Annotated in this window: 45 protein-coding genes and 1 riboswitch (2 of these 46 only partly in view); of the genes, 17 read left to right on the top strand and 28 right to left on the bottom strand. The window is 49.6% G+C overall.

Going from position 1 to position 57671, the window contains the following annotated elements:
• The 9 genes in view from KSO86_RS02430 to hrcA are tightly spaced (at most 38 nt apart) and all read right to left on the bottom strand, a layout consistent with a single transcriptional unit that may run on beyond the window.
• Positions 1–340 carry the beginning of an isoprenyl transferase gene (locus tag KSO86_RS02430; RefSeq protein WP_216378072.1) on the bottom strand. The gene continues 461 nt to the left of window position 1, outside the view, so the window shows 340 of its 801 coding nt (coding positions 1–340); its start codon is at positions 338–340; its stop codon lies beyond the left edge, outside the window.
• A gap of 6 nt (positions 341–346) precedes the next feature.
• Positions 347–1075, bottom strand: a complete 729-nt coding sequence (recO, locus tag KSO86_RS02425; RefSeq protein ID WP_216378073.1) for a DNA repair protein RecO — start codon at positions 1073–1075, stop codon at positions 347–349.
• A gap of 6 nt (positions 1076–1081) precedes the next feature.
• Positions 1082–2014, bottom strand: coding sequence for a GTPase Era (gene era / locus KSO86_RS02420; protein ID WP_216378074.1), 933 nt, complete (start codon positions 2012–2014; stop codon positions 1082–1084).
• Positions 2007–3272 carry a hemolysin family protein gene (locus KSO86_RS02415; RefSeq protein WP_308164944.1) on the bottom strand — a complete coding sequence of 422 codons (1266 nt, stop codon included), beginning with the start codon at positions 3270–3272 and terminating at the stop codon, positions 2007–2009. Before KSO86_RS02415 ends, era begins: the two co-directional genes overlap by 8 nt.
• Positions 3273–3277: 5 nt before the next feature.
• The gene (gene ybeY / locus KSO86_RS02410; protein ID WP_216378075.1) at positions 3278–3790 is read right to left on the bottom strand and encodes an rRNA maturation RNase YbeY; all 513 of its coding nucleotides are present in this window, start codon (positions 3788–3790) and stop codon (positions 3278–3280) included.
• Entirely contained in the window at positions 3783–4748 is a 966-nt protein-coding gene (locus tag KSO86_RS02405) for a PhoH family protein (RefSeq protein ID WP_216378076.1), read from the bottom strand. The genes ybeY and KSO86_RS02405 overlap by 8 nt, the downstream gene beginning before the upstream one ends.
• Positions 4749–4758: 10 nt before the next feature.
• A complete protein-coding gene (locus KSO86_RS02400) occupies positions 4759–5499 on the bottom strand; it encodes a 16S rRNA (uracil(1498)-N(3))-methyltransferase (RefSeq protein ID WP_216431760.1) in 741 nt (246 codons plus the stop codon).
• Complete coding sequence (dnaJ, locus tag KSO86_RS02395) at positions 5496–6641, bottom strand: molecular chaperone DnaJ (protein WP_216378078.1); 1146 nt, start codon at positions 6639–6641, stop codon at positions 5496–5498. Before dnaJ ends, KSO86_RS02400 begins: the two co-directional genes overlap by 4 nt.
• 38 nt (positions 6642–6679) lie before the next feature.
• The gene (gene hrcA, locus KSO86_RS02390) at positions 6680–7708 is read right to left on the bottom strand and encodes a heat-inducible transcriptional repressor HrcA (RefSeq protein WP_216378079.1); all 1029 of its coding nucleotides are present in this window, start codon (positions 7706–7708) and stop codon (positions 6680–6682) included.
• A 169-nt stretch (positions 7709–7877) separates the two neighbouring features.
• On the opposite strand from hrcA, the gene KSO86_RS02385 reads away from it, so the two are divergent.
• A complete protein-coding gene (locus KSO86_RS02385) occupies positions 7878–8753 on the top strand; it encodes an alpha/beta hydrolase fold domain-containing protein (protein ID WP_216378080.1) in 876 nt (291 codons plus the stop codon).
• 67 nt (positions 8754–8820) lie between these two features.
• A complete protein-coding gene (locus tag KSO86_RS02380) occupies positions 8821–9687 on the top strand; it encodes a DUF3097 family protein (protein WP_216431758.1) in 867 nt (288 codons plus the stop codon).
• Positions 9688–9704: 17 nt separating this feature from the next.
• On the opposite strand, the gene KSO86_RS02375 is transcribed toward KSO86_RS02380, so the two are convergent.
• Together KSO86_RS02375 and KSO86_RS02370 are read right to left on the bottom strand one after the other, a co-directional pair.
• Positions 9705–10322: a hypothetical protein gene (locus tag KSO86_RS02375; RefSeq protein ID WP_216378082.1), complete on the bottom strand. Its 618-nt coding sequence runs from the start codon at positions 10320–10322 to the stop codon at positions 9705–9707.
• Positions 10323–10505: 183 nt separating this feature from the next.
• Positions 10506–17183: an alpha-1,6-glucosidase domain-containing protein gene (locus tag KSO86_RS02370; protein ID WP_216378083.1), complete on the bottom strand. Its 6678-nt coding sequence runs from the start codon at positions 17181–17183 to the stop codon at positions 10506–10508.
• A gap of 277 nt (positions 17184–17460) precedes the next feature.
• On the opposite strand from KSO86_RS02370, the gene KSO86_RS02365 reads away from it, so the two are divergent.
• Entirely contained in the window at positions 17461–19143 is a 1683-nt protein-coding gene (locus KSO86_RS02365) for an ATP-binding cassette domain-containing protein (RefSeq protein WP_216378084.1), read from the top strand.
• 127 nt (positions 19144–19270) lie between these two features.
• Here KSO86_RS02365 and KSO86_RS02360 read toward each other — a convergent pair whose 3' ends face one another.
• The 5 genes from KSO86_RS02360 to lepA all read right to left on the bottom strand — a co-directional run bounded on the left by KSO86_RS02360 (position 19271) and on the right by lepA (position 23908).
• Positions 19271–19690, bottom strand: coding sequence for a hypothetical protein (locus tag KSO86_RS02360; protein ID WP_216378085.1), 420 nt, complete (start codon positions 19688–19690; stop codon positions 19271–19273).
• A 9-nt stretch (positions 19691–19699) separates the two neighbouring features.
• On the bottom strand, positions 19700–19906 hold the full coding sequence (locus KSO86_RS02355) for a helix-turn-helix transcriptional regulator (RefSeq protein ID WP_091281143.1): 207 nt from the start codon (positions 19904–19906) through the stop codon (positions 19700–19702).
• A 140-nt stretch (positions 19907–20046) separates the two neighbouring features.
• Complete coding sequence (gene hemW / locus KSO86_RS02350; protein WP_216378086.1) at positions 20047–21237, bottom strand: radical SAM family heme chaperone HemW; 1191 nt, start codon at positions 21235–21237, stop codon at positions 20047–20049.
• A complete protein-coding gene (gene trmB, locus KSO86_RS02345) occupies positions 21234–22052 on the bottom strand; it encodes a tRNA (guanosine(46)-N7)-methyltransferase TrmB (RefSeq protein ID WP_216378087.1) in 819 nt (272 codons plus the stop codon). The genes hemW and trmB overlap by 4 nt, the downstream gene beginning before the upstream one ends.
• A complete protein-coding gene (lepA, locus tag KSO86_RS02340) occupies positions 22049–23908 on the bottom strand; it encodes a translation elongation factor 4 (protein WP_216378088.1) in 1860 nt (619 codons plus the stop codon). Before lepA ends, trmB begins: the two co-directional genes overlap by 4 nt.
• Before the next feature lie 77 nt (positions 23909–23985).
• Between lepA and KSO86_RS02335 the strand changes: the two genes are divergently transcribed.
• The 4 genes from KSO86_RS02335 (at position 23986) to rpsT (ending at position 26135) form a co-directional block, all read left to right on the top strand.
• Positions 23986–24585 carry a hypothetical protein gene (locus KSO86_RS02335; RefSeq protein WP_216378089.1) on the top strand — a complete coding sequence of 200 codons (600 nt, stop codon included), beginning with the start codon at positions 23986–23988 and terminating at the stop codon, positions 24583–24585.
• 39 nt (positions 24586–24624) lie between these two features.
• Positions 24625–25125: a PH domain-containing protein gene (locus tag KSO86_RS02330; RefSeq protein ID WP_091281131.1), complete on the top strand. Its 501-nt coding sequence runs from the start codon at positions 24625–24627 to the stop codon at positions 25123–25125.
• A gap of 12 nt (positions 25126–25137) precedes the next feature.
• Positions 25138–25656, top strand: a complete 519-nt coding sequence (locus KSO86_RS02325; protein ID WP_216378377.1) for a type II toxin-antitoxin system PemK/MazF family toxin — start codon at positions 25138–25140, stop codon at positions 25654–25656.
• 212 nt (positions 25657–25868) lie between these two features.
• Complete coding sequence (rpsT, locus tag KSO86_RS02320) at positions 25869–26135, top strand: 30S ribosomal protein S20 (RefSeq protein ID WP_216378090.1); 267 nt, start codon at positions 25869–25871, stop codon at positions 26133–26135.
• An 82-nt stretch (positions 26136–26217) separates the two neighbouring features.
• On the opposite strand, the gene holA is transcribed toward rpsT, so the two are convergent.
• The 3 genes from holA to KSO86_RS02305 are packed head-to-tail and all read right to left on the bottom strand — an operon-like array spanning position 26218 to position 29460.
• Positions 26218–27183, bottom strand: coding sequence for a DNA polymerase III subunit delta (gene holA / locus KSO86_RS02315; RefSeq protein WP_216378091.1), 966 nt, complete (start codon positions 27181–27183; stop codon positions 26218–26220).
• Between the two features lie 3 nt (positions 27184–27186).
• Positions 27187–28614 (bottom strand): ComEC/Rec2 family competence protein, encoded by a 1428-nt coding sequence (locus KSO86_RS02310; RefSeq protein ID WP_216378092.1) that lies wholly within the window; start codon positions 28612–28614, stop codon positions 27187–27189.
• Positions 28615–28617: 3 nt separating this feature from the next.
• Positions 28618–29460 (bottom strand): ComEA family DNA-binding protein, encoded by an 843-nt coding sequence (locus KSO86_RS02305; RefSeq protein WP_216378093.1) that lies wholly within the window; start codon positions 29458–29460, stop codon positions 28618–28620.
• A 136-nt stretch (positions 29461–29596) separates the two neighbouring features.
• On the opposite strand from KSO86_RS02305, the gene KSO86_RS02300 reads away from it, so the two are divergent.
• On the top strand, positions 29597–31396 hold the full coding sequence (locus KSO86_RS02300; protein ID WP_216378094.1) for a helicase HerA-like domain-containing protein: 1800 nt from the start codon (positions 29597–29599) through the stop codon (positions 31394–31396).
• A gap of 82 nt (positions 31397–31478) precedes the next feature.
• Here the strand turns inward: KSO86_RS02300 and KSO86_RS02295 are convergent, their stop codons facing one another.
• Positions 31479–32456: an aldose 1-epimerase gene (locus KSO86_RS02295; protein ID WP_366504489.1), complete on the bottom strand. Its 978-nt coding sequence runs from the start codon at positions 32454–32456 to the stop codon at positions 31479–31481.
• 198 nt (positions 32457–32654) lie between these two features.
• The gene (leuS, locus tag KSO86_RS02290) at positions 32655–35534 is read right to left on the bottom strand and encodes a leucine--tRNA ligase (protein WP_216378095.1); all 2880 of its coding nucleotides are present in this window, start codon (positions 35532–35534) and stop codon (positions 32655–32657) included.
• A 117-nt stretch (positions 35535–35651) separates the two neighbouring features.
• Between leuS and KSO86_RS02285 the strand changes: the two genes are divergently transcribed.
• Entirely contained in the window at positions 35652–36089 is a 438-nt protein-coding gene (locus KSO86_RS02285) for an HIT family protein (protein ID WP_216378096.1), read from the top strand.
• A gap of 26 nt (positions 36090–36115) precedes the next feature.
• Here KSO86_RS02285 and KSO86_RS02280 read toward each other — a convergent pair whose 3' ends face one another.
• Both KSO86_RS02280 and KSO86_RS02275 read right to left on the bottom strand, forming a co-directional pair.
• A complete protein-coding gene (locus tag KSO86_RS02280; protein ID WP_216378097.1) occupies positions 36116–36793 on the bottom strand; it encodes a vitamin K epoxide reductase family protein in 678 nt (225 codons plus the stop codon).
• Positions 36794–36795: 2 nt separating this feature from the next.
• Positions 36796–37557, bottom strand: coding sequence for an HAD-IIB family hydrolase (locus KSO86_RS02275; RefSeq protein ID WP_216378098.1), 762 nt, complete (start codon positions 37555–37557; stop codon positions 36796–36798).
• 92 nt (positions 37558–37649) lie between these two features.
• Between KSO86_RS02275 and KSO86_RS02270 the strand changes: the two genes are divergently transcribed.
• Both KSO86_RS02270 and KSO86_RS02265 read left to right on the top strand, forming a co-directional pair.
• A complete protein-coding gene (locus tag KSO86_RS02270; protein ID WP_216378099.1) occupies positions 37650–38918 on the top strand; it encodes an AI-2E family transporter in 1269 nt (422 codons plus the stop codon).
• A 93-nt stretch (positions 38919–39011) separates the two neighbouring features.
• A complete protein-coding gene (locus KSO86_RS02265) occupies positions 39012–39719 on the top strand; it encodes a purine-nucleoside phosphorylase (RefSeq protein ID WP_091281104.1) in 708 nt (235 codons plus the stop codon).
• 4 nt (positions 39720–39723) lie between these two features.
• Here the strand turns inward: KSO86_RS02265 and KSO86_RS02260 are convergent, their stop codons facing one another.
• A complete protein-coding gene (locus KSO86_RS02260; RefSeq protein WP_216378100.1) occupies positions 39724–39885 on the bottom strand; it encodes a hypothetical protein in 162 nt (53 codons plus the stop codon).
• A gap of 118 nt (positions 39886–40003) precedes the next feature.
• A riboswitch (SAM riboswitch) is annotated at positions 40004–40090 on the top strand.
• A gap of 5 nt (positions 40091–40095) precedes the next feature.
• Between KSO86_RS02260 and KSO86_RS02255 the strand changes: the two genes are divergently transcribed.
• The 3 genes from KSO86_RS02255 to KSO86_RS02245 all read left to right on the top strand — a co-directional run bounded on the left by KSO86_RS02255 (position 40096) and on the right by KSO86_RS02245 (position 42736).
• Complete coding sequence (locus tag KSO86_RS02255) at positions 40096–41085, top strand: methionine ABC transporter ATP-binding protein (RefSeq protein ID WP_216378101.1); 990 nt, start codon at positions 40096–40098, stop codon at positions 41083–41085.
• The gene (locus KSO86_RS02250; RefSeq protein ID WP_216378102.1) at positions 41082–41816 is read left to right on the top strand and encodes a methionine ABC transporter permease; all 735 of its coding nucleotides are present in this window, start codon (positions 41082–41084) and stop codon (positions 41814–41816) included. Before KSO86_RS02255 ends, KSO86_RS02250 begins: the two co-directional genes overlap by 4 nt.
• A 92-nt stretch (positions 41817–41908) precedes the next feature.
• The gene (locus KSO86_RS02245) at positions 41909–42736 is read left to right on the top strand and encodes a MetQ/NlpA family ABC transporter substrate-binding protein (RefSeq protein WP_216378103.1); all 828 of its coding nucleotides are present in this window, start codon (positions 41909–41911) and stop codon (positions 42734–42736) included.
• A 68-nt stretch (positions 42737–42804) separates the two neighbouring features.
• Here the strand turns inward: KSO86_RS02245 and KSO86_RS02240 are convergent, their stop codons facing one another.
• Positions 42805–46311 carry a proline dehydrogenase family protein gene (locus tag KSO86_RS02240; RefSeq protein WP_216378104.1) on the bottom strand — a complete coding sequence of 1169 codons (3507 nt, stop codon included), beginning with the start codon at positions 46309–46311 and terminating at the stop codon, positions 42805–42807.
• Positions 46312–46466: 155 nt separating this feature from the next.
• Here KSO86_RS02240 and putP point away from each other — a divergent pair, with 155 nt between their 5' ends.
• Entirely contained in the window at positions 46467–48038 is a 1572-nt protein-coding gene (putP, locus tag KSO86_RS02235) for a sodium/proline symporter PutP (protein ID WP_216378105.1), read from the top strand.
• On the opposite strand, the gene KSO86_RS02230 is transcribed toward putP, so the two are convergent.
• Positions 48035–48688 (bottom strand): pyroglutamyl-peptidase I, encoded by a 654-nt coding sequence (locus KSO86_RS02230; RefSeq protein ID WP_216378106.1) that lies wholly within the window; start codon positions 48686–48688, stop codon positions 48035–48037. The genes putP and KSO86_RS02230 overlap by 4 nt on opposite strands.
• 96 nt (positions 48689–48784) lie before the next feature.
• Positions 48785–54160, bottom strand: a complete 5376-nt coding sequence (locus KSO86_RS02225; RefSeq protein ID WP_216378107.1) for a S8 family serine peptidase — start codon at positions 54158–54160, stop codon at positions 48785–48787.
• Between the two features lie 225 nt (positions 54161–54385).
• On the opposite strand from KSO86_RS02225, the gene KSO86_RS02220 reads away from it, so the two are divergent.
• Both KSO86_RS02220 and KSO86_RS02215 read left to right on the top strand, forming a co-directional pair.
• Positions 54386–55054 carry a DUF998 domain-containing protein gene (locus KSO86_RS02220; protein ID WP_216378108.1) on the top strand — a complete coding sequence of 223 codons (669 nt, stop codon included), beginning with the start codon at positions 54386–54388 and terminating at the stop codon, positions 55052–55054.
• Positions 55017–55655 (top strand): alpha/beta fold hydrolase, encoded by a 639-nt coding sequence (locus KSO86_RS02215; protein ID WP_216378109.1) that lies wholly within the window; start codon positions 55017–55019, stop codon positions 55653–55655. The genes KSO86_RS02220 and KSO86_RS02215 overlap by 38 nt, the downstream gene beginning before the upstream one ends.
• On the opposite strand, the gene lysX is transcribed toward KSO86_RS02215, so the two are convergent.
• On the bottom strand, positions 55639–57671 hold the 3' portion of the coding sequence (gene lysX, locus KSO86_RS02210; RefSeq protein WP_216378110.1) for a bifunctional lysylphosphatidylglycerol synthetase/lysine--tRNA ligase LysX. The gene runs 1165 nt beyond the window's last position; the window shows 2033 of its 3198 coding nt (coding positions 1166–3198); its start codon lies off the right edge, out of view; it ends in the stop codon at positions 55639–55641. The two genes, KSO86_RS02215 and lysX, sit on opposite strands and share 17 nt — an antisense overlap.

The raw sequence follows: 57671 nt of genomic DNA, 5'->3' as shown, positions 1-57671 counted from the left end.
TATCGAGCTCGTGACGACGGCGGTGGATCACATCGCGAGAATACTTCATCAAGAACGCGATTTCGCTGGGTGATCGGCGCCAATTTTCGGTCGAAAAAGCATAGACTGATACGACCTCAACACCTATTTCTACCGCCCCGGCTAGAACATCCATGAGTGCAATTTCGCCAGCTTTGTGACCTTCAGTGCGCGGCAGATTACGCGCATTCGCCCATCTGCCGTTACCATCCATGACAATGGCGATGTGACGTGGAATAGCATCAGCGGGTAACACCGGTGGCTGTACTTTTCCAGCGGGTGGGGCAAGTGGCTCATGTGGCATAGGATTGATACGTTCCATAATGTCCTAGTGTACGGTAAGAAGACGTAACGACTTCATGTGTTTTTCTAAATGCCATTGTGCGTAGGCTGCGACTATTGCTCCAGCTGCTTTTCGAGCAGATGACGACGACGTATCCGCCACCGCCCAATCTCCCACAACCAGAGCAAATAATAGTTGCCAGGTTTCGACTGATGGTGTTGCCGAACCGACTGGTCGGCAGTTATCACACACCGCACCACCAGCCGCAATATTTAACGCTGAGTGGGGCCCCGTAGTTCCGCACGTGGCACATTCATTAATCGAAAATCCCCAACCGGCAATCGTCATGGACCGCAAGATAAACGAGTACACAACGAGCTCGGGTGGATGCATATTCGACGCAACCGCGTGCAACGCACCAAAAAGCAAAACAAAAAGCCGAGTATCCGGCACATCGTCGTCGTTAATATAATCTGCCAATTCCACCAAAGCCGATGCTGCCGTATATGCATCATAATTACGCCCGATAGTACGCCCATACTGCGCAATCGAATCAACCTGAGAAATAGTATCAAGCGTTTTCCCGCGATATATTTGTACGTCAACGTGGGAAAAGGGTTCCACTCTGGCACCAAACCGGGAACCGGTTTTTCGTACTCCTTTTGCTACAGCACGGATTTTCCCATGATTGCGCGAGAGCATCGTAATAACTCGGTCGGCCTCACCGATATCGTGGGTACGCAAAACGATGGCATCATCGCGATACGTTTTCACGGCGAATCAGAATCCTAAGCGACCTAGCTGTTTTGGATCTCGTTGCCAGTCTTTGGCGACTTTGACATGAAGGTCCAAGAAAACACGCCGTCCTAGCAGGCGTTCAATGTTGGCTCGTGCTTCTTGACCAACTTTTCGTAACCGCTGTCCACCACGCCCGATAATAATTCCTTTTTGGGAAGGTCGTTCAACAAAAATATGTGCGTGAATGTCTAACAGCGGTTGCTTTTTAGCCCCCGGTTGTGACTCGCGTTCAATCATTTCTTCGACGACGACGGCGATAGAATGTGGCAATTCATCACGCACATCGGTAAGCGCAGCTTCCCGAATGAATTCCGCGATCATTGCCTCATCGGATTCGTCAGTAATAGCATCTCGCGGATATAGCGGCGGCGAAACTGGCATATGCGATAACAGCACATCACCTACCAGATCTACTTGTTCGCCGGCCACGGCACTAACCGGAACGATTTCGGCAAAGTCGTGTAGTTGGCTAACCTCAATAAGCTTATGAGCAAGGTCTTCCCGCGAAACTTTATCTACTTTGGTTACAGCAGCAAAAATAGGAACCTGCGCTTTAGCTAGTTCCCGGAGAAGATAGCGATCCCCCGGACCAACTTTTTCATCAGCCGGTAAACACATCAATGCAGCATCGACGCCTTCTAGCGAATCTCGAACCATATCGTTGAGACGCTCGCCTAAAAGTGTTCGCGGCCGGTGCAAGCCAGGTGTGTCCACCAAAATTAGCTGCCCGTTGTCACGCTGGACGATTCCCCGTACAACGCGGCGAGTCGTCTCCGGCTGGTTTGCAGTAATAACAATTTTTGTTCCTACCAACGCATTAGTCAGCGTAGATTTGCCCGCGTTCGGCCGCCCGACGATGGAAATAAATCCAGCACGATAATCTTCTGGCCAGTCGTGAATCATCTGATCATTCATGGGTTCCATCCTCTTCTGTTGTCTCGCGATAAGCGATAATGGTCTGCAACCGCTTTCGTCGGCCTTCAAATCTATCAGCTTTCATAATAATTCCATAAGCGTGGGCTTCAGAGCCTACGATCGGTATTCGCCCTAACGCTTTTGTTAACAGCCCACCAGCAGTTTCGACGTCGTCGTCGTCAATACGAATAGTGAAAAGCTCCCCTAGCTCATCTGCTGGAAGACGGGCTGGAACACGGTAAACCCCAGCAGAAATTTGCTCAACTTCAGGTTCTGCATGGTCATGTTCGTCAACCATGTCACCGACGATTTCTTCTAAGAGATCTTCGATCGTCACCAGACCAGCGATTCCACCGTATTCGTCAACGGCTAACGCAATATGTTTTGCTTCGCTACGCATCTCACGTAATAAATCGTCTGCCATTTTCGTTTCGGGTATAAAAACCGGCTCACGCATGACGTCCGCAACATTCAGATCGTCTCGTGACAATTTACGATGGACGCGGCGAACCACGTCCTTAAGATATAGGACACCGACGACGTCTTCGCTGGACTCAGAAATGACTGGCACCCGCGAGTATCCAGAACGATTAAAGAGCGAAATAGCATTGTCAAGAGATTCGAGAGAACCGATCGTCACCATGTCAGGACGCGGAACCATCACTTCTCGAACAAGCGTTTCCGATAGTTCGAAAACCGAACGCACGATTTCTCGTTCTTCGTCTTCTAATGCTTCTGACTCCGATACCCGTTCCACCATATAGTTTCGCTGATCGTCTTCAGAATCCTTTGCCTCATCATCGGTTTCGCGGCGCGTAACAAAAAGGCTACCAACTTTTGTTAACCACCATAAAAGATGACCGCCGAATCGTACTGAGCGGACCGGGTATTTAAATCCGAGAGTAGGCGGAATGATGATGTTGGTCAGCCCTAAGGTCAGCATCATCGCTACGACGACGCCAACTAGATTCAGCACCAAATTATGGACAACTAGGCCTACGAGTACCATCAAGGTTGCACCAAGAAGCACCAGAATACCTGAACGTACCGCCGTAACCGCTGTTATAGCAGCAAGCCTATGCGTTACAATTCGCGATACGAACGGACCAGAATAGCCTTCTTGCTCCGCATCTTCCACCTGTGCATGGGTAATTCGCGATAGCGCAGACAACATTAGTGCCCCACCAGCGGCCAATAGCGCACACGTGATTGCGATACCGATAAGAATCGGCAACGGGACAGCAGAAATTTCAGACACAGGTATCAGTCCACCGTCGGTGCAATATCATCGATCGTGGCATTCGGATCACGCGGATCACGCGGACGACGAGCTAAAAATGTCAACAGTAACCGCCGCTGTAAGTCAAACATTTCTTTCTTCTCTTCTGGCTCCGCGTGGTCATAACCCAGTAGATGTAGGATCCCGTGCGTCGTTAGCAAAAGAATCTCTTCCATGGTGTTGTGGCCGGCAGCTAACGCTTGCCGGGCGGCCACCTGCGGACAGATTGCAATATCCCCGAGCATACCTGGGCGTGGCTCTTCGCCGAGCGGCGTTGGCCGCAACTCGTCCATCGGGAACGACATCACATCAGTCGGGCCTTCAAGATCCATCCACTCAACGTGCAATGCCGACATTGCTTCTTCATCAATCATCACGATCGACAAATCGGCTTGCGGATGGACCCGCAGATCGTCGAGAACCCATGTGGCTAGCTCAGAAATCTCTTCTAAATCTGGAGCTGGCTCAAAGCCGGATTCGTCATTGACCTCAATCATGGATATCCTCCCCCGCATAGCGTGCATAGGCGTCGATAATATCGGCCACTAACCGGTGTCGAACTACGTCGCCAGCACCAAGTTCAATAAATTTGATATGCTCCACATCGCGTAAAATACGACGAACTAAACCAAGACCTGACTTGGCATTACGCGGCAGATCCACTTGGGTAAGATCACCGGTAACAACGATTTTCGAATTAAAACCAAGCCGGGTTAAAAACATTTTCATCTGTTCTGGAGTCGTATTTTGTGCCTCATCCAAAATAACGAAAGCATCATTAAGCGTGCGCCCACGCATATAAGCCAACGGCGCTACTTCAATAGTTCCGGCTGCCAACAGCTTCGGAATCGCTTCCGGATCGATCATGTCATAAAGCGCATCATACAGCGGACGCATGTACGGATCGATTTTGTCATTGAGAGAACCTGGTAAGTAACCTAGTGATTCGCCAGCTTCAACCACCGGACGAGTCATAATAATCCGCTTAACTTGGTTCTTTTGCAGCGCAACCACAGCTTTTGCCATAGCTAAATAGGTTTTTCCCGTACCAGCTGGGCCAATACCGAAAACAACCGTATTCTCATCAATCGCATCAACATACTCTTTTTGTCCGAGCGTTTTCGGCCGAATAGTTTTCCCACGATTGGTCAAAATATCAGTGGTCATCATATCGATCGGCCGGTTCAACCCGTCCGTCATCAGCTTCAACGCACGCTCAACTGATTCCGTGGTCAGATGCTGTCCCGACGCGGCAACAGAGACCAATTCGCTAATGAGATTACGCGCGATATCAACTGCTGATTCTGAACCCGAGATCCGAATTTCTTGACCGCGCACATACAGCTGTGCAGGAGCTAAACCACGTTCAAGGACCCGAAGTACCTCATCACGTTGGCCGAGAATGTTAATCATCGAAATACGGTCTGGAACAGTGACAGTGTGTGAAGTAATCATCTCTTCCATTCTACGCGTTTGCGCGGATAACAGCGATCGCCCATGGTCCCGCAGTTGCGGAACGTAACACATGTTCGCCTAATAAAACGCTCATCGCACCAGCATTTACGAATTGGTTAAGCTCATCATCCGTAATTCCGCCTTCAGGCCCAACGATGAACATGACGCGCTCGCTATCAAAACGTTGATTGCGAAGCGGCTCAGTTGCAGATTCATGACACACATATACCGCAGTTCCCCGTTCAACTTCCGCTACGATGTGCGATACCAGCTGTTTACTTGATACGACGTTTCTGACTTGCGGAATCCACGACCGCCGGGATTGTTTGGCCGCTGCTTTGGCAGTTGCCTGCCAACGAGCCTGTCCCTTAGCCGCTTTAGTATCTTGCGACCATGAGACAATGCTGCGATCTGCTTGCCACGGAATGAAACTATCGGCACCATATTCGGTTGCGGTTTCTATCGCCTGTTCATCCCGACCGCCTTTAGCTAACGCCTGCACTAACGTGGTATGAGGTTTATGGGCCGGTTCTTGTGCACTGTGTTCAACGGTTCCAGACAACTGGGTTTTCGATGTTGCCGTCACCGAGATAGTTGCCCGGTATCCGCAACCGTTAACGACGTCGATCTGCTCGCCCACTTTTGTGCGTCGCACGGTCACTGCGTGCCGCGCTTCATCGCCGCTCAGAATGACAGTGCTACCCTCCGGAACATCCTTAATATCTGGATCTACATATACTGGCCGAGTCATGAGGAACGACCAGTAAACTTGTCGCGTATCTTAGAAAAGACCGATGTTCCCGCAGTAACCGGCTTGGCCTGCCGTTCTTCACCCCGTAGCGACGCGAGCTGTTCGAGCAACGCACGTTGTTCGTCGTCGAGATTTGTTGGGGTAGTTACCGAAATATGTAGCTTCAAATCACCACGTGTTCCACGGTTGAGCCGCCCAACACCCAAACCGGACAATGTCAAAACATCGCCCGCTTGCATACCCGGTTCAATCTTGACGGTATGCGGGCCGTCGAATGTTTCGACGTCGAACGTTGTTCCCAACGCCGCGGAGGTCATTGGCACGTCGATAAAGCCGACCAAATTATCACCGTCACGCATGAAATTCGGATCCTCGGCAATATCTACTTCTAAGAACAGATCACCTGCTGGGCCACCCGCAATTCCCGCATCACCACGTCCTTGCATCCGGATCCGCATCCCGTTTTCCACACCGGCCGGGATATTCACCGTTACAGAACGATGGGACCGTACTCGTCCTTCGCCAGCACACTCTGGACATGGCGTCGAAATAATCGTGCCGTAGCCTTGACACTGTGGACAGGCAACAACAGAAACCATCTGACCCAAAATCGAATTCGATACCCGTTGTACTGATCCAGAACCATGGCATTGCGAACACGTTACTGGCTCAGTACCAGGCGCAGCCATCTGCCCATGGCAGGTTGAACACTCGGTCAACGCATCGATGCTAATTTTCTTCTCCGCGCCAAACACGACTTCTTTCAGTGACAGGCTGAGGCCGACCAACGAGTCTGCGCCGCGGCGGACACGCGACGCCGGCCCACGTTCGGCTGCACCACCACCAAAGAACGTACTGAAAATATCATCTAGTCCGCCGCCGAAGCCGAAGCCTCCACCGCCACCGCCACCGCCAAATCCGCCGCCATTACGCACCGCGTCAGCACCGCCAAGATCATACATTTGGCGCTTTTCTTTGTTCGACAACACATCGTAGGCTTCAGAGACTTCTTTAAACTTTTCTGCACCCTCCGGACCAGCAACGTCTGGATGGAGCTTGCGGGCAAGCTTTCGGTAAGCTTTCTTGATTTCCTCGGGAGTCGCGTTACGGTCCACCCCTAGAGTGTTGTAATAATCAGCCACGTGTTCCTTCTTCGTTAGTGTCAGATTGCAAACTTATCTTATCGAGATTCATGTGTCCCGCTGAGTATATGAGACAGATATGAGGCTACGGCCTGCACACCCGACATAGTACGGTGGTAGTCCATTCGTGTCGGCCCAATAATGCCTAGACGAGCCACCGAAGACTGGTTAGTTCCAGAATATGACGTTGAGACAACAGAAGCATTGTCCAATTCAACTTCGGTGTTCTCTTTACCAATATGTACGACCATGCCATCGTTCATGTGCGTCAGCATTCGCATCAACACAACTTGTTCTTCAAGAACGTCAAGCATATCAGACATAGTGCCATTAAAATCAGCATCATACTGCGCCAGGTTTTTTCGGCCGGCCACGACAACGTGCTCTTCCGAATCTGCAGCCAGCGTGTGCATAATTGCATGTCCCACTGTTTGTGCAAGCTCGGCAAGAGCTACCGGAACGTCGTCGGCAACTTTCGCCATCGCATCGTCAAGCTCGCTTAGCTGTTTTCCAGCGCACTGCGCGTTGATGCTATTACGCACGCTGGCAACGTCATCCGCGTCCAACGCACGATCAGCAACCAGTGTTCGTTCTTCTACCCGACCTTCGTCAGTGATAATAACAAGCAAAACATGAACTTGCCCGAGCAAAATGAGCTCGATATGACGCAAGGCAGTACGGCGCAACGATGGATACTGGATAACCGCAACCTGCCCAGTAATCTTTGCCAAAGCCCGCGTTGCCCGCGCCAAAATTTCATCGAGGTCCTGAGCAGAAGTGAGAACTTTTTCGATTGCGTGACGTTCTGCTACCGAAAGCGGCTTAATCTCGTGGATTGAATCAACGAACTCGCGATATCCCGCATCAGTCGGCACGCGCCCAGCGGACGTATGCGGCTGAACAATAAGACCAGCTTCTTCCAGATGAGACATATCGTGACGCACAGTTGCTGGAGAAACGCTGAGTTTATGCCGCTCCACTATGCCCTTTGAGCCAACAGGTTCCCGAGTAGCAACATAGTCACGCACAATTGCGTTTAATACAATTTTCCGGCGTTCATCTGACATATGCCACCTCCTCATATTTCCCTGTCCCCATGAATAATCAACGAGCTTTTGCACTCATCTATTCCGAGTGCTAATTCTACGTGGCTTGCGGCGCACTTTCACAACGATAGGCGTGGCGGGTCGCCGATTTCACGATAGGAGAACGTTTCAGCGGTGCTACCATCAACATATGCAATTTTTCATTCGCCACGATGTACTATCCCACTTGGATTATTTACCAGAACAAACGACTTGGGATCTTCCGACATTGCGCTCGGCGCGACCGTTACCAACGGTGACACCCCCACCAACGGTTGCCATGGCAAACGGAGTGGAAGTTCGCATATTTACACCACGCTCTTTGCCTGCAAATACGCCACCTCGACTTGTTATGGTAAGTATCCATGGCGGTGGCTATGTTGCTGGAAAAGCACAACAGGACGACACGAAAAATGCTCAGCTCTGTGAGCTCTTGCAAGCTATCGTTATTGCTCCCGAATACCGACTTGCACCTGAATATCCGCTGCCGGCAGCTTGGGATGACTGCATAGCTGTGACGCAATGGGCTATCAAGAAATATGATGCACCAATTTTTATTCATGGAGATTCTGCTGGTGGCGGGCTCGCATATGCCGTTGGTTGTACACTTCGCTCACTAGTAACTGGAGTTATTCTGTTTGAACCGTGCATTGACCCATCAATGTCTTACGAATCATTCATCACTCATGAACACGGCCCATTTTGGACCCGACGAGCAGCGATCCATGCGTGGGCTGCTACCGTGGGCGATGGCGTCGCAGCTTTACCTTTTCCTAAGCCCTCGGCTCCATATCCGCCAACCGTCGTCGTCGTGAACCCAGTTGATCCACTCCGCGACGAAGGAATTGCGCTCGCCACTGGACTCGTAGATGTTGGTACGGAAGCCGAACTCCACTTTTATCCAGGAACCGTGCACGCTACTCTTTCTGCGCCCGAGTCACATATCTGGCCAGAAATTCAGACACTGATAAAACGCTTCGTGGATTCGCAGATAACTACTTATAGTCAACCGAAAGATCTTGAGTGATTCACATTTTTGCATTCGTTGGCGTGGCGGATCGTTGATTTTGCTATCGGCGTTTTAATCTACTTGCATGACTTTTGATCGTTATGGCTCTGATGTTTTAGCTTCTGGTATGCACACACGCAAAGCTGCCCGGCCCCTCCCAGTGGAGGTCGGGATGGTTCTTGAAGATGTGACCACCGGATACGTCGGTGAAGTCGTCCGGGTTGGGAAAATTACCGGTCAGTGGCAGATGGAGCTAGAAGATCGCCGAGGAAATCGCCGATCGTTTGAATTAGGCAAGGGCTTTTGGTTCGAAGGCGTAGCCGTTGATCTGAAACCTCCTGTAGCCAAGCTCGTTGCCGGACGCGCCGACGATGTGCGTACAGTTGCCGGAAAAACGCTTACTGCTTCGGGCTACTTACATGTGGCTCATAAAGCTCGAGTTGCTCGGCCTTCGCGTATCTGGGTTGAAGGCAAACATGATGCTGAGCTGGTATCAAAAATCTGGGGTGAAGACTTGGCTTATGAAGGCATTATGATCGAGGAACTTTTTGGAGCCGATCATTTGCTTGATGTACTCGATGTTTTTAATCCGTCGGATGAGATCCGTGCCGGCGTACTTCTCGACCACCTTGTTCCTGGCTCAAAAGAATCGCGGATTGCCGAAGTTGCAATGCGTAAACCTGGTGTTCTCGTTTTGGGACATCCATATGTTGATGTATGGCAAGCAGTAAAGCCGCGCGCTATCGGGATAAAAGCGTGGCCAGTTGTTCTGCGTGGTGAAGACATTAAAATCGGAACGCTTGCCAGGCTGGGGTGGGCCCATGATACCGCGGAAGACATCGGACTAGGCTGGAAACGTATCCTTGATTCAGTGAACACCTACACGGATCTCGAGCCAGCTCTTTTGGGCAGAATGGAAGAACTGATCGATTTTGTTACTGCCGGGAAGTAGATTTTGTGCGAATAAGGTTACTGCCACGCACTCCGAGGCAGCGCCTGAGCCAATGCTTCTAGTTTGTTCACGTACTTCGCTACCCGCTCGACGATGTCTGCTTGGCCGTGTGTCGTTGGGAAAACAGCCACAAGATGCTCACCGTTAAAGTAAACGCTATCGGGCGATTCCCATTCGTTAATCGCTGACCGTACTGATTCAGTTAGATATTCTGGCGCACGCCCAATTGACGTCTGGACCTCGAAAAGACCATTCTGTCTTTCAACAATTGCTTCGGCTAAATCCGCAACCGTGCCATCAGAACGTTGAGCTAGAGCGTACGAAATATAGAGCTGATCGCCACTAGGAGATTGGATAGTTACCGCTTTCCAACTACCATGAGATATGCCTTGCACACCGTTTTCACCCGATTCAACTGGCCACATCTCCCCTGGCGTATCTGAACCAAGCAAAAAAGCAGTCGCGTCGTCAATCTGAGAACGAACCTTCCAACCATTTTTCTTCATTGTAGCGGTTACTTTTGCTTCGTCATCCCATGCACCTTGATGCCGAGATCCGAAGATAGCATAAACGATCCCACCAATAATAAGAGCAAAAAATAAAATAGTAATTCCTGGCATTACATACGCGCCCATGTCAACAACTTTCTACCTATTAACAAGTTAGCTGCTCTCACAATAACCCATTATTTTTCGCTTTCTCAATGTCTCATGCCATTAGTGAATATAAGATGCCGAAATTACTAATCGAGACGAACCCAGCAGTAACATCGTTTGCTACTTACTAGGTCCGTCTCGACAGAGTTGTGAGTCGCCTACTTAGGCTCGGTTTCGACGGCTCCACGCCATTGACATACCCACACCAAGTAGTGCTAGAGCTACAAGACCTAGCCAGATAGCTTGAACACCAGTCCGTGATAGCTCGCTTGCTTGATGCTGCATAACTATCGGATCTGATGGCTGAAGCTGCGGTTGGTTGACAGTTTGGCCTCCTGGTTGCGTATGAGAGTCCGGCTGTGGCTCGGGATCCGGCGTAGGTTGCGGATCTGGCTGCGGCTCGGGATCCACCGCATGATCCACAACGTGGTAAACACGCTGCGCAGTTACGGTATTGCCAGCCTTATCAGTCACGGTGTAGGTCACAGTAAACTTACCGGGTTTATCTGTTGTAGCGCCGGCTTGCAACTGCGCATCGATCGTTAGATCACCGTCAACGTTATCGGTTGCAGTTACTCCGTCCAGTAACTGTTCCTTGGAGGGAAGCGCATCCCCTACGGTCAGATTCACGTCAGCTGGCTGAACACTAAGAACCGGAGATTCGGTATCTTCTGTCTGTGATTGGCTAACAACTGTATAGGTACGAGTTGCTGGTTGTGATTCGTTCCCCGCTTGATCACGAACGGTATAGGTTACCTTATACGTAGCTGGGCTTTCCGTGGATATCCCTTCAGCTTGCACGACGTCGCCATTATCGATCTTCTCAATCTTGGTTACGATGCTGTCTGAAGCTAAATCGCCATCGACGTCGTCAGTGGCAGAAACTCCTTCTAACAAAGATGGAACCTCTGTATCAACATTCAAACTGACATTGACTGGATCGACGCTCACAATTGGTGCAACTGTGTCAGCGATCTTTTCTTGCTTATCCACTAATACAACAACCGAGCGGGCCGGAATCGAGATTTTGCCTTCGGTCTTATTCCAGGTCGTCGCTTTAGCAACATCATCAGCGCCATTAGCTTGCACATCCGAGAGCTGATAATCGATTCCTTTCAATTCATTGATTGACTTTTCCTTTGTCTCTGGTGTGGCATTGAAGACCACGAGGACATCTGAAATTTCTGGATCAATATCTATAGCAGATGGGATATTTACTACGCCCGCGGCCCGAACTAGATGCCGTATTGCTGTAATAGCAGCAGGTTCTTTTGCTGGCAGTGGATCACTAATTCGCATCATAATCATCCCCGGTTCAGCCCAAGATCCAGCATCCGGGAATGTCACGCGTTCTTTGATTAAATCAGCAGATCCCAGCGTAAACAATGGTGATGAGGAGCGTAGCTTCAGCAGTTCTCGTGCTTGTGCACTCGCTGATTGCATTGCCGCTTTGTTAGGTTTCAACGATGTGTTCCGAAGCAGTGGTGCCATATTGTCCCACTGTGCTTTATTGTCGCGTTCTGGCGGCAATCCGATACCAAAATTGTTAGTTTGCAAACTCCAATCAATCTGGTTGAAGTAGTCACCAGAATTATAGGAATTACGATCCAACGATTTAGAACGCAAAATGTCAGTCCCGCCGTGCCAGAACATTGGTGACTGGCCCAAAGCCACCGTCGCCAATGACAGTGTATTCATCCGTACTCGATCTGACATCGAGGTATCTTGTGGAAGACCAAAGACGTTTAAGTCATACAACGTCTCATTATCGTGCGCATCGACATAGTTCACAGATTCATACGGTTCAGACGCAAACCCTGCCGACTGTCCAGCGTAATCGATATGGTCGCCACGCGTCCACTTTCCATCGGACGTGTAGAACTCGTAGTCGCGCAAGTTACCTGCCAACCCCAGCCTAATCAGATCTGTCTTCTGCTTCAGCTTCTGGTAGGTAGCTTGATCACCAGTACTATGTGAGTTCGGCGCAGTTGCTAATCCATTTCCGAAGCCTTGTTCGAACTTGTTATCACCATGGCCGTGGACGCCATCACGCAACCGATCATTAAATGACCCGATTCCCGTGCCATCGAGATTGCCTTGTCGGGCCTGCTTGAAGCGCACATCATTGGCAACCGAACCAAAGTTCCAGCCCTCACCATACAGGTACATCTTCTTGCCGTCGATGCCGTCCTTTTCAACAGTGAGTTCGTCCAAAGCACTGCGAACCTTTTCCATAGTGTCGCGAGAATGGAAACCCATCAGGTCGAAGCGGAAACCGTCAACCTTATAGGCTTTCGCCCAGGTAACAATCGAGTCAATCATATGGTCTTCGGCCATCTTGTGTTCGGTAGCGACCTCGGAACAACACGGCGTATTCAGCGTCGTCCCCTTCATATCTAAACGGTAGTAATAGCCTGGAACGATGCGGTCGAACGTCGATTTATCGTACTGTGCTGATGAATACGTGTGGTTATAAACCTGATCCAGGATTACTTGGTAGCCTGCCTTGTGTAGCCCGGCTACCATTTGCCGGTACTCCATTGTGCGCTTACCACCGTATTGATTCTCCGCTGTCGCATAAGATCCTTCTGGTGCTGCGTAATGATACGGATCATAGCCCCAGTTAAAGCCATCTTTTTCGGCAACGCTCATGACGGCTGCTTGCTGTTCGGCATGGTCTGCTCCCGTTTGCGGCACAGAAGGCACTTTTTGATCAGCGCGCAACTCTGGAATAGAACCGATGTCATTAGTTGGCAACAGATGGATCGTGTTCATGCCAGCTGCAGAAAGCTGTTTGAGGTGCTTCATTCCATCTGAATTTTGTTCAGCAAATGCGGCATAAGTTCCGCGCTTTTCGGCAGGAACGGTCTGATCAGCAATCGAAAAATCACGCACATTCAATTCATAAATTGCATGCTGAGCAAAATTAGTGAGCTTTGGTGCTTGGCTTGGCCAGCCCTCGGGTACAAATGTCTTGTCCGTTAAATCAGCGATCACCGAGTGGGTAGAGTTGACAGCTAAGGCCACTGAGTTAGGATCGGTGACGATGTTGTGCTGAATTGTTTCTGCCTTGACCTTTTGATCAGGCTGACTTGATACCGTCGCGATTTCGGGAACATAGACTTCCACATCGTACTGGTAAGGACGGTTCTTCCACTCAGCTTTGCCTGTGATAGTCCATGTTCCGTCGTTCTGACGAATCATCTTGTGTGCGGTGAATTTATCTCCGACGACGCCGTTCTTCCCCGGTTCGTCGAAGAGACGTAGCGTTACTGACTTCGCAGTTGGTGCCCAAAGGGCGAGCGACGGAACGCCGTCGTCAAAAGAAACTCCCTGTGAACGTTTGGATGCACTGTCAGCATAAAGTGCATCTAGCACTCGCGGTATTTGGACGCCACCGGCGTAAAGTGGAACCCCGCGAGGATTCTTATACACGACCATGAGCTGACCAGTCAACACTTTTTCGATGTTCTCGATGGGTTTCTCCGGATGCAACGCAGTGTAGTCACGCAACTGCGGATCCATCTTCTTCAGCTCGGTGGACAAACCACGCGCGTCTTTAGTTAGAGCAACATGCCCGTCAAAACCGGATATACCATCATCGAACTTGATGCCGCCGTTAGATGCCCAGTACAACTCCCAGGTACCGTCATTGCCGAGTTGGGTTGGCCACGCGAAAGTGTCGCGGTTTAACCAGTGGGTTTGGTACTCGATATATTTCGTTGGATCTACAGCTGAGATAGTCAGTGTGTTGTTCTTCGTGTCCAACGTAAAGCGAGTCATTTTGTTTTCTTGGGCAGTGAAGCGGCAATTATTACCTTGGCAACCGATTTCGCCATTATTCCACTTGAAATCCTTAGCTGCTTTAACATCATAGTCGCCCGCCGGTATGGCGAGTGTTTCGTAGATGAAAACACCATCATTTTCCGGATCTGCCATCAAAGTGACGAGACAGGCCGGATCCCAGTCGCCGCTGTTAACACCACCGGTGCAGCCTAATGCTTTGTTAAACGAACCGGGCAATGTCCAGCTAGAACGCTGGGCGGTGTTATAGAACTCGTGAGTATCTGGGTTGTAGAAGAAAGTCACTTTTTGCGGTGAGTCAAGATGATAACGAGAGTTACCCGCGCCTTGCCCGGAAGAAACGCCACGTATTCCGTCCTTTTCACCATATGATTCGTCCCATGTTCCATTTAACGAGACTTTATATTCATAGTCGCCCGCTGGTAGATCGTACGATGCGGTGTACCAGCCTGATGCAGTATCTAGCTTAAGTTCTGCTTGTGTGCAGTCTTGTTGCCACGCTGCGAAACATCCCATTGCCTCGTTATGGTTTCCCGGAACAAAGACGCGGTTGTGAAGTGGGTTAGTTTCAATCACGCCTAGCTCGCTCTGGTCAAGATTTACAGATGCGTAGGAACTAGTTGCAACCTTATGCCCTGCTGAATCAACACTCACTGCACGATATTCTACAAGAGTCCCCCGAGCAAGACCGTCAATATCATGGAATACACGGGGCTTGTCGCCGGTTGCCACCCCCAATTGCTTCCAGTCATTTTCGCCCACGATACGCCACGCGAACGATGTCTCCGCCCAACGATGCGGCGTGATAGTTGCCGCGACTTCCGATAGTGCCGATGTAACGGTTGGCTGCCCGTCTAAGCTACGCGGCTGTGCATTCGCAGCTTGCAACCGATTTGGGGTAAGGGTTATATCCGGTTTTTCGCTGCTGTCAACTGTCTTATTTGCTTTGTAAACAACTGCTCCGAATGGTGGTACGGCGATCTCGATCTTGTCGGTAGCAGTAACCGAATCCGTCGCACCATATAACGGAGCATATTGTGCATTTTGAGTCAGTGTTGGGAATGATACGGACTTTGGAGCATCCGTATTATTAACAGCTACCAAATATTCTGTTTTTTCATCGCGATCTATTCGCGCGAAAGCATAAACACCCGGCCCTCTATCTGCATAAAGCTGGATCTGCGCACCAGTTTTCAATGCTTTATGAGAGTTCCGTAGCTGTGCAACCTTCTGGATCGCCTTATAAACAGGAACGTTCTGAGAAAAATGCTCTTGATTGCCAAAGGTACTGCCATCAATGAGCAGCTGATTTTGATATTCACTCACCTGCGATGCAAACAGTGGCTGACGGGCGTCTTTATCACTTCCGGTACCAACGAAACCCTGTTCATCACCGTAATAAACAACCGGCTGACCACGTGTTAAAAACATCAGTTCGTGTCCCAACAGGTCACGCTTAAGCACGTTGTCCTTATCTTTCAACAGGAAACCGATACGTCCCATATCATGATTACCGAGGAAGGTCGGCATGTCCCCCGCAGCTGAGTGCGGTGTTGTGTATAGATCGTCGGCTGCAAATATTCCGCCGAATGCTTCGGCGCTGCCGCCTTTGAGATAGCCTAGTGTGGCACTTTGCCAACCAAAGTCAAGCGTTGCGTCCATATCGGTGTTGCGTGCATATGGAGCTAGATCGCGAGCATCGAAGTTGTAGACTTCACCAAACATGAAGAAATCTTTGTTGCTCGCGTTAGCTTTAATGTTCTTAGTCCATTGCTGCCAAAATGGAAAGTTGACATGTTTAGCGGTATCGATACGGAATCCATCAATGCCAAAGTTCGCCCACGTTGAATAAATATCGGTCATTGTAGAAACGACCTTGGGATTTTCCGTCATCAGATCATCGAGGGTATAGAAATCACCAAAAGTAAAATCTTCACTGCCACTTTGCCAAGTGCCATTACCGCGGTTGTGGTAGAGGGTAACGTCTTTAAGTGAGTCAGGTTTGATGTCACCGACTCGCTTTGGCTTATATGGGAATGACGTATCTGCAGATAATTCTGGGAACGATGATGTTCCGGCGAGCTCGGTAATGTTAAATGGATTTCCGTGCGCATCTTTATAAGGAAATTCAGTAACTGACTTATACGGAACATCACCAGTGTCCCCGAGATCCTCAAATTGGATCAAATCCGCGGTGTGGTTAACGATAATATCGAAGTACACCTTAATACCACGTGCATGAGCGTCAGCAATGAGTTGCTTCAGCTCATCGTTTGTACCGAGATGAGGATCAATTTGAGTAAAGTCAGTGATCCAGTAACCGTGATACCCGGCACTCGCGTTGTCACCGGTTCCCTGCACTGGCTGATTTTTGAACGACGGGGTTAACCACAGAGAAGTCATCCCCATATTTTGGATGTAATCCAGTTTTTCCCGTAATCCAGCAATATCACCGCCATGGTAGAAAGCCTTATTTGCAGGGTCAAAACCGGACTTCATCGGATTGTCACCCAAGCCAGCAGTATCATTTTCCGGTTTACCGTTGTTGAATCGATCAGTCAGCACAAAATAGAAGTTCTCGCCAGTACCATTAAGGACCGGAGTTTGAATAAGTTCGTTATCGCTCTCTGTATAAGAGCTATCAGCATTGTCTAATTTTAAGCCTATATGTTTCGTTTCGACGTCGAATTGGAACGTTATTTTCGTATCCGCAGCGACGGTGATAGACATATTGTCTTGACCGATATTTGAATACCAATCACTGTCCGCTTTGACCTTATATTGCCAAGTACCCGCTGGCACTGTCAAAGCCTTTTCATAGACTGTAGGCTCTTCAGTAGTATTAGCCATCTGTGTATCATCACAGGTTTGGGCCCAGTCCGAGCACGACGTCGTCTCACTGAGGAAGTCCCCAGTGACGATAATCGAAACTGGCGAGGCATAAGCGGGAATTGCGACCAGCATCGCGCAGGTCAAAACCACACTTGATATCAACGCCAACAACGACTTTGGCCTCCGAGATTTAGTTTGCTTCATTGAAAACTCCTTGCAACCGCAGGCTCGTTATCCTGCAGTTTTCCGTCCAGAAAAGCAATCGACGGTGATCGCTCATACTGATGTTGAAGTTAATCCTACGTAAAAAAATCGGTTATGAAAAGGCTTTCTGTAAATTTCAGCAGAAACACTCGGATGACTTTCTGCCGTATGACATCGGCATTCTCGTCAGAACACGATGACAAATGATTATCGATCGATATAATTCTGTCAGTTGACATCATTAAGGCATATGTGCCACCGAGGAATCGAATAACTTATGGGACAAAAGCTTCACCCCTTACGCGAAGCTGTACGCAGTAGCTGGTGGGCTACTCGTGACGCGTTCCGCGTCTTTCCCTTGCTGACGGCTAGCGCATGGCTCGCATGCTTGGTCATGATGTCCATCCCGTCACTACAGGTATGGTCGGTCCGTTGGGCCGGTGGGCAACTTACTCTCGATAGCCACCGCTCCCGGCTGTTTATTTGTCTTGTTATTGCGGCCTCCGCTACCCTTCTTGGATTGGCTTCGAGCTTATCGTCAAGCATAAACCGAATCTTACAAATGGATTTGCGTGCGCATTACGGAGCGAAGTTTTCTGCCACGGTAGATCATCTCACCCCAGCACAAACCTTAGACAATTCATTTATGAGTAAGGTCCGTGCTACCCGCGAAGCGATCCCATTCAATGTAGCTTGGCAGGCCACGTCAACAATAACCGTTGTTAGTTCGATAATTGCTATGATCCTTCTTGGCGCATCGCTATGGTCTATCAATCCGTGGGCGGCGATTCTTATTATTGCTGCTTTGCTACCAGACCTACTGCTTTACTCGAAGTTAGCTCACGTGGAAAATGATGTTTGGCAAAAAGCTGGCACAGTCACTCGTCGCATTGATTACCTTGAACAGCTCCAAGATTTCACGCCGTCGTCCACTGAAATGGCGGCAAACCCAGGTTCCTTCGGTATTCCAGCGGAACTCAACCACCAGCATAGTCGTTATGCTCAGCTGTGGAATCGAGTGCCACGAGCATCGATACGGCTAACTTTTACGGCGAATATAGCAGTGTTTGCGCTGATGTTTGGCGCACTTTTTATTGTTCTCCAGTCTGACTCGACGGTGAACGACGTCGTAGCCGCAATGCTCGGAATGCTCTCTGGTTTGGCAGTAACTCGCAATGTTGGTTCGGCTTTTGGTGAGCTCATGGCATCTGTTCCATTGATAAAGGCATACAAAGATCTCATAGGATTGCTGACGAAACCACGAGATGGCGAGGTAATTGCTGGACCAGTTGGTATTGAAGTTTCTCATGGGTCATTTACGTATCCAACTGGGACTGGAGCAGCTTTGCAGGATATTAACTTGAGCATTGAGCCCGGAAGCGTCGTGGCATTTCTTGGTGAAAACGGCTGCGGAAAAACGACCTTGGTTAAGCTGCTTGCCGGATTGCTCGAACCAGATACCGGCACTGTTACCATGCATGGCCCACATGCGCAATCGAGTGCAACGTCCGATCGGCAAGCCTCCACATCTATGGTTTTCCAAGAGTTCACCAAGCTGGAATTAACTGTACGCGATTTTGTTGATCCGGCAGGCAAGGAAAGCGATGACGCCATCCGGGACGCGTTAACACGCGCCCGTGCCTGGGATTTTGTTCAACAGCTGCCTGCTGGAATCAACACACAATTAGGACCACAATGGGATGGAAGCGGGCTTTCTGGCGGGCAATGGCAACGCCTTGCCTTAGCGCGGACTTTCCTCTCTGGTGCACCGATATGGATTCTCGATGAACCAACGGCTGCTGTCGATGCAAAAGCTGAGGCCGCGATCTATGAAGACGTGCTACGCCAGCGCCCTGCTGGAACCACAGTCATTATCATTACTCATCGCCCGCAAACACTCACCGATGTAGACGCAGTAGTTCATCTGGAAAATGGGCAAATTATCAACACCGTTTCATAATCCTCAACAACTACCCGTGACTTTCTATTCGCAAAATAGCAACACGTTACTGTTGTGCAAATGAAGGTTCGATGAATCTGTGACTCGTTGTTCTATCGAACCGCGCGGTAAAGAAACCGCCAAAACTCTACTTGATCTTATGCCAGCTCTTGGCAACAAGTTTTTGTAAGCGCTCCTGATTGCCCGTCGTGATATTCCCCGAATAGTGCACCTCGTAGCTATATTCCTTACCTAGATGAGTAAGGCGAATAATTGATTTATTTCGGTGTTCTTCGACAGAAAATTCGTCGATTTCATGCCACGGGATTAACAGGAACTGGGTACCATCGCTGAATCCAAATTCTTTTTCATGGACACCTTTTTCATCAAAATATAGGATGAATTCTCGCGAAGAATCCACGACGAAATACATGACGGATAACAGAAGTTTGAGTAGACCTTTAGGAACCGAGTTATGTTTGAGCACAACTAGATATGAATCGGTATCACCAAAGCTTTCCTTGACTTGTCGCGCGATATCCCGGCTATTGGTAGTAAATAATCCCATTTTTGCTTCCTATTCAACTAAAAAGACGTCAGTAAATTTTTGTTCGAGCACAGCAGATATTTTGTAGGCAGTTTCCAGCGTCGGGCTGATCGTGTTATTTTCGTAGGCCATAATGGAGCGCCGTTTTAATCCGACTGCTTTAGCCAACCGATGCTGTGAAAGTCCTTGTTGTTTTCGAAACTCTGCGATCCGGTTTTTTATGATTGGTTCAGGCATTCTCACCTCACACTTCAGCACTAGACGGTCCCCAAACTTTCCTTGGTTACATTTATAGTACCATTTTGGTTACATTTATAGTACCGATTTCCCTAACAATTTACTCCAGCGGTGTCAGACAAAAGGATGGCAGCAATAGTTCACCAGAGCGCGCGAATAACAGTATCTGCCAGTAACCGCCCGCGTAACGTCAAGACAATCTGCCCACCCAACGCAGCAGCCGGGTCAATAAGCTCATCAGCAATAAGGCCGGCAATCACGCATGGTTGCGTCCCCTCAGGAATAGCAATCCCTTCAGCCAGCCGCACGCCCAGCATAATTGCTTCTTCACGCCGTTCAGTATCCGTGAGATGCTCCACGTCGGCGATCGGCAAATTTCCTGCCAGAAGATGTTGCGCATAGGCACCCGGATGTTTGACATTCCAGAACCTCGTGCCGTTGATGTGGCTATGCGCTCCCGGGCCATATCCCCACCAGTTAGTATTATGCCAATACGCGAGATTATGCCGTGAATGTTTTCCTGGCTTTGCCCAATTTGATACCTCATACCAGGAATAGCCAGCTGCGCTCAGCGCAACCTCGGCCATCTCATATTTTGCAGCCTGCTCGTCTGGATCAGTATCTGGCAACTCGCCCCGCTGCACTTGCCGGCCCATCGCGGTACCTGATTCAATCGTTAGTCCGTAGGCTGAAATATGCCCAGGCTCGAGCGCAATCACAGCGTCAAGAGACGCCTGCCAATCTGCACGGCTCTCCCCCGGCGCACCGTAAATCAAATCCACCGAATACTCTAAGCCTACCTCGCGCGCCCAGTGCGTCACCTTGGTTACTTGTCCCGGGCTGTGCTGTCGCTCTAACGTGGCCAGCACATGCGGAACGGCACTTTGCATACCGAAAGATACGCGGGTGAATCCACCATCTTTTAAGATTTGTAGGGCCTGACGGTCAACCGTTTCCGGGTTAGCTTCGGTTGTGATTTCTGCACCATCGACGACGCCGAACTGCTCACGCAACCTGTCGAGCACTGCAACGAGTTGGCTCGCATTGAGCATGGTTGGTGTACCACCACCAAAAAAGATGGACGTCAATGCTGGTCTTTCTCCATGGCCAGTCAGGTACTGCGCCGAGCTTTTGATTTCTCGAACCAAAGACTCATGGTAATCGCTAACCGAAGCCCCCGCACCAAAATCAGTATTGGTATAGGTATTGAAATCGCAGTACCCGCAACGCACCCGGCAAAACGGGATATGAACGTATGCGCCAAACCCCTCACTAACGTCTGAGTTAGACAACGATAGTGCGCGGGCTGGTTTAGGTGATACCCCGATCACGGCAATGTTATAGTCTGTGCTTCCGATGACGGCGTAGCACACACGTCATGAATCGTCCGGCCGGCATCAATTCCGCGTTGTTCGAAGCGCGTCATAATGCGTCCGTCCCAGCGCAGTGCGAACCCACCAACAAAATCGCCTTCATCGTTTGGATCAGGGTTCTCCCCCGAATGTATATTCGTCATCCACTGGCTACGCTCAATAACGTCACGCATCTGCCAAGCATAGTTATCCCAGTCTGTTGCCATCCGCCACACACCGTCTGGAGCCAACACGCCAGCAATGGTACGAGTAAACGCATCATTAACAATCCGGCGCTTGTGGTGACGAGCTTTACGCCACGGGTCAGGGAAAAACGTCCACACTTCGCGAGCTCGCGGATTCGGCTGGGCCACATCGGTACGGAAAATAATCGGCAGTGCCTGGGCAGCATCTGCTTCCATAATTCGTACGTTCTCTACGCCCTCGCGCACAGCAGCATTCACACATCGTGCCACCCCAGGTGCCCATGCTTCCAACGCCAAAAAATTCCAGTCCGGGTGAGCTTGCGCCTGCGAGATCACCTGTTCGCCTGAACCTGGACCAATCTCCACCACGATCGGTGCTACTCGTCCAAAAGCTGCAGCCAGATCGATAAAAGCGTCGTCGGCAATCGTCGTCTGAGCTTGACCGGCCGGATAGTCAATCACATAATGCGGGCCATGTTCGGCCATAACTTTTTCAAACTTATCCCCTAACCGCGATCCACGCCGGGTAAAGGAGATAATGCGTCCGTAGTTCTTGTTACGTTCAGTGGGCTCGTTCGTCGTCGTCACTTTTTCTTCGCCTCCGGCATGTCTGAAGCCAACGCTGCCACAAACGCTTCTTGTGGAACGTCAACTCGGCCAATCGACTTCATTCGCTTCTTACCGGCCTTCTGCTTCTCAAGCAACTTACGCTTACGAGTAACGTCACCGCCATAGCACTTAGCCAACATATCCTTGCGCAACGCCTTAATCGTTTCACGCGCAATAACACGCGTACCAATCGCAGCCTGCACTGGAATTTCGAACTGCTGGCGTGGAATAAGAGCCTTGAGTTTAGCGGTCATCTCGACACCGTAATGATAGGCGGCATCGCGGTGAACAATAGCGGAAAATGCATCCACTGTCTCGCCGTTGAGTAGAATATTGACCTTAACCAAATCAGCAGTCTGCTCGCCCTCTTCCTTGTAGTCAAGGGACGCATAACCCTTAGTCCGGGACTTGAGCTGATCGAAGAAATCAGTCACGATCTCAGCTAACGGCAACTTGTAGTGTAACTCGACACGGTCTTCGGACAGGTAATCCATCCCGCCCATAATTCCGCGGCGTTGCTGACACAATTCCATAACTGAACCGACGTAGTCCTTCGGCGTCAAAATCGTGGCTTCTACCAACGGTTCATAAATCGCCTTAATCTTGCCGTCAGGGAATTCCGATGGGTTAGCCACCGTATGCTCCTCGCCAGCATCCGTCACTACTCGATAGATAACTGATGGCGCGGTAGCAATAAGATCCAGATCAAACTCGCGCTCGAGTCGCTCGCGGACAATTTCCAAATGCAACAGTCCCAAGAAGCCGCATCGGAAACCAAAACCGAGGGCCACCGAGTTTTCTGGTTCATACGTCAATGCGGCGTCGTTGAGCTTAAGCTTTTCTAGCGCGTCACGCAATGCCGGATAATCTGAACCATCGATCGGGTAAATCCCGGAATACACCATCGGCTTCGGATCGCGATAACCGGCCAATGCTTCATCGGCGGGCTTACGCAAATCAGTAACGGTATCACCCACACGCGACTGGCGAACGTCTTTCACACCAGTAATGAGGTAGCCGACCTCACCCACGCCCAGGCCCTTAGATGGCTTCGGCTCTGGCGAAATGACGCCAATTTCAAGTAGCTCGTGCGTAGTATTCGTGGCCATCATCGATACCCGCTGACGCGGAGCAAGCTGTCCATCAACAACGCGAACATAAGTCACCACGCCACGGTATGAATCGTAGACCGAATCAAAAATCATGGCACGCGTAGGCGCATCCGGGTTACCAACCGGCGATGGCACTTCTAGGACAATCCGATCGAGGAGCTCATCGACGCCTTGACCAGTTTTTCCGGACACTCGAATCACGCTGTCTGGATCGACGCCAAGGAGTGCGCCGATCTCGGCTGCATACTTATCTGGATTTGCAGCTGGCAAGTCGATCTTGTTCAACACTGGAATAATAACCAGATCGTTTTCCATCGCCATGTAGAGGTTAGCGAGCGTCTGCGCCTCGATGCCTTGTGCTGCGTCGACAAGCAAAATCGCGCCCTCACATGCGGCAAGAGAACGGGAGACCTCATACGAAAAGTCAACGTGTCCCGGTGTATCGATCATATTCAGCGCATAAGCATTCTTATCAACCGACCACGGCATGCGCACTGCCTGAGATTTAATCGTAATACCGCGTTCGCGCTCAATATCCATGCGATCGAGGTATTGCGCACGCATATCGCGTTCGGCTACCACACCTGTTAATTGCAACATCCGATCAGCCAAGGTCGATTTCCCATGGTCGATATGTGCAATGATGCAAAAATTTCGGATCCGCGATGGATCAGTGGCGGCGGGCTCGATAGCTTTGAGCTCAGCGGCAGTTGATACAGGCACGTGTTCTCCTTTTCATATAGTCGATTTAACGATACCAGCGGTCAGCAACCTTGCGCTCTAAGTGGCACACTTAGGTTATGAGTATCACCGCAGGTTCGTTACAGTATCTACTTCCGATTATCGAACGCATCGTTCGTTTCCCTGGCAAAATCGTGGTTGTTGCCTCGGGCATCGTCACGGCTCTTGCGCTAGCCATGGGTTGGGCTGCTGGTCGCACAGCTGAGTCAGTTGTCTCGTGGTGGCCGTTTATCGTATCGGTTATTTTTGCCGTTGCGGTCGCCACTTTTGGCGTACTGCGATTTCGATTAGCGCAAGCGGTTGATTCGTCGATAGATAAAATAACGCAGTCGCTTACTGGTTCCGACGACGTGACAATCATTAACCCGGACGGGACCTACGTTGATACTAATACACACACCTTCGACGACGAAGTAGCGCGCGTTCGCGCTAGCCAACGCCGACGTGACGCCCAAGCCGCCGCTGCACATAAACGAAATGTTTTCTTCCCGCGAATCGAAGCAGCTCAGCGAGCCGCCATTGCCGGGGCTGGTGGCGTTGAGAATGCCCCTTATTTAAAATACGACGTACGCATCATTCTGCTGAGTGCGATTCTCAGCATCGTAGCTGTTCCAGTTGGAATTTTTACGTTCGTTGTTTCTCTCATTATCTGGCTGTGATTATTAGAGACACTCGTAAGATATGGCAGAATCACTAGTATGGCTTTTCCGGAAAGATTACTCGGACGCGATGAACACGTCGTCCGTCATATGCGTGAGCATCCTAAAACATTGTTCTGGCACGGATGCGGGCTAGTATTCATCGCTATCATCGCGATGTTATTGATCTACTTTTTACCAGCGTCGTTGCGCCCATGGTCGACTTGGGTTGTCATCGGATTCGCTGGTTTTGCAGCTATCGTTGTGTGGGTTGTGCCGTGGTTGCGGTGGTCTACAGCTACGTATACCATCACGAATCGCCGAATTATTACCCGGTCTGGAATTTTTTCGAAGTCCGGCCACGATATTCCGCTCTCCCGGATCTCAAATGTTGCCTACGACCAAGGCATCCTAGATCGTCTCGTTGGCGCTGGAACATTGATTTTAGAAACCTCCGCAAGTGAGCCGCTAACTCTCCAAGATGTTCCATCAATCAACCGCGTTCACGTTGAGCTCACTGAGCTTCTATTTGCTGACGACGACGCCGACGCAGAGGACTGACCAATCGTGAAGATGTGGCGAACGATAGCGAAGATACTTCTTGATGTTGGCAAACGTGTTGTAGCAGATCAGACCAGCACGCCTTCGTTAGGCCTTCCTGGCCCGCGCGATCAAGCTATCGCCTATGATGTCGCAACTCTAGGAGAACCAGATTTTTCTTATCGTCCAGTCAAGGATGCTATTCCTGATCCAGGCGAAGTAGTGTGGACATGGGTGCCATTTGAGGAGAATGATGGGCGAGGCAAAGACCGTCCAGTTCTGGTCGTAGCCGCGCATGGTAGTGATCATGTGGTATTTGCCCAAACAACATCAAAGGATCACGACCGTGATGCCCAAGATGAGGCCCGTTGGGGCCGATACTGGATGGATATCGGCTCCGGCAATTGGGACGCCCGCCGTCGTCCGTCAGAGGTCAGACTCAACCGGCTTATGATCGTTCATATCAATCAGGTTCGCCGCACTGGCGGCCAGTTGGATCGCCGTATTTTTGTCCGCGTCATCGCTGAAATTAAGAAGTATCTGCACCCATAAGTGATGGGTTACACGCTATCGTCGTCGTCGAACAACACACGACCTGATAGACTAACGCTTGGACTTTATTTACCTGGTCGGGTAATGAGTCCGGCCTCGATTCATAACCACGGGTGTCCCCACGCCTTACAGTCCGGATCAGGCAATCCCTCACCGACCGTATTCCTTTCGTGTCTGCCAGCCAGCATTCACGAGAAATGAAAGAGATTCACGTGGCAAACATCAAGTCCCAAAAGAAGCGCATCAAGACCAACGAGAAGCGCCGTGTCCGTAACCAGGCTTACAAGTCCGAGCTTAAGACGCTCGTTCGTAAGACTCGCGAAGCTATCGCCGCTGGCGATGTGGAAGTTGCAACCGACGCCCTCAAGGTCACCAGCCGCAAGCTGGATAAGGCTGTTTCTAAGGGTATTATCCACAAGAACCAGGCTGCTAACCGTAAGTCGAAGCTCGCCGTTCAGGTAGCTAAACTCGGCAAGTAGTATCTTCGCGTTCTAACGCAAGGAAATAGCGGTGGCTGGACATATTTTGTCCAGCCACCGCTTATATGTATATCAGCTTATTTCACGCGCGAATCTTACGTGCACGCCCCACATCCAAAATTCCGCGTTCAAGGGCATAACCAGGATCTCGTGAGCCACCTTTAACATCTGCGTCAGCCCGGGCTATCGCTGAAATTGCTGCGGCTAGACCGGGTGCCGTCCACCCACGCAAGTCCCGTTTTGCTCGGTCTGCCATCCATGGAACGATAGATACTTTGGCGTCGATTGTTCCTGAGCGTTGCCCTAGAATATGTGCCATTGTGCGCAACTTTGCAGAAATAGCGCCCAATATCGCAGTGGGGGTAGCACCAGTAGCTAGGGCGTGCCGAGCTAACTTCACAGCTTCTCCTACGTTCCCAGCGATCAATGCGTCCGCCACGGTGAATCCTTTAGCTTCGATACGTCCAGAGAAATACGTGTGGATATTTTCTTCAGTAATGAGACCATCGACATCAGCTAGCAGTTGTTGAACAGCAGCTAACAATTCCCGTACATCAGATCCGACTGCTTCGATCAGCGCACCAATGGCCTCTGGAGTCATCTTTCGGCCAGCTGCCCGGATATCTGCAGTGACTGCCTGAACTTTATCCCGCTGGGTCTTCACAGCCGCAATTTTAGTTGTTGGCACGTTGTTTTTAGCTAATGATTGAAGTATTTTTTTACCACGCGCTCCACCATTATGCTGCAGTACGAGAACTACGTCAGGTTCCGGGAACTGCAGATATGTCAGTAAGTCTTCTTGCAGTGCATTCGTTAGAGTTTCTAATTGCCGGATCAAAATTAACCGCCGCTCGCCAAATAAGGAGGGTGAAGCGACTGCACTGAGGTAGCCTCCGCTGTATGAATTTGCGTCAATCTCAATCACATCAGTGTTTAGGTCAATTTCTCTCGCTTGCCGCTTGATAAGTGCTACCGCACGATCGGCATATACCGGTTCGGCAGACTGTATGAGAAGCACTGGCGCCAGCTGTATCTGATCCCATGTCATGCGTTATCCCCTGCCTAAACTGCGTTGATCGCTTGGCCGATATCTGAGTAATAGAAAAATAATAATACCCAGAGCGACAGCGTTTATTACTACTGTGACTATAGGCGAATATTCTACGCTTGGAAACATGTGAACAACAATGTTCATCCACCAAGTGCATATTCCAGCACAGGAGAAAAGGACAGTGCCAACTATCGGCATTATTGGCGCTAATAGGCCACCTGCTAGACCTAAAATTGTCAGTGGCGCAACCACAGGCGCGATAAGAGCGTTAGCAAGTATCGTCCAGACCGACAGAGAATCTTGAATAGTTACGAGCAACGGTGCAGTAGCCACACCGGCTAAGAATGGGATTCCGATCGCGTCAGCAAGGAATGGCGGGATTAAAGCACTTAAAATTGAATGAATGTATCCGCTTCCAATCACGATTGCAGCTACTGCCACAGCGGAAAGCTGAAATCCGAGACTTCTAACAAGGCTTGGTTGTAACAGTGATACTGCCATTACCGTAATTGACAATAATGGCATTGCGCTGGCCGTATATCTTTGCCCAAGTCCTAAGCAGAAGAGCATTCCCATTATTACAGCTCTACTGACAGACGGCTCTGGCGATACTAGCGTAGTTAGTAGATATACCGCGAGCGCGGCTATGGTTCCGGTAACCAAAGGTCGACGTTTTCCGATCAGGAGCAAAACCAGCCCGATCATTAATGAAATATGTGAACCAGATACCGCCGTCAAATGAGATAAACCGAGATTGCGCATATCTCTTTTCATTTCTGGCGGCAATCGAGAATCATCTCCGACGGCGACACCTGGTATCAGAGAATCATGATGGTTAACGGTGGAATGGGCATAATCCATCAGGGCATCATGTACCCGATTAACGTAGTGATTCCAGCCGTTGGCCGGGTAGGTCACAGTTATGGCATGCGCTTGTAGCTGGGCATCACTGCGTTCGGCATAGTTGTTTTGCTGAAGTTTTCCGCGAGTTTGGATAGCGTCAAATCTATTCGGGCACGAAGACGTGGCAACGTGTGCGTGTAGACGGTATCGGTACTGGTATGTCGTCCCAGATACGAGTACTGAAGAAGTAGTTAGGATGAAGTCACAACCACCATTTTTGCTAATGGGATAAGAGTTGATTATGCCGGATGCACGGATTGTCATATTACTTGATATAGCCTTATCGATTAGCTGATGCGATGGCGCAAGTGCGTAAGAATATGTTGTTGCGCAGGTGCACAGGGTGCACACACTTGCTATCACCATAGACGGGACGATACTCGATGGATATTTACTTAGTACTAGTGACACCAGTAAGGTAACAAGTGCTATACCAAGTACGTATGGTTGGCCTTCTATTGGGATAGTAGCGGCGATCCACATAGAGAGCGCCGGAATTAACAACCGACAATCATGAGCGCTCATTGGTTATCCTATGCGGATATGCTCTTGGAGGCGCTCGAGAGTTTTCGGACCGATTCCAGGCACTTCAGTTAGTTGTTCGAGCTGCGCGAATTTCCCATGTTCTTGCCGCCATTTCACAATTGCCTGAGCCGTGGCAGGGCCTATTCCGGGCACCGATTGTAAAGTTGTGCTATCTGCTGAGTTGATATCGACTTTCGGATCACTGTTTTGTTGTTCTGATACAGTTACCTCTTGTTCCTTTGCTTCCTCTCCCACTTTCGGGACATGAATGTGTTCTGCATCTGTAACGGTAGCGGCAAGATTAATTCTAGTTAGATCTGCGTTCTCTAGAGCTCCCCCAGCTGCCTCAACGGCTTCGTTTACCCGAGCCTGAGCTCCAAGAGAAACAATTCCTGGTTTGTTTACGGCACCAGAAACGTACACAACAATATTTTGGTCTTTCTCGTTGCTAGCTGGTTGTTTTTCCGGTTCAGCGGTTTCTGTTGGCTGTGAAGATTCTTGAGGTATTGGGCGAGGCACCTCTGCGTGTCCCTTTTCTGAGGACTGGATAAGAGTAGTTGTGACAACTACTAGTGTTATTAGGACGACGACGATGGCAACGATCCGTGCCGCATCTGAACTCCACTTCATTCTTATGGTTTTTCCAGTATCGCCAATGGCAGCGATATCACGACCAGCTCCCATTGACAATGCTGCCGCAGTTAGCTGTTCTAGACGCTCACTAGTGGCGCGAGTAGTTCCGGCGCTTTCACGTTGTACGTTGTCATATCCAATTCTGGTGTGCGGGCTACGGCGTAAGCTACCTGTTTGGGATCCATGACGACGTTTGGGCGGTGGTGTTTTCATATTTATGAGTATCGTACCGATCGCCGTCGTAAATATTCAGACACAAAAAGTGGTGGAAAACAATCAAAGTACACAACACTGTGGATTAAACACTGACATAGCTGATCTTTGGGAGGCGTGAAGTAACATAGGCTCTATGACCACTCAAGCAGAACTCGCACGTTTGAAAGCACAAGCATTAGCTGCCCAAGCAGAAGCAAAAGCGGCCCAGGCAGCCGCCGCACAAGCAGCATTAGAAGCTGCCCAAGCAGAATTATCAGAACAGGTAGTAGCGGCTGAGGAAAACTCGCTCTCATCTAAACGCCAAAACCAGCAGCTAGAAACAGAATCTCTCAGCTATCAGAACACTGTGAAAGCCGGATATAGTTTCGAATCCAGTTCTTTTACGCTTGGCACATACCTTTCTGGAAATCATCCTATGCCGGGCGTGACTGTCAATATCCCTATTGGAATGCTTAACCGGCATGGTCTTATAGCAGGCGCAACAGGAACAGGAAAGACCCGGACGCTACAGCTTATTGCCGAAGGTCTCTCGCGTTCGGGCGTTCCTGTTTTCCTGACGGACATCAAAGGAGATTTGAGTGGCCTCGCGGAACTTGGCACAAATACTGAAAAACTAGACGCCCGGGTCGCAGAGCAAGGACAACCCTGGGAAGCACAAAGTTTTCCTACCGAGTTCTACAGTCTTGGCGGTCATGGGAAAGGTATCCCCATTCGTACAACGGTTTCAGATTTCGGCCCGCTTCTTTTCGCGAAAGTACTCGGCCTGAACGATACTCAAGAATCTGCTCTCTCCTTAATCTTCCATTGGGCTGATCAAGAACGCTTAGCGTTAATCGATCTTCAAGATTTACGTGCAGTGGTCTCATACCTAACAAGCGATGAAGGTAAGGACGAGCTCCTTGATATTGGTGGAATTGCCCGTGCCACAGCTGGGGTTATTCTCCGAAAAGTTAGCGAGCTCCAAGCCCAAGGGGCAGAGGAATTCTTTGGTGAACCCGCTTTTGATGTTGCGGATCTAATCCAGCATACGCCAGAAGGATACGGCATGATCTCTGCTCTTGAACTGCCGGATGTGCAGTCTCGGCCAGCGCTATTTTCAACGTTCGTTATGTGGCTGCTTGCCGAATTATTCGAGACGTTACCCGAACGTGGTGACGCAGATCTACCTAAACTCGTCTTCTTCTTCGACGAAGCACACTTGCTATTTAACGATGCTTCGGCACAATTCGTAGACCTCGTTGTGCAAACGGTGCGGCTCATTCGATCGAAGGGAGTAGGAATTTTCTTCGTTACTCAAACACCAAAGGATTTACCAGATGACGTACTCGGACAGCTTGGCGCCAAGATACAACACGCACTGCGCGCCCACACCCCGAATGATATGAAGAAGTTGCGGGAAACCGTGAAGACTTTTCCAGTGTCCCCTATTGACCTTGAAACCGCATTACCGAGTTTAGGCACCGGAGAAGCCATTGTTACATTGCTAGATGATCACGGACGGCCAACTCCCGTTGCTCCTACTAGAATTTGGGCACCAGCTGCATCAATGGGCATTGCTTCTGATATGACTTTCGCACAGACTATCGAACAATCAACAACACGGGAGAAATATCAGACCCCAGTGGATCCAGAATCAGCCTACGAGCTCCTACAGGCACGTATTTCAGCTGAACAGGCTGCTGAGATAAATCTACGTGCTCAAGAAGAAGCAAAGAAAGAACAAGAAAAACTTGTACGGGAGCTAGCTAAGCAAGTAGCTGCAGAAGAAAAAGCTGCGCAAAAACAGCGCGACTATGAATTGAGACAAGCACAGAAAGAAATGCAACGGCAACGCAAACGCCAAGAATCTATGCTTGATTCCATCGTAAAATCTGCTGGCAGGACGTTAGCAAAAGAGATCACTCGCGGATTATTCGGCAATCGGCGTCGCTGATTTTCTAAGTGCCAAGTTATACAGCATTGCGGGGCACTCCTTACTTTGGGGTGCCCCGCAACAGTATACGAATGGTATTGACTTACTTGTGATACGTCAGTGTGACAGTTAATGTACGCGACATTCCAGGAGCGAGAACGATCGAACCTGCCGCATCAGGACGGTTGAAAGCGTCTGCTACATGTGAGAGTGGTTCAACAGCTATCGAGCCACGGACATTACGCAATGCGCCATCTGCGGTGTAGATATGGACAAGTGGTGCCTCGGCAGGTTCCTGCACGATATCGATGCGGGAATTGGTTGACGGGTCACGAAGAACTGTTGTCACGACGCCATTTTCATCTGGGATGAGACCACGGAAAGAGGTGTCAAGTACCGTGGAGCCGAGGAAATCAAGTTGATATGGCGCCTTAATCCCGGCATAAGCGGCCTCACCAGGGCGTGGCACAAGATGCGAGTCGAATACAATGCGGGTCCGTGCTGGAATCGTCAGGGACATATTTGAGGCCCGCGAGCCTGGGAAATGCAGGTAGGGATGCCACCCGATTGCAAACGGGATGCCATGTGGATAGTCATGGCGAGCATCAAATGATACAGTCAAGTGTTCTTCGCCATCGGCGCCTGCATCGAGCGAAAAAATAACAGAAAGCTCGAACGCCCACGGATATCCAGCAGAACCCGGGAACGTATAGGTTAATGTCAGAGCGCCCTCAGTGTTGGTCGCGGTAAAGTCCGCTTCTCCTACCAAGCCATGTGCAGCGCCTTCAGGTAGCTCATTAACAGTGTATGTTTCGCCGTCGAAAACGTACGAAGAACCAGTCAGTCGCCCTGGCCAAGGTGCCATAACCTTTGAACGGGCATCGCGTCCGTCTTCCATTTCCGCACGGGTTTCATATCCATCAACAATGTTAAACCCCGGACGAGGCTCCCAAGATAATAGCGTTGCGCCCCGCTCAGCAACCACTGCTGTTGCTCCAGTAGCGGACGTGAGTCTCCACGCCGGCAACCCATCAAAATTGGTTGCTTCGATCGTTGTACCAGCCATTGACACCACAGCCACTCGCTTTCCACTAGTAATTATATATCCGCACCATTACGGGTATTGGTTTTCGTAATAGTTTACTATCTTTTCAGTATAAAAAGATAACCCTATTCGTTATTCTCTGCATTTTGATTGGAAATAACGTCATGTCCCAATCAAACCCTCTGTTTATACATATAAAACGTGGTAGAGGGCTTGGCCTCTACCACGTTTTACTCACGGAACGATGTTGACTAATTTCGGAGCCCGGATAATAACTTTGCGCGGTGCGCCGTCAAGATACTGGCTTATCTTATCTGATGCCAATGCTAATGCCTCTAGATCCGCATCGGAGATATTGGTGGGGACCTCAAGCCGATCACGGACTTTACCTTTAACTTGCACGACGCATGTCACGGTGTCGTCAACCAGCAAAGATTCATCAGTAACCTGCGGGAACGGAGCATAAGCGATCGAATCTGCGTGTCCCAACCGCTTCCACAGTTCCTCCGCAATGTGTGGCGCAACTGGAGAAACCAGCAATGTTAGTGTCTCTGCCACCTCTCGAGTAACAGGCTTACCAGTAACATGGTTGTTCAAAACGATGATTCGCGCAATAGCGGTGTTAATTCGCATCGCTTCAAATTCTGCCCGTACGTCATTAATTGTTCGAGCCATAACTTTCGCAGTTTCATGGTCCGTCGGTTCATCGACAATAACCAGCTCGCCGGTTTGTTCATCAACGATATTTCGCCACAACCGTTGCAAGAATCGTTGTGCACCGACGACGGCACGAGTTTCCCATGGCCGATCAGCATCAAGCGGCCCCATGGACATCTCGTAGACACGGAATGTATCGGCACCATACTGTTCTGCCATATCATCTGGAGTGACAATATTCTTTAGCGACTTGCCCATCTTGCCGTATTCGCGGTTTACTGGCTGCCCGTTCCATTCGAACGTTACTTCACCAGATCCATCGCTAGCTGGAACTTCAACGACTTCATCAGCTGGAACATACTGTCCACGCGAATCGGTGTACGCATATGCCTGCACATAGCCTTGGTTGAAGAGCTTGTGGAATGGCTCGCTTGAGCTCAAATATCCGAGATCAAACAGAACCTTGTGCCAGAACCGGGCATAGAGCAAGTGCAAAACCGCGTGCTCAACACCGCCGATATACAGATCGGTACCACCGGCAGGCTTTCCTTCCTGCGGTCCCATCCAGTACGCTTCATTTTCCGGCGCAATGAATTGCTTAGTGTTGAGCGGGTCAATATAGCGCAATTCGTACCAGCATGAACCAGCCCAGTTCGGCATGGTGTTTGTTTCGCGAGTGTATTTCTTCAAGCCATCACCCAAGTCAAGCTCAACATTGACCCAATCGGTCAAGCGACCCAACGGCGGTTCTGGTTCTGAATCAGCATCCTCTGGATCAAACGACCGAGGCGAATAGTCTGGAGTGTCTGGCAGTTCAACTGGGAGCATCGAATCTGGCAGGGAATGCGCGTTGCCCTCTTCATCATAAACGATCGGGAATGGTTCGCCCCAGTAGCGCTGCCGGGAGAATAGCCAATCGCGCAGACGGTAGGTAATAGCTGCCTTGCCTACTCCTTTTTCCTCCAGCCATGCTGTCATCTTCGCTTTACCGGCGTCTTTATCCAAGCCGTTCAGCGAGATCTCATCATTAGCAGAGTTAATAATTGGCCCGTCTTCAGTCCACGCTGATTCACCATCAAAATCAGCTGGTGTTTCAATCGTTGGGATAATCGAAACATTGTAGGTACGCGCAAAATCAAAGTCGCGCTGGTCTCCTGATGGGACCGCCATAATAGCGCCCGTACCGTATCCCATCATCACGTAATCGGCAGTGAATACCGGGATAAGATCGCCATTAACTGGGTTGGTAGCAAAAATACCCGTGAACACACCAGTCTTAGTTTTTTCGACGTCGGCGCGCTCCTTATCAGACTTTCGCGAAGCAGCACGCTGATAGTCTTTCACCGCAATCATTGGATCTGCAGCACCGCCAGTCCATTCGGTGCGGGTCTCAGCTGGCCATTGCCCTGGGATTGCTTCCGCGTTCAGCATCGGGTGTTCCGGCGAAACTACCATAAATGTCGCACCAAACAAGGTATCTGGACGGGTAGTGAACACTGTGAGCGTATGATCGCCGTCGGCGCCATGCGCAGTGAAGTCTACGTGCGCACCGTGAGATTTTCCGATCCAGTTACGTTGCATTGACCGAACTTTTTCTGGCCAATCAACTTTATCTAGGTCCGCAGCTAAACGATCAGAATAGGCAGTAATCCGCATCATCCACTGCCGAAGCTTGCGCTTGAACACTGGATAGTTGCCGCGCTCAGATCGGCCGTCTGCCGTTACTTCTTCATTCGCTAACACGGTTCCCAAGCCTGGTGCCCAGTTGACCGGCGCATAATCGATGTACGCCAAGCGTCGGCTATCAACAGCGTTACGGCGTTGTTCCGGAGTCATATCTGCCCATGGAGTGCCATCCGGAGTTGGGATCGAACCATCTTTATAACCAGCGATGAGCTCGGCAATTGGCCGCGCCCGGCCTGTTGTCCCAGGCTCACGACCAGGAGCTTGTTCGTCATACCACGAATTGAAGATCTGGGAGAAGATCCATTGCGTCCACCCCACAAAGATCGTGTCTGTGGTTGCAATTGACCGACGCTTTTCGTGCGACATTCCCAAACGCCGTAACTGCGAACGCATATTGTCAATGTTTTGCTCGGTGGTAATACGCGGATGCTGTCCGGTCTGGACTGCATATTGCTCTGCTGGCAAACCAAACGCATCAAATCCCATCGTGTAGAGCACATTCTTGCCCTGCATACGGTGGTAACGCGCTAAACAGTCGGTTGCGATAAAGCCAAGCGGGTGGCCGACGTGGAGTCCTTTGCCAGAAGGGTACGGGAACATATCAAGCAAGAAATACGTTTCGTCAGCTAGCTTTCCAGCTCCCGCAAGCTCGCCAACTGGATTTGGCGCATTAAATGTTTCGTCACTTTCCCACCGGTCTTGCCATGACGCTTCGATCTTGTTGGCAAGTTCGGCAGTGTAGCGGTATGGAAAGCTATCTGGTGCCGACATGATTCTCCTTAGTATGTTACCCAAAACTAGTAATACCAATGGTAACGCAGGCAACCACTATTCTTTATATGACGTTCGTGTGATCCACCAAACGTCTTAAGGATGTAAACTAGAAACATGAGTAGTGTTTTTACAAAAATTATCACTGGTGAGATTCCGGGAAAATTTGTTTGGGCTGATGAGGATGTCGTTGTTATGGCGACTATCGAGCCTGCACGCCCAGGCCACGTTATGGTGGTTCCGCGCGAAGAAGTAGCAAAATTTAACGACGTCGAACCCCGCGTGTTCGCGCACGCAATGAACGTTGCACAAATTATCGCTACAGCTCAAGAGCGCGCTTTTGGCGTGGAACGCTCCGTAGTAACTATTTTAGGATTTGAAGTTCCCCATACTCACATCCATGTCATCCCGGCAGACGCGGAAAGTGCAGCTAACCTACACGAAGTAGGCCCAGCACCTGCAGCTGAAATTACTGAGGCAATGATGACGCTTCGCAACAGCCTCGTCGATCTAGGCTACGGCGATCACGTACCCGAATATATGGATTCGTTGTAATCCATACGTTAGCTGTAATCCATACTTTAGACGAAGAATAGTGGCAATTGATCCCAGAAGAAAACAACCACTAGAACAATGACAAGTCCATAGCTCAGGCCGACGCCGATCCATCTGTTACGAGCGTATGCTCGCCCGGCGTCGGTAAACTTGTCTCCGAAATGGCCAGCTTGCGCACTACGCGCAGTGACGTGGACGAAAAGCATAATAGTGGTAAACCAAGTTACCACGCAGTATGGGCACATCGAGTTTTCTACTACCAAGCTCTGGTACATGAACCACACCACCCAGACAATACCAAGAGCCAATGCTGCTGATAGTGCTTGCCACAGCCATCGAGCAAATCGCCCGTCGGCCACTAACACAAAGCCTAACGCAGTAATACCTGCAAAAAATGCGAGGCCAAATACCGAGTTAGTGACACCAAAAAACACTTCGTTCTGCCACATGCCTACCCATTTTCCGCAACCGACAAGCGGATTAATATCGCACGGCAGCACTCCTTCGGGATGCATGAGCTTTTGTTTCTCAGCAATAATCAGAGACATCGACGCCCACATGCCGATGACACCGCAGATCGTCATCAACCAAGCAAAACCGCGTTCTGCACCGCCGGTGACCTGCCGTTCAGACGGATAGCATGCAAACTTAGCTATTCGTTCATCAATATCGTGTTCACTGAGCTCAGATATTTGGTTCTTCATAGCTATCCCCTTGCATGCGCGTCAACGTAGTCATTAACAAACTCAACTGTATCTTCCCAGCCACCAACTGGATGGGTATCAATCCCCAATCGAAGAACTGGGAAATCGTTGCCGCCTTCATCAAGGCGATCTCCGATAAACAGCATATCGTTAATTGAGATTCCTGTTTGCTTCGACAACTCGGCAATGCCGTACGCTTTGTCTACCCCCGACCGAGTAATATCAACGGATGTAGACCCGCCGGAGCGAACTTCTAGATCTGGAAGATCTTTAGCCACTGCGGCTCGCAATAGTTCTTTCTTAGTGCGATCCGGATCCCACGCCTTTTTGGCATCAACTGGAGCTTGTTGCCCCAACGCTGAAAAAGTAATCTGAGAACCGCGATCTTCGAGAATCGGTCCCCACGTCTTTTCCTCCCACAGCCCGAGCTCTTTTGCACGTCGTTCAAGCGATGCCAATGCTCGTGCCCGTTCGTCGTCGGTCAGATCACGTGCATACACAGAAGACCACTGTCCTTCAGAAAAACGTAAATAGCGAGTTCCGCAGGTTGGCATCAGATGCAGTTTTGCTAATTGCTCATTATTAGCATCAAGATTCGCTAAAAGTTGCGATGAGAACTGTTCAAATTGGCCACCTGAAATCACACACACCTCACTGACATCCAATAGGCGTTTCAGCGCACAGACCATCGGTTTGGGCAACGGCGACTTCGAAGGCGCTAATGTATCGTCAAGATCAAAAGCCAACAGTGCGTAGTGTGTCATATTTCTCCAGAGCATATTTTCCGTAACGCCTAGCCGTCTCAGTGACTGCAGTTGGTAGGCTAAAGATATTCTACGCATGTAAGGAGTCTTTTATGCAAGCACGCCAGGTGGACGATAAACCGGCATATTCTGTACCTCAACCATTAGTTACTGCCGCCGCTTGGTCGTGGCGGCTCATCGTGGTAGCTGTCGTTCTAGCCGCACTTGGATGGCTGGGGCTACATTTTTACACGATTATTATTTCGACAATGGTTGCGTTGTTGCTGGCTGTTATTTTAGAGCCGGTGTCCTCCGGGCTCATCAAGCGTCTAAAGTTTCCGTCAGCTCTGGCAGCGACGACGACGTTACTTCTACTCGTAGCCTTCGTCGGATTGCTCATCTGGGGCTCGAGCGTTGGAATCATATCCGGCTTTTCCGAAGTCTCCGATCAGATATATGCCGGAATTAATACCCTCATAGAACAAGTGTCAACTGCTTTACCCGATGTTGGTGACCAGATTAATGACGCATGGAACTCGTTACAAAGCACAATTACAAATAATTCCAGCCAGATCCTCGGAGGGGTCGTAGCTGTTGGTTCAACGGTTTCCTCTCTCCTAACTGGATTTATCCTCGTTCTATTCACTTTGTTCTTCTTCTTGAAAGACGGCCGACGGCTATGGCATTGGATGGTTCGTCTCCTCCCGTTGCATTACCAAAATCCGGCAAATGAAGCTGGCATCAGAGCATGGGTGATGATCGGCAATTACACGCGCACCCAGGCCACGGTAGCTCTCGTCGACGCTATCGGTATTTCTGTTATTGCCATAATCCTCGATACCCCGCTGGGCTTAGCATTCCCGATTGGTGTAATCGTCTTTCTAGCGGCCTTTATCCCGGTGGTTGGCGCGTTCTTATCGGGATTTGTCGCGGTACTTATTGTTCTTGTCAATACCCAGTCGCTCTTTATGGCAATGTTGATGATGATTGGCATTTTGGCTGTCCAGCAGATTGAAGGTAATCTACTGCAACCAATTTTGCAGGGTAATGCCTTGAACATACATCCACTTGCAATTGTTCTCATTGTGGCTGGCGGGTCGTCGGTAGCCGGAATCGTTGGTGCCCTTTTCAGTGTGCCGCTTGTGGCAGCAATAAACGCCATCGTTTTATATCTGCGTGGACACGATCTTTATCCTTACCTCGCAACCATGGAGGACCGTCCTGGCGGTGCACCACAAGACTTCCTAGAATTACGCGAGAAGCATTGGAAAGAATTCGACGCGGCCATCGCCCAGCATCAATCTCCGCAAGAGCGCCGGGCGCAAAAACGTGGATATTTGTACGCACGAGTGCGCCAACTTTTACCTGGTGTTAAAAACTAAGCGTCTAGCTCATACTTTCATGACGCTAAATATGAGATTATAGAGGTATAACGAGCACACAGCTCTTTTATCTACTTACAGAAGGGACATTTCATGGCAACCCCACATATTGGTGCAGAGAAAGGTGACTTTGCACCAGCAGTTCTCATGCCAGGAGATCCAAAACGTGCAACCCGTATGGCACAGATGCTTATGCCTGACGCAAAACTCGTGACAGATGTACGCGGAATCGTTGGCTTTACTGGCGAAGTAAACGGTAAACCACTCTCAATCATGGCATCTGGAATGGGACAGCCATCATTGTCTATCTATGTCAATGAGCTCTTCATGCATTACGATGTCCAGCGCATTATCCGAGTTGGCACCGCCGGCGGCTTGTCCCCAAAGGTCAAGGTAGGCGACGTTGTTATTGCAAACGGCGCTCACTATGAAGGCGTTATGAATACATTCCTGACACCTAACACCCATTTCTCGGCCGTCGCATCATATGAGCTCGTACGAGCTGCTGCTGACGCCGCCGGAGATGATGAGCACGTCGTCGTCGGCCCAATCGTGTCACGCGACCGTTTCTACGGCGTAGACCCAGCCGACAACGAAGCTCTAGGAAAGATCGGCTGTTTAGGCGCCGAGATGGAAGCCGGTGCGCTTTATGGTCTCGCCGCTCAATATGACCGTCAGGCACTCGCTGTTTTGACCATTTCTGATCACATTACAGTTCCTGGAACGGACATGACTGCAGAAGAACGCGAGAACAACTTCCAGAAGGCACTTTCGTTAGCGATCGCTGCTGCTCACTGCTGAGACTTCAATCTATTTCAAGGGTATTGCCTCCTTCGCGCTGCGTTGGAGGCAATACTTTTTCTGCCTCATTTTCTTGAGGATTCTCGTTAACTGATTGAGGCAACGGGAACACCATTACCCACTGGCGCTTGCTTCTACGGATTGCCGGCTGATATATCTGATTCATAGTTTTATAGTGACATCTGCCTCCCACATACTTTCGCAGTCGCATCGGTCGCTTATTCACACTATTCTCATATGTTGGAATAGGTTGCTTTTCCATTGCGAACGTGGAAGCCTTAAACTGTTCATCAAGAGCAGCTAAGAGACTCGGCTCGACGAAGCTGCAGCAACCCAAATCAGGTGGGTGCTACTGCCGAGAGCGATGGAGGAATGTATGATCGAACTTCAAAACGTGTCAAAAATATACCCACGTAAAGGTAGCTCAGTTGTTCATGCATTACAAGATCTGTCATTAACCATTGCTGACAACACCATTCATGGAATCGTCGGCGAATCAGGCGCTGGAAAATCCACCCTTATCCGGTGCCTGACTGCTCTCGAACGTCCAACGGCTGGATCTATTTTGGTTGATGGACAAGACCTCACTCAGCTGCGTTCGCACGAATTGCGCGCTGCACGCCGGCGCATCGGAATGGTGTTCCAAGGTGCTAACTTATTTGAATCGCGCACCACCTACGAGAACATTGCTTATCCCCTGCGTATTGCAAAAATGCCAACTAAAGACATTGATGCCCGGGTCACCGAGCTACTACGCCTAGTTAACTTGCAAGATCGTGCGTCGTCTTATCCTTCTCAGCTATCTGGTGGTCAACGCCAGCGCGTAGGGATCGCTCGTGCGCTAGCTGATAAACCAGCTGTTCTCCTGGCAGATGAACCGACGTCAGCACTTGATGCAGAAACTACTGATTCGATTTTAGAGTTGTTGAAAAATGTTCGGGACCAAACGGGAGTAACCGTCGTCGTTATTACCCACGAAATGTCTGTCGTACGGAAAATCTGTGACTCCGTTACCCTTCTTGATGCTGGCAAAATCCAAGAAAGCGGCCACATTCGAGAAATTCTGCAAGATCCAATGTCAGTACTGGCCAAGAAGCTCATTCCACTACCGGAGCTCGATCATGACATTAGCGAACTCAATGACGTTATTGACCTCTATTTCACTTCTCAGCCAGGTAAACCAACCGGATCGCAAGTATTAAGCAAAGTAGCCGAACTAGGGGCAGATATTGCCACAGGGACATTCGAATCAGTCGGAGATGTTCAGGTTGGCCGCTTAGCGTTAACAGTTCCTATCGGCACCGGCGACGTATGCGCTACCAAATTCAACAAAACAACAGTATTCGCACAGGTGCGTGAGGCATGATTTTGAACTTAGCTACCCTTATTCCTGTCATAGCCGCCGTTTCACGGCACGACGAAGGCACATGGTTCAACCGACCAGTGGTGCAAGAACAGCTGTTACCTGCTATTGTCGAAACACTCTATATGGTCGGCGTCGGCACAATAGTAACCGTGCTACTTGGCCTGCCATTGGGCGTAATCTTGGCTGAAACCCGTAAAGATGGGCTGATTCCGCATCGAGTTACTCATAAGCTATTGGGGGCTAGCATCAATATCGGCCGAGCAATACCGTTCATTATTTTGGCTGTTATCGTGCTATACGCAATTCGTTTGATCGATGTTCCTTGGCTCTCAACAGTGGGATGGCCCGCGTTCACAGTCGCTCTCATCGTATCTGCTGTTCCGTATTTCGCTCGTTTAGTCGAATCCAACGTTCTTGCAGTTTCACAAGGAAAAGTTGAAGCGGCGCAAATGGCTGGCGCGTCACCAGTTGGCATTATGTCTGGCGTCTTAGTACGCGAAGCTCTGCCTGCAATTATTCAGTCAATTACGATTTTGACTATTACCGTTATCGGATATTCGGCGATGTCCTCCATCGTCGGTGGCGGCGGTCTTGGCGCACTCGCTATCAACCACGGATATACCCGGCATCATTTCGATGTCGTCATCATCGCCGTCGTCGTCATCCTTATTATGGTTCAAATCGTGCAGTGGGTCGGCGATATGTTGAGCCGGTTGGTTGATCACCGCTAAGGCGCAACCAGCCGGGAAACTTAGCCTTGGCACCCAACGATTAGTCGGCCATGGGTTACTAAAACCCGCGCCTAAAAGCCAAAGGAAAAACAATGAAACTTCATAAACTCGCCGCTCTTACCTGTGCAACGCTTCTGGCCTTAACGTCATGTGCTACCGGATCGGACAGTCAATCGAGTTCTTCGGAGGATAACGGCAAAACTGTTCTCAAAGTCGGAGCTTCACCAGTACCACATGCTGACATCCTAAAATTCGTCAACGAGAATCTAGCATCAGCTGAAGGAATCGAAATCGACATCAAGGAGTACACCGACTACATCCAGCCAAATGTTGCTCTGGATGAGGACGAACTCGATGCCAACTTCTTCCAGCATCTACCGTACTTTGACACCGAAGTCAGCGAAAAAGGCTACGAATTTGAACACGGCAAAGGCATCCAAATCGAACCTTATGCTGTTTTTTCGGAGAAGATCACCGATCTCAAAGAGTTATCAGATAAAGCAACAATCTTGGTTAACAATGATCCATCTAACCAAGCACGGGCACTGAAACTCCTCGAGAAACTTGGGCTTTTCGAGCTGAAAAATACCGATAACCCAACGATTCACGACCTTGCCAAGAATCCGCATAATTACACGCTCATCGAAGCAGATCCGGCGATTATTCCAGTGCAACTACCTGACGTTGACATTGCTGTGATTAACGGTAACTTCGCACTAGATCATGGGCTAAACCCGGCAACCGATGCCATCGCAATCGAATCGGGCGAAGATAACCCGTATGCAAATATCCTTGCGTGGAAGAAAGACTCTGCGAAAGCAGAAGCAATCGCTAAACTTGAAAAGCTCCTTCACGATCCAAAGGTTGCAGATTTCATCCGCGAGTCATATCCAAACGGAGAGATCGTCCCAGCATTCTAACTGAAGGCGGAGAACACTGTTTTCTATCTAGTTGTGGTGGCAGAATCCATTTCTGCCACCACAACTTTTTACAAGATACCGTCAAGGATCTTCGTTTTGTCACCGAATCTATGGTTAGTTGCTGCGATAGCTTGTTCTAGGAAGAACGGACGCAGATCAACACGGCCCTGCCCTGTTATCGGGTCGGCAAAAATAGCCACATCAATTGAGCCGCCAACAGCTTGAGCGACCTCTTCGGGTGCGTCTCCGATATAACGGATGCGAGACGGGAAAGCAGGTGCGTCCGCGAGTCGAGACAGCCAAGCGGCATGGGATTCTACGGTAACCTCAACGCCATGCTGATATAAGAGTACTGCAAAAGAGCCAGGAAGCTCTCCGGCAACAGACACAGTCACGTCTGCCCCAGCACTTACTGCCCCAACGATATTTACGATCGCCAGATCCCAGTTCTCTCGATCCTCAAGGCGCACGTCTACACACGTAGGCTTGTACCGCAGAATGTTCTTTTCCACGCCCAGCTCAGAAACATCGTGAGCAGGCAAGTAGAAAGATGATAACGCCTCATTCGTACTCTGAATCGCCGCACGGAAGATCTCATGACGATGCGGTTCGATAGCAGCTTGTAGCTCGTGAAGACGAATCAGCAGATCGTTGCCTTCTACTGCAGGAAGATCGCGAGTATTCTCCATTAAAGCTTTATTATTTCGTTCTACTCGTACTAAACCGAGCAGATGATTCGGGCCACCAGCTTTTGAACCAGTACCAACTGAGGATCGTTTCCAACCCCCGAACGGTTGTCGGCGAACAATCGCGCCCGTAATTCCCCGATTAATGTAAGCGTTACCGACTTCAACACGGTCTAACCAGTGCGCGATCTCGTCACTGTCTAGGGTATGAATTCCGCCGGTTAGCCCGTATTCCACGTCGTTTTGAATATCGATCGCTTCATCAAGGTCCGCGGCAAACATAATTCCCAATACCGGGCCGAAGTACTCGGTCTTATGGAATTCTGAGCCACGTTGTACACCGATTCTAATTCCAGGACTCCATAACCGGCGCGTATCGTCGAGCTGGCGAGGCGCTAAAATCCAGTGCTCACCATGCCCTAATTTCGTCAATCCTTGCTCAAGTTTCCCGCACACAGGCTCAATAACAGGCCCCATTTGAGCAGCTGGCGTTTGCGGATAAGCCACAACCAATGACCGAGCGGCATCGACAATCTGAGTCAGGAGACGTTTGGATTCGGCCATCGTACCAACCAGTATGACAAGTGAACATGCCGAACATTTTTGTCCAGCATGGCCAAATGCTGACGTGACGATGTCCTTAGCCGCTAAGTCGATATCAGCCTGCTCAGTCACAATAATGGCATTCTTCCCAGATGTTTCACCGAACAGACGCAAATCTGCCTGCCAGGAGCGGAAGAGCTGCGCTGTTTGTGACGATCCGGTGAATACCGTCTGATCGGTTTCCGTTACTAACGTACGTCCAGCTTCTGGCAAATCACTCGGGTCAATATCGACAAGTTGCAGGACGTCTCGTGGCACTCCCGCATCCCACAAGGCTTGTGCGACATATGCGCCGGTCCGGCGGGCTTGCTCTGCGGGTTTGAAGACGACGGCGGAACCAGTTGCAAGCGGAGCCACGACTGAGCCTGTTGCGATAGCAATCGGAAAATTCCACGGTGGAATCGCAGCCGTGACTTGTGCCGGTACTACGTCTACTCCGGCCAATTGATCCAATTCCTCGGCTAACTGGGCATAATAGTTACAGAAGTCTATTGCTTCTGATACTTCAACGTCGCCTTCGCCCAGTACTTTGCCGCATTCGGCTGCTGCCACCGTCATCAATTCGCCACGCCGCTGACCAAGAATAACTGCCGCGTTGCGCAAAATCTGGGCACGCTCACTGGCCGGTAATCCTGCCCAATACGATACCGATGCTCGAGCCTGGCTAATACGTTCGCGTACCTCATCCGCAGTATACACCTGTGCCGAATCAGCTAGTTCTTGCCCCAAATCGGTTTCTGGAATATTGGCGAAAATCTGATCCGCCCATTCCACATTCGCTGGTAACGAGGGGTCCGAATCTGCGCTATTTGTAAACGAGTTTTGGATGACGACGTCGTCGTTCCGTCTATCTTGGAGACGGTTAGGCCCATATGACAGCTGTGGCGCATCCTGAGATGCTATCAGCGATAACTGCGTAAATTGTTGCGATAATTCTGGAAAAGCACCGTGCAGCGCAGTAATATAACGATCCCGTTCACGATTGAACACCGCATCGCTATGCGGGAATTCAAAAACACCCGACATGAAATTTTCGGGAGCAGCCGATTCTTCGAGACGACGCACCAAATAGGAAATAGCAACATCAAATTCGGAAGGGTCAACAACCGGCACATAGAACAAAATATGGCCGACGTCCTCGCGCACTGCGTCAGCTTGGTTAGGAGCCATCCCGCGGAGCATTTCCACTTCGTAACCGGAACTTATCCCGCGTGCTTCTATCAGTGCATAGGCAAATCCAAGGGAAAACATATTATGCCCGGCGATCCCGATTTTTACATTCGCCAGATGCTCAGGACGCAAGGCGTATTCGAGGATCCGAAGATAGTTCGCGTCCGCTGCTTCTTTAGAAGGCTGCGTAGCTAGCTCCCAGCCATGCATAATCGCATCAACCCGCTCCATCGGCAGGTTAGCACCTTTAACTAAACGCACTTTAATCGGTGCTCCGCCGTGGGCGACTCGGTCAGCAGCCCATTGTTGGAGATCTACCATAGCTGGTAGCGCATCGGGTAAATAGGCCTGGAGCACAATCCCTGCTTCGAGACGCTGAAATTCTGGAAGCTCAAGAAGATTTTTGAATACCTCGATGGTTAAGTGAAGATCGTGGTATTCCTCCATATCCAAGTTAATGAATTTCTTTAGCCTTAATGCTTTTTCATAGAGCGGATAAAGCCCGTGCACCGCCTCGCGCACAGCTACGTGATAGCCCCACGGATTGTGTACGCCCAAGACTGCTGAAACTTTGATCGAGACGTAATCAACGTCGTCGTGATCTAATAAATCCATCACAGCATTAAGCCGACGGCTCGCTTCGTTCTTTCCTAGAACAGCTTCACCAAGCAAATTGAGATTGAGGCGCGAGCCATCTTTTCGCATAGCTCTGATGGCTGGCCCGAGCTTTTTCGGGCTAGTATCGAGAACTAAGTCCCCAACGAGTGACCGAAAAACACGAAACGCAGCGCCGACGACGACGCGCGGAGCGACAGTGGCAAGCTTCCCACCAGCATTTGCCGGTAGCGACAGGTAAGCAGGTAAGAAATCAATCTTTTGTGCCGAAAGTTTCTGGAGATTTCTAGCTGCTATGCGTTTGTCTTCAGGTCGGATGACTTTGTCGACAAAATCAATAGTGAAGTCTAAACCACCATCTGAAGCCAGCACATCAGATAACAGTTTTCCAGCACGATCAGTGGGCAAACAAGCAGCACGATCTGCCCACCTGCGTGCCTGAACAATCGCTTGATTCGCAACATCGGCAAGGCTAATATCGCCGTTGATTTCTGGTTTCATAACAGGCCCCTTCACTGTCGGTACAAAAAACTGTACTCGTGTTACGTGACATCATACCGTGTGATATATCTTCACAATGAGAGTTTTGAACGTCACTTACATCAGCAAGGTCTCTCCTGTACTGTTAAGAGGCAATCAATCTTTGGACGTGAATTATGACTGATCAAGTTTTCCAAACCATTTCCATGGTTCTGTACCTGCTAGCGATGATTGGAATCGGCCTGTGGGCATACCGCAAGAATGATTCGGTAGATGACTATATGCTCGGTGGGCGCCAACTGAATCCCGCGGTAGCTGCACTATCGGCTGGCGCATCAGATATGTCTGGCTGGCTACTTATGGGGTTGCCAGGAGCGCTCTATGCAAACGGTCTGGTCGAATCATGGATAGCTATCGGACTTACCGTAGGCGCATGGTTAAATTGGAAATTTGTTGCACCTCGGTTACGTTCATATACCGAAGTATCAAATAACTCGATCACAGTTCCATCATTCTTAGATTCACGACTACGAGATTCCACTCATTCGTTACGTATTGTTTCAGGCCTAGTCATTCTCTTTTTCTTCACCTTCTATGTGTCTTCCGGCATGGTTGCTGGCGGTGTATTTTTTCATGCCGCATTCGGTACCTCCTACCTCAGCGGAATGCTACTCATTGCAACGGTCACGATTATGTACACGTTACTAGGCGGATTCTTAGCTGTTTCATGGACCGATCTTGTGCAAGGGGTTATGATGCTTCTCGCCCTGGTCTTCGTTCCAGTCATGGGGCTAGTCATCGTTGGTGGACCATCCGCCGCCATCGAGTCAGCTCAACTACTTAACTCTAACTGGCAGTCATTAATCGGCGACAAAACAGTTACCTTTGCCGGAATCATTGGAATATTCTCTGCGCTGGCATGGGGTCTTGGATACTTCGGGCAACCGCATATTATTGTTCGCTTCATGGCATTGCGGAAGCCCGCTGAAGCCAAAGCTGCACGGCGAATTGGAATCGGGTGGATGGTTTTGTCAATCCTGGGCGCTATGGGCACCGCTCTAGTAGGCGTTGCTTATGCGCAACAATCTGGCGAAGGTCTACTAGGTAATCCGGAGCAAGTCTTTATCTATATGGGTCAGATCTTGTTTCATCCGCTCGTTGCCGGGTTTATGCTTGCCGCTATTTTAGCAGCCATCATGTCCACGATTTCCTCTCAGTTACTTGTTTCTTCTTCGGCCCTCGTGGAAGATATCTATTCGGTATTTGTTCACCAAAAACTATCTGAAAAACACGGCGTGATGCTGTCCCGTGCAGCCGTCATTCTAATCTCTATCATCGCAGCACTACTCGCTATTTCGCCGTCAGATACTATCTTGGAACTGGTAGCGTTTGCGTGGGCTGGGTTCGGCGGCGCTTTCGGGCCAGTCGTCTTACTTTCTCTCTTCTGGCGTAAGCTCACAACCTCGGGAGCGCTCAGCGGTATGGTTGTTGGATCCGTCGTCGTTGTGCTCTGGAGCAATCTATCCGGGGGTATCTTCGACCTCTACGAAATCGTGCCAGGATTCCTAGCAAACTTAATCGTCGCAGTCATCGTTTCTGCACTGACGTATACCGAGAACCCAACTATTACGGCTGAATTTGAGGCTACCAAGCAGCTAGTGAAAAACTGGGATGATCGGACAGAGGCGTTACAGACCGTTGACGCTACGACGTCGACTGATCGCTATACGCCTCGCAGTACCCGCTAAGCGCAAGCTAAACCAGCCGCTGCGATCTGGCAGACCACGCTCAGGGCATCAGTAAGCTGCGGAACAGTCCATACGTGTGTATCCGGCGTAGTCGTTCGGGAACGATAAGAATCTGTTTCAGATCCGACGCTGGCTTGCCCCGCTCGCCGTACCGCGGGAACGTGAATAAAACCCGCTGGACCGTCAAAAAGTCGCAACGCTGCGCGGAATACTGCATTACACAAATACAGCCCAGCATCGTACGATTCCACTGCTGGTAATCCAGCTTGACACAGTGCCGTCACAATCTCTTTAGCTGGTAGCCTAGTTCGCCATTCTGCTTCCCCATCATCAAGCGGTTCGCCATGCGGTTGGTAACCTTCATTATCAGGGATTCGAGCATCGGCACAATTCTTTGCAATCATTTCTACTGAAATAAGGTCTCGTAGTCCAGCTTCCCCGACTGCAATAAGAATGTCAGGCTTAACATCCGCGATGAACTGGCTTAACTGAACCGGAGCAGTGGTAAAAACAACTGGCAACTTGCGAGTTATGATCTCAATTTCACTGTTGTCATCGTTTAGCATCGCGGGCAAGCGCTTAACAGCTTCCCAACTCGCATTTTCACTATCGTCACCAAACGGCTCAAAACCAGTCAACAAAATACGCATACTCAATATGTTATCGACGCGAACGCACTATAGCTAAAAGCAGTGCGGAAGAACGTCGAGTTCTTCCGCACTGCTTCATAGTATCAGCCTTTAGTATCAGCTCATACGCGCTCTACGGTTGAGGACCATACCGCCAGCAATAGTCAAACTAGCAAGTAGCGCCAGGGTTCCCGCATAAGAGCCTGTTGCTGCCAGTCCAACGCTATGCGATGTCGTATGGCTACCAGCGGCCAATGTACCAAACACTGGACCAGACCCGGTACCAGGCACGACCATCGGATCTTGCGGTGCAGTGCCGCCATTACTACCGCTGCCCTCTTGGGTATCGGGTTGAGTCTTCTGCTCAGGTTGTGAATCTTCTTTTACCGAGATATTAACAGTAATAAGTTTGTGAGATTCAAGGCCATTAGGCTGGACTGCACGAACCAAAACAGTATTTTTGCCGGGCATAAGAACAGTAGCTGGGTCGATGAGAAGATGAGCTTCTCCAACTCCGGAACCGTCACCTGCAAAATCAGCAGAACCGTCATCAGTGATGCTGAAATTAGCGAAGATAACCTTAGCAGCACTGTCATTATCGCGTAGCTGTTCCTTGGTTAGCTCCACGTCAACAGCATCTGGCCCGACAATTTGTGGCAACCTATCCACTGCGAAAGTAACTGCTTGCGCAGTTTGGTTCCCAGCAAGGTCATCGGCCAAAATCGTCATGGTATACAGACCTGCAGACAGTTTTTCAGTGTCGATCGGAATAGCGAGATCTCGGGTTTTCACCGTTGTCTGGCTACCGCTGACAAATACCTGATTTTCAACAGTTGGTTGTTTTTGCGCAGTGTCCGCGTCAGCCACATCACTATCTGAGTCAGCATCAGCGCGTTTGCTAATTCCTGCAGCTTCCAGACGCTCGAGTGCGGTCTCACGAATCTCACGTACATCGGCCATAAGATCCTCAACGTTTCGCTCAGTTATATCAATATCTGCATGAGCTTCTTCGTTCAGTACCTCAGTTCCATCAATACTATCGAGCTTGACTTTCAAACTCCGGAGGTGGGTGTCGTTAGCTGTGACATTTATAGGTTTATCATCGCCAACAACTGTGCTCTCCATAAGCTCATTGTCAGCATACGTTGCATCAACAGTTGGCTTGTCTTTATCAACGACAACTGGATAAACACCCAGGATCTGGTTACCGAAGCTATCAATCACCGTAACGAGAATCTTATCACCGTCCTTCACTTTAACTGGATAGGTGAACTCTCGTTCATTGGATTCCGCTCCAAGTCCAGAGTTATTTTCGCGTTGTTCGACGGTGTCTTTATTGATCAGGAACTTATATCCCCAACCGTCGTCGGACACGTTTCCGGTAAACACAACTTCATCATGCTGAGTGAAAATTGATCCGCCCAGTGTTATTGGTTGATCAATATGGATTTCCGGAACATTAACATCGATCAATAACTTAAATGATTGGCTCTTAGTCAGTACTGGATTATCTGCTTTTTCACCAGGAACATAGAGTTCCAGCCGGAAATCGCTTTGTCCAGTTGACGCTGGCACCTGGAGATTAAACTCGCCGGTATCACGATTAATATTAGCTACCAAAGGTTTCGGTTCTATCACCTTGTTATCTCCAGCTCGTCCTGTTGGTACCAGCTGGAACTTGGCAATCGCGTCCGCGTTGAGGGTACCACGCACAGTGAATACCTTGTTTTCTCGGTCATAATCTTTGGTGTCCGTTGGGACAGCACAAATTGCTAACTCTGGAGCACACTGTGCGTTACTAATAGTTGGCAGTGCTGCGCTAGAGATAAATCCATCGCCTGGCAATGGTGGCGGCGGAATAGCTGGGCCACCCGGCAACGGTGGAGCCGGAGGCACATCAGCGCTACGTCCTTTAATCGGTACTACTTCGGAGACTCGTTGTGCACCGTCACTACCGACAACAGTAACTGTTTGGGCATCTTCTGATACCTCAATCTCAGATTCAAACTTGCCATTCGTATCCAGCTGAGCTGATTGTCCGTTGACAAGTACCTCAAGTTGGGCCTTCTTGTTCGTATCAGTTAGTTGCCCACTTACCGTCACGGTATTGTCTTTAATCGGAGCAGGCTTAACTACTGCCAATGTTGGTGGCTGATCGTCATAGAACGGCGCTAGCTCTTGTTTGCTGACCGCAGATCCAGCAGAATCGTATGCCACCACAGTGATGTTATTTGTCCCAGGGGTCAGTGGCACGTATTCATAAAAATTACGGTCTTTTAGCGCAGCTGGTTGTCCGTTGATCGTAACGTGATCGACGTCGTCAGACACGTAACCGTCAACAATGAGCTTTGCGCCTTCTGGTTCTCCTTGCATCGTAACGTAAGGTTTGATCGGCCCAACTGGATGAGCATTCATGTCACGAGCAAACGATACACTAAGCTTTGCTGCCGGATCCAAAATGTATGAGGCACTGGTGATATTAGCAGCCATATCGCCTGCAGTCACTAATACGTGTGTTGTCCCCGGTGAAACTTTAATACGGAATTCCGTGTCTGAATTGTTCACTCGTTCGGCAACCAGGTTAGTCTGGGAGTCAGTATCTACAACGGGAGCAACTTGGACGCCTGAGCCAGTATCCTTCACAGTGAAGTATACAAATCCTTTAGCCTCGTCATAGTTGTTAAATGTAATGGTTGGTGACGTTGTATCGATACCAAATGGCATCTTCGTCACTTGCCAATCATATTCTGGAGAAACTCGCGCTTTGACTTGGAAGACATATTTTCCGTCAGGCACATTCGTGTACTTAACATTTTGTGCGTCATAGATCTTGCCGTCAAAGGCATACGCGCTGGCATTCTCCACAACATCGTCATCCGAAAATTGCGGATTCAAGAAATTCTTAAGGGTCAAACGGCGCAGATCCTGCTGTTTGCCCGTAGTCTGATGGATTTTCCCATCCTCAGACATGATCTCGTATTCAACATCGGATGCATTACGGCGAACAAGCAATTGTGGGAATATAACGTCTTGCATATGATCACCATTTGGAGACATCCAAAGCGTCAGATCCCGGTCATTATGAGATTCCTGAGGCATCTTATTGAGAAGGCCAATAGGAGTAACAGAATCTTCACGTAGGGTCGCTAAACCGGTGTACACCTTACGTTCAACAGGCTTTCCCCACTCGACATCTGGTGCTTCGATAATTTTTTCAGCATTCCAATCACCTACGAATCCAAGATATGGAATAGCAATGTTCGGAACTTTATTTCCAGTAAGCTGTGCCCATCCTTCAATGTAGTGTGATTTTCCGAGTTTTGGAACGAGTGTAAAAGTTACGTTCTTTTCGCTGCCTGCCGGAACCGTCACCGTCGTCGTATCAGAGGTCAACTTCTCCTGCGATACTACAGTTTTAGCTGCTCCCTTCTCGCCTTCGACTTCGTTAATGACAGACTGCTTAGGCACTGAGTAGGTTGCAGCTTTGTCACCATAATTATGCAAGGTTACGGTGAATGACGTCGCACCATGAACCTGTTTGAGCGAGACATATGGCTGGCCGTTGACCGTTGCAATCACCGGACTTTCGGTAGCCCGATCTACGCGAGCCAGACCAGCGCCCACTTGGCGTGGAGCGTACGGGATTTTTTCCTCATTAGTTGGAATCTCAGCAGTATTCATAAGTGCGGCACGTATACGATCTATTCGCTGTGTTCCAGTTAACTCCGGGAAATTCTTTCCATAATATTGCCACATGAGTGCCGATAGCCCAGCTACGTTCGGTGCTGCCATCGAAGTTCCAGACATTGACACATAGCGATTATCATTCTGAGTAGAGTAAACTTCGCCACCAACACCAGAAATATGCGGTGCAAAATCTAACGTCGGAGTTGGACCCCACGACGTGAACGACGACGGACGCAATGCCTCCGTACCCGCAAAATCCGTCAGTTTACGATCGTCAGTGAACTTCACGAAAACTTTTCCAGTACCGAGTGTTTCGACCATCGCCTTGCCGACTGAATGATACGTAGAAGCGGAAAATTCCGTGTATGCCTCGACTCCACCCATACCGATAAACTCGTCTCCACGCGCCTCATCGTTGTAGACCAAAACTCCAACAGCCCCGGCATCGAACGACTGCTTAAACATATCGGCGAAGGTAGTCCGGCCACGCTGAATCAGTGCAAACTTGCCTTTGAGCGCAGATTTTTTGTCTGCCGTGAAGTCAGAGACTTGACCGAAGCCAAGGTCAACGACTTCATGGAATTTTCCATCTGGTATTCCGGTCGCACTCTTGTGCGGTAAGTCTGTTTCTGTTCCACTTTCACCAGCTTTCCACGTGGCAACCGGAACTACTTGGACTTGGTTATCGATAGAAGCGACTGCAAAAGCACCGCTATCAGCAGCAGGAGAGCCAAGGGTAGCATCATCAAGTTGGTGCAAAACGTTGTCAGTTTCGCCGTTTGGAGAGAAGTTCTTCCCTTCGTTTCCAGCAGCTACAACCACCAGAGTCCCAGCTTCCCGTGCCTTTTCAATGGCTCGGTAAACGCCATCAGAGGCATTGCGGTTTCCATTAGGCGATCCCAACGACATATTGATGATGTCCGCTTTGAGTTTCACAGAGGCTTCGATCGCTGCAATAATGTCAGAATCGTTCGCACGCGCATTCGGGTTATTCGGGAAAACCTTCATCGCCAAAAGCTGTGCTTTAGGAGCTACGCCATCGAATGCATTATTCTTTACGACGTCGGGTTTGTCATTACCGGTTCGGATCGACCCGTTAGCCGCTACAATTCCCGAAACGTGCTGTCCGTGTTCGCTTTCGTTCTTATCAATGATGTCATAGTTGTCATCAGCAAAGTTATATCCGGCGGGAACCTTACAGGTGAATAGACCATTATGCGTTGTATCTGGCGAAAGTTTTGCGTTTTTGCATTCACCATCACTCAATTGCAGATCGTTATGCCGAGGATCGATACCCGAATCGATGATTGACACAACCGTGCCCGCTCCGTCTAACCCGTGATTATTATGAGCGTCAACGACGCCTTCCATTTTTCGAGCATTATGCTCTAACTTTTCAAATGTTCGTTCACGTTTGACTGAGGCCACTTCCGGCTCTTGCTGCAACGCTGGTATTTTATTTGCCGGCATTGTCGCCGCAAATCCATTGACGAGGAAGCCGAGCTGACGTCCTACCTCGAGGTGATACTTTTTAGCCCATTTTTCAATGAGTTCGCTCTGTTGCCCTTTATTATGCTGTTCACTCGAGTCAGAAAAGGACGTAGGCTGATTTTTGAGCATAACAAGTACACGTACTTGCTGCGAGGAACGCTCGCCACGCTCCTTAATCAGCCGATCCATTTCAGTCAGTGACATGCCACCCGTATGGTTGTCCTCGGGTGCTGGACTGGCAACTGCCAACGGCGCTAGGCCCAAACTGAGAGCCAGCGACGCAGCAAATGCACTAGATTGTAAAAATCTTCCCATCACATCTCCTTAGATATTTAAAATCAACTTAATAAATACTCCATTTCTTTATGTTTTGCTTACCATTCTCATTATGCGAACACTGTGTTCTCTATCTCTCACTAAAAATCGTAAGTATTCTATAAAGATGCATGACAGTTGGTAGTAATTGGCGTCGTTAGCCATAAAAGATTACTGACCTGATAAACTTAATCAGTCCATGATTAACGAAATAACCTATTGCGGGTGGTTGCTATCTCTCCTTCATCACGAGTATTCAAACTTGGCATATGGTTATGCGTGATTAGCGGGATCATGTATGCATCTTTTATTTTGGAAGCCATCTTTGGTTTTCCACTTGATCCGCGGTTGAGTTATCTGTCTGAATATTTTGCGCTCGATAGCCCTTACCGTCTTATCTTTGCAACATCGGATCTACTGACGGCAACTTTAGCTTTAGCCGGCCTCATATGCTTAGCAGATTTCAAACGTTCGTGGTCTCGGATACAAACCTTTATAGCAGCGTGTTACAGCGTATTTGCAATAGCATCTTTTTTTGATGTTATTTTTCCACTCAAATGTGCAGAATCTCTGGATTTCTGCGAAAAAACAGGCCTTACGGCGCACCTAGTAGCATCAGCAATTGTCAGTGGCAGTCTCTTAATTATTGCTACAGTCGTTATAGTTCTAGCCATCACTAAAAAAATAGCTCCTCGCTACCGTCTAGTTTTAATAGCTATCTCGATTATCTACATCTGCTTAACACTTCTAATCGCAGTGCTAGATTTTACTGTCGTGCCAATCGGCTATTTACAACGATTCCAAGTATTCTTTGCTTGTCTCATTCTGGCGAATGCAGGTATTATACTGAGACCTTATGAATATCATCATTCCCGGGTTAGCCTTAGCTCCTGAGTTTTACGAAGCCAGATTCCAGGATGCCCGTGTGGTCGATACTTGGCGCTTTCCTTGGATTTCTTCATGTAGCGAAGCGAATACTTTTTATTACGACGGCGAACCTGTCACTCTTATTGGCCACTCTCTAGGTGGATTAATGGCATTGGAATGGGCATTACTCTTTCCACAAAACGTCTGCCGTCTAGTACTTCTAGATCCCACCTTTCCGCGAGATAACGCCGAGTACACAATTAACAACCCACTGGCAAATATTGCTACCCGTTTGTTACCTCTCCCCTTAGCGCCCTTTATTGACAACTCAATATTAGATCGGCGATATCGAGGAAAACAGAACAGACAATTCCTAGCTCACCAGTGGAACTACGCGAGCACATTAGAAACGCGAGTTTCCCAATTACTTACAGCAAGTACAGTGGCACCCCATATTCGCACTCATGTGATAGTTGGCGCAGGGAATGGAAGGCAAACCCGGTTCTTGATGGAGCAGCGTACACTCGCGTCAATGTTGGACGCAGAATTGGTTATGCTGTGGGGCGAAAACCACCTTTTCCCACTCACCAGCCCAGAGCTCGTATCGCCTTTCATTTCTCCGGTTTAACGAAGGGGAAAGCCAAAATCTCTCGGATACTTGTACCCGTCAGGAACATAACCATTCGGTCTACACCGATCCCAAGTCCTCCGGTAGGTGGCATCCCAAACTCTAAGGCCTCTAAGAAAGGTTCATCTACTTCCATGGCTTCCGGGTCTCCACCTGCGGCAAGCAATGATTGCTGTACAAACCGGGAGCGTTGTTCTAGTGGATGAGACAACTCGGTATATGCTGTTCCGAGTTCCATACCCAGTCCAACCAAATCCCAACGCTGAGCAATATGTGGAGTGTTTGGATCCGCCATCGTCAATGGTGACGTTTCTACCGGAAAACCAGTGTAGAAAGTGGGGAAAACCGTCGTCGGCTCGATAAGTTCATCATATAGTTCTGTTACGAGTTGGCCGACTGTCTCAGCGTCGACTTCGTAGCGTTGCGCTAGCTCCGCATAGTCACTGATATCGCTTCCAGGAATGATGGTGCAGCCAACAGCCTGTGAAACCGCATCGAATACGGAAACGACCGGCCATGGTTTACTTAGATCCAGAACGGTGCCATCTTGGGAAGTTACTTCTGGTTTCCCATAAATTGCTTCTGCAGCACCTCTAAACAAGTTTTCGGTTAATACTCGCATCGAATCCCAATCACCGTAGGCTTCATAGGCTTCCAGTGAAGTAAATTCTGGATTATGCGTAGCGTCGACGCCTTCGTTACGGAAATTTCTTCCTATTTCAAAGACCTTCGGCATACCTGCGATAACGAGCCGCTTGAGGTAGAGTTCTGGCGCAATGCGAAGTGTCAGATGCTGATCATAGGCACGGATGTGGGTATGGAACGGACGGGCGTTTGCGCCACCGTGAATTGCCTGAAGAATCGGCGTCTCAGCTTCTAAGAATCCTTGAGAATAGAGAGATTGGCGCACGAATGCGACTACTTTAGACCGGGCTTCAAACAGCTGGTAGGAACGAGCGTTCAGCGCATAATCAATATGCCGCATTTTAGCGCGCAAGTGAGGGTTTACTAGTGGAGTCTGCGGTAGCGGCACCAGAGATTTAGCCGCCATCGCCCACGACTGAGCCAGTAAAGATACAGTACCGTTTCGAGATGTACCGAGAACACCGGTCACCGAAATCAAATCACCACGATTAACGAAAGATCTAAAATCTCGCCAGCTAGTTCCGGCAGTACGTTCAAATAGGATTTGGATAGTAGCATGTTCTTCTACAAGGTCAGCAAAAACTACTCCCCCAAAATCGCGGATATGACAGATGCGACCGGTTAGAGAAATTTCCCCCTCAGGACTCTTGCCAGCCTCAACGACGTCTTTGACTGAGTGGGTCCGCGGAACTCCAACCGGGTATCCGACGCCGCCAGCGGCTTCAAACTGAGCAAGTTTCCGACGTCGTACACCGCGTTGCTCGGAAACGCGTGGTTCTGGGACTGGCCGATTGATGAGCGACTTTTCCAGCTCGATTATGTCGTTGGGCTCTCCAACCGGCGGGAAATAACGTGACAGAGATGGCAAGAAGCCTTCTGCGGTAGCGTATGCCAGCAAAGTACGAGCGGTGAAAAAAGCATTGTCTATGCATAAGTATCTAGTCTGCCAGCGCGGCCGATACTTGACATTTGAACGATACAACGAATAGATCTGCCACCAGCGAGAGGTGAACATCAAGAATTTCATGGCGAAGCGTTGACGTATACTAGCGCCTACCTTGGCTCCTCGCTCAATTGTCTCGCGCATGACAACGAAATTCAGCGAAATCTGTTCGATCCCCATGTTCGCTGATTCCTGGGCCAACGAGGCCACCATAAACTCAGTTACTCCGGAAACAGCATCTGGAGATCTGCGCATAACATCGAGCGATAAACCGTGCAAACCCCATGGAGCAAATGTCAACAAACCAATCGGGTTTCCGCTGCTATCATGAGCGCTGACGATAACATTGCGCCAGTCGCGTGGATCACCGACTCGCTCCGATGCCATTGTAAATCCGCGTTCATCGCCAACCCGCCACTTGTCAGCGA

It is taken from the genome of Arcanobacterium phocae (assembly GCF_018913465.1).
GTDB classification, from domain to species: Bacteria; Actinomycetota; Actinomycetes; order Actinomycetales; family Actinomycetaceae; genus Arcanobacterium; species Arcanobacterium phocae_A.
This window is presented reverse-complemented; position numbering and strand designations above follow the sequence as displayed.

Excerpts from the sequence above, each read along its gene's own strand:
- era (WP_216378074.1), bottom strand. The coding sequence starts at position 2,014 with ATGAATGATCAGATGATTCACGACTGGCCAGAAGATTATCGTGCTGGA.
- ybeY (WP_216378075.1), bottom strand. The coding sequence starts at position 3,790 with ATGATTGAGGTCAATGACGAATCCGGCTTTGAGCCAGCTCCAGATTTA.
- KSO86_RS02405 (WP_216378076.1), bottom strand. The coding sequence starts at position 4,748 with ATGATTACTTCACACACTGTCACTGTTCCAGACCGTATTTCGATGATT.
- KSO86_RS02400 (WP_216431760.1), bottom strand. The coding sequence starts at position 5,499 with ATGACTCGGCCAGTATATGTAGATCCAGATATTAAGGATGTTCCGGAG.
- hrcA (WP_216378079.1), bottom strand. The coding sequence starts at position 7,708 with ATGTCAGATGAACGCCGGAAAATTGTATTAAACGCAATTGTGCGTGAC.
- KSO86_RS02385 (WP_216378080.1), top strand. The coding sequence starts at position 7,878 with ATGCAATTTTTCATTCGCCACGATGTACTATCCCACTTGGATTATTTA.
- KSO86_RS02380 (WP_216431758.1), top strand. The coding sequence starts at position 8,821 with ATGACTTTTGATCGTTATGGCTCTGATGTTTTAGCTTCTGGTATGCAC.
- KSO86_RS02375 (WP_216378082.1), bottom strand. The coding sequence starts at position 10,322 with ATGGGCGCGTATGTAATGCCAGGAATTACTATTTTATTTTTTGCTCTT.
- KSO86_RS02370 (WP_216378083.1), bottom strand. The coding sequence starts at position 17,183 with ATGAAGCAAACTAAATCTCGGAGGCCAAAGTCGTTGTTGGCGTTGATA.
- KSO86_RS02365 (WP_216378084.1), top strand. The coding sequence starts at position 17,461 with ATGGGACAAAAGCTTCACCCCTTACGCGAAGCTGTACGCAGTAGCTGG.
- KSO86_RS02360 (WP_216378085.1), bottom strand. The coding sequence starts at position 19,690 with ATGGGATTATTTACTACCAATAGCCGGGATATCGCGCGACAAGTCAAG.
- KSO86_RS02355 (WP_091281143.1), bottom strand. The coding sequence starts at position 19,906 with ATGCCTGAACCAATCATAAAAAACCGGATCGCAGAGTTTCGAAAACAA.
- KSO86_RS02335 (WP_216378089.1), top strand. The coding sequence starts at position 23,986 with ATGAGTATCACCGCAGGTTCGTTACAGTATCTACTTCCGATTATCGAA.
- KSO86_RS02330 (WP_091281131.1), top strand. The coding sequence starts at position 24,625 with ATGGCTTTTCCGGAAAGATTACTCGGACGCGATGAACACGTCGTCCGT.
- KSO86_RS02325 (WP_216378377.1), top strand. The coding sequence starts at position 25,138 with ATGTGGCGAACGATAGCGAAGATACTTCTTGATGTTGGCAAACGTGTT.
- holA (WP_216378091.1), bottom strand. The coding sequence starts at position 27,183 with ATGACATGGGATCAGATACAGCTGGCGCCAGTGCTTCTCATACAGTCT.
- KSO86_RS02310 (WP_216378092.1), bottom strand. The coding sequence starts at position 28,614 with ATGAGCGCTCATGATTGTCGGTTGTTAATTCCGGCGCTCTCTATGTGG.
- KSO86_RS02305 (WP_216378093.1), bottom strand. The coding sequence starts at position 29,460 with ATGAAAACACCACCGCCCAAACGTCGTCATGGATCCCAAACAGGTAGC.
- KSO86_RS02300 (WP_216378094.1), top strand. The coding sequence starts at position 29,597 with ATGACCACTCAAGCAGAACTCGCACGTTTGAAAGCACAAGCATTAGCT.
- leuS (WP_216378095.1), bottom strand. The coding sequence starts at position 35,534 with ATGTCGGCACCAGATAGCTTTCCATACCGCTACACTGCCGAACTTGCC.
- KSO86_RS02285 (WP_216378096.1), top strand. The coding sequence starts at position 35,652 with ATGAGTAGTGTTTTTACAAAAATTATCACTGGTGAGATTCCGGGAAAA.
- KSO86_RS02280 (WP_216378097.1), bottom strand. The coding sequence starts at position 36,793 with ATGAAGAACCAAATATCTGAGCTCAGTGAACACGATATTGATGAACGA.
- KSO86_RS02275 (WP_216378098.1), bottom strand. The coding sequence starts at position 37,557 with ATGACACACTACGCACTGTTGGCTTTTGATCTTGACGATACATTAGCG.
- KSO86_RS02270 (WP_216378099.1), top strand. The coding sequence starts at position 37,650 with ATGCAAGCACGCCAGGTGGACGATAAACCGGCATATTCTGTACCTCAA.
- KSO86_RS02265 (WP_091281104.1), top strand. The coding sequence starts at position 39,012 with ATGGCAACCCCACATATTGGTGCAGAGAAAGGTGACTTTGCACCAGCA.
- KSO86_RS02260 (WP_216378100.1), bottom strand. The coding sequence starts at position 39,885 with ATGAATCAGATATATCAGCCGGCAATCCGTAGAAGCAAGCGCCAGTGG.
- KSO86_RS02255 (WP_216378101.1), top strand. The coding sequence starts at position 40,096 with ATGATCGAACTTCAAAACGTGTCAAAAATATACCCACGTAAAGGTAGC.
- KSO86_RS02250 (WP_216378102.1), top strand. The coding sequence starts at position 41,082 with ATGATTTTGAACTTAGCTACCCTTATTCCTGTCATAGCCGCCGTTTCA.
- KSO86_RS02245 (WP_216378103.1), top strand. The coding sequence starts at position 41,909 with ATGAAACTTCATAAACTCGCCGCTCTTACCTGTGCAACGCTTCTGGCC.
- KSO86_RS02240 (WP_216378104.1), bottom strand. The coding sequence starts at position 46,311 with ATGAAACCAGAAATCAACGGCGATATTAGCCTTGCCGATGTTGCGAAT.
- putP (WP_216378105.1), top strand. The coding sequence starts at position 46,467 with ATGACTGATCAAGTTTTCCAAACCATTTCCATGGTTCTGTACCTGCTA.
- KSO86_RS02230 (WP_216378106.1), bottom strand. The coding sequence starts at position 48,688 with ATGCGTATTTTGTTGACTGGTTTTGAGCCGTTTGGTGACGATAGTGAA.
- KSO86_RS02225 (WP_216378107.1), bottom strand. The coding sequence starts at position 54,160 with ATGGGAAGATTTTTACAATCTAGTGCATTTGCTGCGTCGCTGGCTCTC.
- KSO86_RS02215 (WP_216378109.1), top strand. The coding sequence starts at position 55,017 with ATGAATATCATCATTCCCGGGTTAGCCTTAGCTCCTGAGTTTTACGAA.